Origin of the sequence: Niallia sp. FSL W8-0177 (genome assembly GCF_038006285.1) — a bacterium.
In the GTDB taxonomy this organism is placed as follows: Bacteria; Bacillota; Bacilli; order Bacillales; family Cytobacillaceae; genus Niallia; species Niallia circulans_A.
Genome location: NZ_JBBOUX010000001.1, coordinates 2,306,857 through 2,364,527 on the forward strand (window position 1 = coordinate 2,306,857; position 57,671 = coordinate 2,364,527).

General features: G+C 35.5%; 55 protein-coding genes and 1 other RNA gene (1 of these 56 running past the window's edge). 7 read left to right on the forward strand and 49 right to left on the reverse strand.

Going from position 1 to position 57,671, the window contains the following annotated elements; genetic code table 11:
- The 7 genes from NST77_RS11445 to NST77_RS11475 all read right to left on the reverse strand — a co-directional run.
- Positions 1–790: the 5' portion of an alpha-ketoacid dehydrogenase subunit beta gene (locus NST77_RS11445; protein WP_047941108.1), read on the reverse strand. It extends 194 nt beyond the left edge of the window; only the first 790 of its 984 coding nucleotides appear in the window; it begins with the start codon at positions 788–790; the stop codon falls past the left edge of the window.
- Positions 791–805: 15 nt separating this feature from the next.
- Positions 806–1,798, reverse strand: a complete 993-nt coding sequence (locus tag NST77_RS11450) for a thiamine pyrophosphate-dependent dehydrogenase E1 component subunit alpha (protein WP_163186097.1) — start codon at positions 1,796–1,798, stop codon at positions 806–808.
- A 75-nt stretch (positions 1,799–1,873) separates the two neighbouring features.
- Entirely contained in the window at positions 1,874–3,298 is a 1,425-nt protein-coding gene (gene lpdA / locus NST77_RS11455; protein WP_163186064.1) for a dihydrolipoyl dehydrogenase, read from the reverse strand.
- 6 nt (positions 3,299–3,304) lie between these two features.
- Entirely contained in the window at positions 3,305–4,396 is a 1,092-nt protein-coding gene (gene buk, locus NST77_RS11460; RefSeq protein ID WP_341122982.1) for a butyrate kinase, read from the reverse strand.
- 21 nt (positions 4,397–4,417) lie between these two features.
- Positions 4,418–6,031, reverse strand: coding sequence for a sigma 54-interacting transcriptional regulator (locus NST77_RS11465; RefSeq protein ID WP_163186058.1), 1,614 nt, complete (start codon positions 6,029–6,031; stop codon positions 4,418–4,420).
- Between the two features lie 253 nt (positions 6,032–6,284).
- On the reverse strand, positions 6,285–7,007 hold the full coding sequence (locus tag NST77_RS11470; RefSeq protein ID WP_163186055.1) for a glycerophosphodiester phosphodiesterase: 723 nt from the start codon (positions 7,005–7,007) through the stop codon (positions 6,285–6,287).
- Positions 7,008–7,123: 116 nt separating this feature from the next.
- The gene (locus NST77_RS11475; RefSeq protein ID WP_047941113.1) at positions 7,124–7,324 is read right to left on the reverse strand and encodes a cold-shock protein; all 201 of its coding nucleotides are present in this window, start codon (positions 7,322–7,324) and stop codon (positions 7,124–7,126) included.
- A gap of 465 nt (positions 7,325–7,789) precedes the next feature.
- Between NST77_RS11475 and NST77_RS11480 the strand changes: the two genes are divergently transcribed.
- On the forward strand, positions 7,790–8,263 hold the full coding sequence (locus NST77_RS11480; RefSeq protein ID WP_341122983.1) for a hypothetical protein: 474 nt from the start codon (positions 7,790–7,792) through the stop codon (positions 8,261–8,263).
- Between the two features lie 247 nt (positions 8,264–8,510).
- Here the strand turns inward: NST77_RS11480 and spo0A are convergent, their stop codons facing one another.
- Positions 8,511–9,293, reverse strand: a complete 783-nt coding sequence (gene spo0A / locus NST77_RS11485) for a sporulation transcription factor Spo0A (protein WP_047941117.1) — start codon at positions 9,291–9,293, stop codon at positions 8,511–8,513.
- 473 nt (positions 9,294–9,766) lie between these two features.
- On the opposite strand from spo0A, the gene NST77_RS11490 reads away from it, so the two are divergent.
- Entirely contained in the window at positions 9,767–10,681 is a 915-nt protein-coding gene (locus NST77_RS11490) for a 1,4-dihydroxy-2-naphthoate polyprenyltransferase (RefSeq protein WP_095332869.1), read from the forward strand.
- A gap of 63 nt (positions 10,682–10,744) precedes the next feature.
- Here the strand turns inward: NST77_RS11490 and spoIVB are convergent, their stop codons facing one another.
- The 21 genes from spoIVB to NST77_RS11595 all read right to left on the reverse strand — a co-directional run bounded on the left by spoIVB (position 10,745) and on the right by NST77_RS11595 (position 30,369).
- Positions 10,745–12,037: a SpoIVB peptidase gene (gene spoIVB, locus NST77_RS11495; RefSeq protein ID WP_341122984.1), complete on the reverse strand. Its 1,293-nt coding sequence runs from the start codon at positions 12,035–12,037 to the stop codon at positions 10,745–10,747.
- 210 nt (positions 12,038–12,247) lie between these two features.
- Entirely contained in the window at positions 12,248–13,936 is a 1,689-nt protein-coding gene (recN, locus tag NST77_RS11500; protein ID WP_123257905.1) for a DNA repair protein RecN, read from the reverse strand.
- Positions 13,937–13,952: 16 nt separating this feature from the next.
- Positions 13,953–14,402, reverse strand: a complete 450-nt coding sequence (gene ahrC / locus NST77_RS11505) for a transcriptional regulator AhrC/ArgR (RefSeq protein ID WP_047941121.1) — start codon at positions 14,400–14,402, stop codon at positions 13,953–13,955.
- A 293-nt stretch (positions 14,403–14,695) separates the two neighbouring features.
- Positions 14,696–15,526, reverse strand: coding sequence for a TlyA family RNA methyltransferase (locus NST77_RS11510; protein WP_341122985.1), 831 nt, complete (start codon positions 15,524–15,526; stop codon positions 14,696–14,698).
- 7 nt (positions 15,527–15,533) lie between these two features.
- Positions 15,534–17,426, reverse strand: a complete 1,893-nt coding sequence (gene dxs, locus NST77_RS11515) for a 1-deoxy-D-xylulose-5-phosphate synthase (protein ID WP_341123747.1) — start codon at positions 17,424–17,426, stop codon at positions 15,534–15,536.
- A gap of 437 nt (positions 17,427–17,863) precedes the next feature.
- The gene (locus tag NST77_RS11520; protein ID WP_341122986.1) at positions 17,864–18,757 is read right to left on the reverse strand and encodes a polyprenyl synthetase family protein; all 894 of its coding nucleotides are present in this window, start codon (positions 18,755–18,757) and stop codon (positions 17,864–17,866) included.
- 3 nt (positions 18,758–18,760) lie between these two features.
- Positions 18,761–19,000 (reverse strand): exodeoxyribonuclease VII small subunit, encoded by a 240-nt coding sequence (gene xseB / locus NST77_RS11525; protein WP_047941124.1) that lies wholly within the window; start codon positions 18,998–19,000, stop codon positions 18,761–18,763.
- 2 nt (positions 19,001–19,002) lie between these two features.
- Complete coding sequence (xseA, locus tag NST77_RS11530) at positions 19,003–20,349, reverse strand: exodeoxyribonuclease VII large subunit (protein WP_095332857.1); 1,347 nt, start codon at positions 20,347–20,349, stop codon at positions 19,003–19,005.
- A gap of 192 nt (positions 20,350–20,541) precedes the next feature.
- Positions 20,542–20,934: a transcription antitermination factor NusB gene (gene nusB / locus NST77_RS11535; RefSeq protein ID WP_047941126.1), complete on the reverse strand. Its 393-nt coding sequence runs from the start codon at positions 20,932–20,934 to the stop codon at positions 20,542–20,544.
- Positions 20,935–21,208: 274 nt separating this feature from the next.
- Positions 21,209–21,616, reverse strand: coding sequence for an Asp23/Gls24 family envelope stress response protein (locus tag NST77_RS11540; RefSeq protein ID WP_095332855.1), 408 nt, complete (start codon positions 21,614–21,616; stop codon positions 21,209–21,211).
- Between the two features lie 15 nt (positions 21,617–21,631).
- Complete coding sequence (accC, locus tag NST77_RS11545) at positions 21,632–22,990, reverse strand: acetyl-CoA carboxylase biotin carboxylase subunit (protein ID WP_047941128.1); 1,359 nt, start codon at positions 22,988–22,990, stop codon at positions 21,632–21,634.
- Between the two features lie 17 nt (positions 22,991–23,007).
- Complete coding sequence (gene accB / locus NST77_RS11550) at positions 23,008–23,481, reverse strand: acetyl-CoA carboxylase biotin carboxyl carrier protein (RefSeq protein WP_095332853.1); 474 nt, start codon at positions 23,479–23,481, stop codon at positions 23,008–23,010.
- A gap of 577 nt (positions 23,482–24,058) precedes the next feature.
- A complete protein-coding gene (locus NST77_RS11555) occupies positions 24,059–24,625 on the reverse strand; it encodes a SpoIIIAH-like family protein (protein WP_341122987.1) in 567 nt (188 codons plus the stop codon).
- Between the two features lie 13 nt (positions 24,626–24,638).
- Complete coding sequence (spoIIIAG, locus tag NST77_RS11560; protein WP_123257908.1) at positions 24,639–25,292, reverse strand: stage III sporulation protein AG; 654 nt, start codon at positions 25,290–25,292, stop codon at positions 24,639–24,641.
- Positions 25,285–25,917 (reverse strand): stage III sporulation protein AF, encoded by a 633-nt coding sequence (gene spoIIIAF, locus NST77_RS11565; RefSeq protein WP_123257909.1) that lies wholly within the window; start codon positions 25,915–25,917, stop codon positions 25,285–25,287. The genes spoIIIAG and spoIIIAF overlap by 8 nt, the downstream gene beginning before the upstream one ends.
- 15 nt (positions 25,918–25,932) lie before the next feature.
- The gene (spoIIIAE, locus tag NST77_RS11570) at positions 25,933–27,165 is read right to left on the reverse strand and encodes a stage III sporulation protein AE (RefSeq protein ID WP_095332845.1); all 1,233 of its coding nucleotides are present in this window, start codon (positions 27,163–27,165) and stop codon (positions 25,933–25,935) included.
- A 32-nt stretch (positions 27,166–27,197) separates the two neighbouring features.
- On the reverse strand, positions 27,198–27,593 hold the full coding sequence (gene spoIIIAD, locus NST77_RS11575; RefSeq protein ID WP_047941134.1) for a stage III sporulation protein AD: 396 nt from the start codon (positions 27,591–27,593) through the stop codon (positions 27,198–27,200).
- A gap of 8 nt (positions 27,594–27,601) precedes the next feature.
- Positions 27,602–27,808, reverse strand: coding sequence for a stage III sporulation protein AC (gene spoIIIAC / locus NST77_RS11580; RefSeq protein WP_016204918.1), 207 nt, complete (start codon positions 27,806–27,808; stop codon positions 27,602–27,604).
- A gap of 17 nt (positions 27,809–27,825) precedes the next feature.
- On the reverse strand, positions 27,826–28,341 hold the full coding sequence (gene spoIIIAB / locus NST77_RS11585) for a stage III sporulation protein SpoIIIAB (protein WP_163186043.1): 516 nt from the start codon (positions 28,339–28,341) through the stop codon (positions 27,826–27,828).
- Positions 28,342–29,268, reverse strand: coding sequence for a stage III sporulation protein AA (gene spoIIIAA, locus NST77_RS11590; protein ID WP_095332841.1), 927 nt, complete (start codon positions 29,266–29,268; stop codon positions 28,342–28,344).
- Positions 29,269–29,997: 729 nt separating this feature from the next.
- The gene (locus NST77_RS11595) at positions 29,998–30,369 is read right to left on the reverse strand and encodes a VOC family protein (RefSeq protein ID WP_123257911.1); all 372 of its coding nucleotides are present in this window, start codon (positions 30,367–30,369) and stop codon (positions 29,998–30,000) included.
- 303 nt (positions 30,370–30,672) lie between these two features.
- Here NST77_RS11595 and NST77_RS11600 point away from each other — a divergent pair, with 303 nt between their 5' ends.
- Positions 30,673–32,064 (forward strand): alkaline phosphatase, encoded by a 1,392-nt coding sequence (locus NST77_RS11600; protein ID WP_341122988.1) that lies wholly within the window; start codon positions 30,673–30,675, stop codon positions 32,062–32,064.
- A gap of 67 nt (positions 32,065–32,131) precedes the next feature.
- Positions 32,132–32,848, forward strand: a complete 717-nt coding sequence (locus tag NST77_RS11605; protein WP_341122989.1) for a LysM peptidoglycan-binding domain-containing protein — start codon at positions 32,132–32,134, stop codon at positions 32,846–32,848.
- A 108-nt stretch (positions 32,849–32,956) separates the two neighbouring features.
- On the opposite strand, the gene NST77_RS11610 is transcribed toward NST77_RS11605, so the two are convergent.
- The 16 genes from NST77_RS11610 to NST77_RS11685 all read right to left on the reverse strand — a co-directional run bounded on the left by NST77_RS11610 (position 32,957) and on the right by NST77_RS11685 (position 52,210).
- Complete coding sequence (locus tag NST77_RS11610; RefSeq protein WP_341122990.1) at positions 32,957–34,420, reverse strand: glycoside hydrolase family 1 protein; 1,464 nt, start codon at positions 34,418–34,420, stop codon at positions 32,957–32,959.
- A gap of 39 nt (positions 34,421–34,459) precedes the next feature.
- Positions 34,460–36,766, reverse strand: coding sequence for an alpha-xylosidase (yicI, locus tag NST77_RS11615; protein ID WP_123259228.1), 2,307 nt, complete (start codon positions 36,764–36,766; stop codon positions 34,460–34,462).
- A complete protein-coding gene (locus NST77_RS11620; protein ID WP_163186035.1) occupies positions 36,753–37,667 on the reverse strand; it encodes an ROK family protein in 915 nt (304 codons plus the stop codon). Before NST77_RS11620 ends, yicI begins: the two co-directional genes overlap by 14 nt.
- A gap of 130 nt (positions 37,668–37,797) precedes the next feature.
- On the reverse strand, positions 37,798–39,447 hold the full coding sequence (locus NST77_RS11625) for an ABC transporter substrate-binding protein (protein WP_341122991.1): 1,650 nt from the start codon (positions 39,445–39,447) through the stop codon (positions 37,798–37,800).
- A 46-nt stretch (positions 39,448–39,493) separates the two neighbouring features.
- Positions 39,494–40,408: a carbohydrate ABC transporter permease gene (locus NST77_RS11630; RefSeq protein ID WP_095332820.1), complete on the reverse strand. Its 915-nt coding sequence runs from the start codon at positions 40,406–40,408 to the stop codon at positions 39,494–39,496.
- A 10-nt stretch (positions 40,409–40,418) separates the two neighbouring features.
- Positions 40,419–41,375 (reverse strand): ABC transporter permease, encoded by a 957-nt coding sequence (locus tag NST77_RS11635; protein WP_095332819.1) that lies wholly within the window; start codon positions 41,373–41,375, stop codon positions 40,419–40,421.
- A gap of 285 nt (positions 41,376–41,660) precedes the next feature.
- On the reverse strand, positions 41,661–42,944 hold the full coding sequence (locus tag NST77_RS11640) for a hypothetical protein (protein WP_341122992.1): 1,284 nt from the start codon (positions 42,942–42,944) through the stop codon (positions 41,661–41,663).
- Complete coding sequence (locus NST77_RS11645) at positions 42,941–43,711, reverse strand: YesL family protein (RefSeq protein ID WP_341122993.1); 771 nt, start codon at positions 43,709–43,711, stop codon at positions 42,941–42,943. The genes NST77_RS11640 and NST77_RS11645 overlap by 4 nt, the downstream gene beginning before the upstream one ends.
- Positions 43,599–45,053 (reverse strand): response regulator transcription factor, encoded by a 1,455-nt coding sequence (locus NST77_RS11650; RefSeq protein WP_095332815.1) that lies wholly within the window; start codon positions 45,051–45,053, stop codon positions 43,599–43,601. Before NST77_RS11650 ends, NST77_RS11645 begins: the two co-directional genes overlap by 113 nt.
- 12 nt (positions 45,054–45,065) lie before the next feature.
- Positions 45,066–46,832, reverse strand: a complete 1,767-nt coding sequence (locus NST77_RS11655) for a cache domain-containing sensor histidine kinase (RefSeq protein ID WP_163186018.1) — start codon at positions 46,830–46,832, stop codon at positions 45,066–45,068.
- A gap of 112 nt (positions 46,833–46,944) precedes the next feature.
- Positions 46,945–49,176 (reverse strand): glycosyl hydrolase family 95 catalytic domain-containing protein, encoded by a 2,232-nt coding sequence (locus tag NST77_RS11660; RefSeq protein WP_341122994.1) that lies wholly within the window; start codon positions 49,174–49,176, stop codon positions 46,945–46,947.
- A 42-nt stretch (positions 49,177–49,218) separates the two neighbouring features.
- Positions 49,219–49,380 carry a hypothetical protein gene (locus tag NST77_RS11665; protein ID WP_163186012.1) on the reverse strand — a complete coding sequence of 54 codons (162 nt, stop codon included), beginning with the start codon at positions 49,378–49,380 and terminating at the stop codon, positions 49,219–49,221.
- Between the two features lie 149 nt (positions 49,381–49,529).
- Positions 49,530–49,721, reverse strand: a non-coding RNA gene (gene ssrS, locus NST77_RS11670) — 6S RNA.
- Between the two features lie 74 nt (positions 49,722–49,795).
- Positions 49,796–50,353 carry an elongation factor P gene (efp, locus tag NST77_RS11675; RefSeq protein WP_047941155.1) on the reverse strand — a complete coding sequence of 186 codons (558 nt, stop codon included), beginning with the start codon at positions 50,351–50,353 and terminating at the stop codon, positions 49,796–49,798.
- A 12-nt stretch (positions 50,354–50,365) separates the two neighbouring features.
- Positions 50,366–51,427, reverse strand: coding sequence for a M24 family metallopeptidase (locus NST77_RS11680; protein WP_095332811.1), 1,062 nt, complete (start codon positions 51,425–51,427; stop codon positions 50,366–50,368).
- Between the two features lie 252 nt (positions 51,428–51,679).
- Entirely contained in the window at positions 51,680–52,210 is a 531-nt protein-coding gene (locus NST77_RS11685) for a YqhR family membrane protein (RefSeq protein ID WP_123257923.1), read from the reverse strand.
- A 229-nt stretch (positions 52,211–52,439) separates the two neighbouring features.
- Here NST77_RS11685 and NST77_RS11690 point away from each other — a divergent pair, with 229 nt between their 5' ends.
- A complete protein-coding gene (locus NST77_RS11690) occupies positions 52,440–53,381 on the forward strand; it encodes a DUF1385 domain-containing protein (protein ID WP_095332808.1) in 942 nt (313 codons plus the stop codon).
- A gap of 188 nt (positions 53,382–53,569) precedes the next feature.
- Positions 53,570–53,959 (forward strand): SA1362 family protein, encoded by a 390-nt coding sequence (locus tag NST77_RS11695; RefSeq protein WP_235850335.1) that lies wholly within the window; start codon positions 53,570–53,572, stop codon positions 53,957–53,959.
- Between the two features lie 60 nt (positions 53,960–54,019).
- On the opposite strand, the gene NST77_RS11700 is transcribed toward NST77_RS11695, so the two are convergent.
- On the reverse strand, positions 54,020–54,904 hold the full coding sequence (locus tag NST77_RS11700; RefSeq protein WP_095332804.1) for a patatin-like phospholipase family protein: 885 nt from the start codon (positions 54,902–54,904) through the stop codon (positions 54,020–54,022).
- A 325-nt stretch (positions 54,905–55,229) separates the two neighbouring features.
- Here NST77_RS11700 and NST77_RS11705 point away from each other — a divergent pair, with 325 nt between their 5' ends.
- Positions 55,230–55,460 (forward strand): spore coat protein, encoded by a 231-nt coding sequence (locus NST77_RS11705; protein ID WP_095332803.1) that lies wholly within the window; start codon positions 55,230–55,232, stop codon positions 55,458–55,460.
- Positions 55,461–55,671: 211 nt separating this feature from the next.
- On the opposite strand, the gene NST77_RS11710 is transcribed toward NST77_RS11705, so the two are convergent.
- The 3 genes from NST77_RS11710 to vanY all read right to left on the reverse strand — a co-directional run bounded on the left by NST77_RS11710 (position 55,672) and on the right by vanY (position 57,618).
- Positions 55,672–55,959: a hypothetical protein gene (locus NST77_RS11710; protein WP_047941163.1), complete on the reverse strand. Its 288-nt coding sequence runs from the start codon at positions 55,957–55,959 to the stop codon at positions 55,672–55,674.
- On the reverse strand, positions 55,959–56,258 hold the full coding sequence (locus NST77_RS11715; RefSeq protein ID WP_095332801.1) for a DUF2089 family protein: 300 nt from the start codon (positions 56,256–56,258) through the stop codon (positions 55,959–55,961). The genes NST77_RS11710 and NST77_RS11715 overlap by 1 nt, the downstream gene beginning before the upstream one ends.
- 463 nt (positions 56,259–56,721) lie before the next feature.
- Positions 56,722–57,618, reverse strand: coding sequence for a VanY-A/VanY-F/VanY-M family D-Ala-D-Ala carboxypeptidase (gene vanY, locus NST77_RS11720; RefSeq protein WP_095332799.1), 897 nt, complete (start codon positions 57,616–57,618; stop codon positions 56,722–56,724).
- Between the last annotated feature and the right edge of the window lie 53 nt (positions 57,619–57,671).

Genomic DNA, 57,671 nt, shown 5'->3' on the forward strand with positions numbered 1-57,671 from the left:
TATCCTCTGTTACTAGCAGAACCTTTCCTGTCTTAGAAGCGGCTTCAATAATAGCCTCTTTATCAAGTGGATAAACTGTTCGCAAATCTAAAATATGTGCAGAAATGCCATCCTCTGCTAACTTTTCAGCAGCCTGCAAGGCAAAATGGACACATAAACCATATGTGATGACTGTTATATCTTCGCCCTCACGCTTTACATCTGCTTTACCAATTGGTAACACATAATCTTCTTCTGGAACAAAACCTTTAATTAATCGATAAGCACGCTTATGTTCAAAGAATAATACCGGATCAGGGTCTTGAATTGCCGCTTTTAACAAGCCTTTGACATCATATGGTGTAGAAGGCATAACAATTTTTAGTCCTGGTGTATTAGCAAACATAGCTTCTACAGATTGAGAATGATAAAGCGCACCATGAATACCTCCGCCATATGGAGCACGAATAACAATTGGACAAGTCCAGTCATTGTTAGATCGATATCTTATTTTTGCTGCTTCTGAAACAATTTGATTGACAGCAGGCATTATAAAATCAGCAAATTGCATTTCGGCAATTGGTTTTAAGCCATACATTGCAGCTCCTATTCCTACCCCAGCTATTGCCGACTCCGCTAAAGGTGCATCTATTACTCGCTCTGCTCCAAATTGATCATACAGACCTGTTGTCGCTTTAAAAACTCCACCTTTTACTCCTACATCTTCTCCAAGAATAAATACTTTGTCATCCTTCTCCATTTCTTCCCGAATGGCTTGAGTTACTGCATCTATATAGGATATTACTGGCATCTTTCTGTTTCCCCCTTAATTCCCGTATACATATTTCAATGTATCTTCTGGTTGTGCATATGGTGCTTTTTCTGCATAATCCGTTGCTTCATTGATCACATCTGCCAATTTCTTATTTAACTCTTGATCCATTTCTTCAGTTAGTATTCCTGTAGAAAGCAAATACGCTTTAAAAGTGAATAATGGATCTTTTGCTTTAGCTTCTGTGATTTCTTCGCGCGCACGATAGCTGCTGTCGTCATCGTCAGAAGAATGAGGTGTTAAACGATAAGAAATCGTTTCAATTAAAGTCGGCCCTTCGCCTCTTCTTGCTCTATCAACCGCCTCTTTCGTCACTCGATACACTTCAATTGGATCATTTCCATCTACAGTGTATCCCGGCATGCCATAACCAATTGCACGGTCAGAAACATTTGCACATCCTAATTGCTTTTCAATTGGAACGGAAATCGCATATTTATTATTTTCACAAAGAAAAATAACAGGCAGCTTATGCACACCGGCGAAGTTGGCCCCTTCATGGAAGTCTCCCTGATTAGAAGAACCCTCTCCAAAGCTGACAAAGGTTACGAAATCCTTCTTTTCTATCTTCCCAGCTAAAGCAACTCCCACTGCATGAGGTACTTGAGTCGTTACTGGTGATGAACCTGTAACAATTCTATTTTTCTTCTGCCCAAAATGTCCTGGCATTTGTCTTCCGCCTGAGTTTGGGTCTTCTGCTTTCGCAAAGCCCGATAACATTATTTCCTTCGGTGTCATGCCAAAGGTTAATACAACACCCAGATCACGATAATATGGAAGCATGTAATCCTTTTCCCGATCGAAGGCAAATGCTGCTCCTACCTGGGCTGCTTCTTGCCCTTGACAAGAGATAACAAAAGGAATTTTTCCTGCTCTATTTAGTAACCACATTCTTTCATCAATTCTTCTGGCGAGGAGCATCTGCTCATACATTTCTAATACTTGATCATCCGTTAATCCCGCCTCTAAATGGCGATTATGAACCATTGTCATACTATTACCTCCTAATTGATTCATGTTTGTTCCCCCTATTTAGCTAGACATTATTTTTTGATTTCTTTATTAACCATGAATGGCTTTTCCTTCAACAGCAAGGGCTGCTTCTCCAATTGCCTCTGTCAGTGTTGGATGGGGATGAATTGTATTCCCAATTTCCCAAGCTGTTGCGTCTAGCACTTTGGCAAGAGCAGCTTCTCCAATAAGATCTGTTGCATGGGCCCCTATAATATGCACACCTAATAAATCATCGGTTTCTTGATCTGTAATTATTTTGACAAATCCATCTTGTTCTCCAAAAATAAGCGCTTTTCCAATCGCTTTAAAGGAAAATTTGCCTTTTTTAATCGTAAATCCAAGCTCAATTGCTTCTTCTTCTGTATATCCTACACTGGAAATCTCAGGACTTGTATAAATGCATTTGGAAACTGTTTTATAATCCAGTGGATGTGGTTTTTCACCGGCTATATGCTCCACAGCGATTATCCCTTCATGGGAGGCAACATGCGCAAGCTGTAATCCTCCTATACAATCACCAATTGCGTAAATATGTGATTCTTTCGTTTGATAGTATTCATTTGTTTGAATTTGATTTTGAACAACCGCAATGTCGGTATTTTCAAGACCAATTCCTTCTACATTTCCTATGCGGCCTACAGATACTAGCAGCTTTTCCCCTTCAAAGGACTTGGTCTCACCATTTTTTTCTGCTTGAATGATTACTTTATCCACATTCTTCTGTAAGGTTTCGGGAAGTACTTTAGCACCCGTTACGATCTGAATTCCTTTTTTCTTGAGAATTCTTTGTAATTCTTTACTGATTTCCTTATCCTCTGTTGGCACCAATCGGTCACTATATTCTAAAATAGTTACTTTCACATCAAAATCAGCAAGCATGGAGGCCCATTCAGCCCCTATTACTCCCCCGCCAACGATTATAATGGACGAAGGAAGTTTTTCCATTTGCAGCGCTTCTTCTGAACTAATGACAGTCGAACCATCAATCTCTAGGCCAGGTAAGCTTTTTGGCCGGGACCCTGTTGCAATGATTACATGTTTCGGAATCAGCATTTCGTTTTCTTCTCCATTATTCATTTCAACCGAAATAGTGCCTGGCATCGGGGAAAAAATGGATGGTCCCATTATTCTTCCATTTCCTTCATAAACATCAATTTTTCCTTTTTTCATTAAATACTGAACACCGCTGTGAAGCTGGCTTATAATGGTGGATTTTCTTTCTTGCACCCGATTGAAATCTAATCTTATATCTGAGGAAATAATTCCAAACTCCTCGCTTTTTTTCGCTGTTGCATAAACCTCAGCACTTCTTAATAACGCTTTACTTGGAATACAGCCATTATGTAAACACGTTCCACCTAATTTTCCTTTTTCAACCACTGCTGTCTTTAAACCTAATTGAGAAGCACGGATCGCTGCAACATAACCACCCGTTCCTCCTCCTAGAATGACAAGATCATATTCTTTAGCCATCTATCTTCACTCCTCTCTTTCCCCATATTCTTTTGGTCTCTCTTCCTTACGTAATACTCTTAAAACACCTTCTGCTAAAGATTGACGTTCGTTTTCACCTGGATATACCATTATATCTGCAATCCAATTAACACGTTCCATAATTAATTTTACAAAACGGTTACTATAGGCCAGTTCACCTGTCAGGATAATGGCATCTACTTTGCCAAAAAGCACGGTGCTCGCACTGCCAATTTCTTTAGCAATTTGATAAGCTAACGCCTCGTAAATAAGAATATTGGGATTATCTCGTTTACCAAGCTCTTCCTCTATGTCAAAAGAACCTTCAGGCACTTTATTAAGATAGGATTTCACTCCAGAATGATACAATAATTGATGCTTCATTTCTTCATATGTAAATTTACCTGAATAGCATAAATCAACTAAATCACCATGAGGCAAAGTACCAGACCGTTCCAAACTAAATGGCCCTTCCCCATTTAAACCATTATTGACGTCTATTACTTTTCCTTTTGCATGTGCACCAATTGTAATTCCATCCCCAAGATGGGCAATAATCAAATGTGCTTCTTCATATTTTTTGCCTAACTCCATCGCTGCTCGTCTTCCCGTTGATTTATGATTAAGTGCATGAAAAACACTTTTTCTTGTAATGCTCGGATATCCAGAAACCTTCGCAATATCGTCCATTTCATCGACAACAACTGGATCAACTATATAGGAAGGAATCTCTAAATGTTCAGCAATGTCATAAGCGATGAGGGCTCCTAAATTGGAAGGATGCTCTCCTCTTGTTTGAGCGAACAGCTCCTCCCGCATAGCAGCATTTATCGAATAAGTTCCACCATCGATCGGTTTAAGCAGCCCGCCTCTTCCACAGACAGCTGCCAATTTGGAAAGGTTGATTCCTTTATTTACTAAATAAGATAAAACCTCATCTGATCGATATTTATATTGAGCAACAATCGAAGGGAATTCTAGCAATTTATTGGAATCATGGTGTAAATCATCTACAATAATCGGAACTTCATTTTCATATAAGGCGATTTCGGTTTCTGCTGCCCGTGGGTTTATGACCAATATGCGATATTTCCTCATTTTTATAAGCCCCTAAAAAATTTAATTTAAATGATACTTATCCAATTTATAGTATAAATTACGGACTGACAGACCCAATGTTTTAGCAGTTAATGTTTTATTTCCATCTAGCTTTCTCAATGTCTGTTCGATAATAACTTTCTCGTATTTCTCTACCAGGTCAGATAATGTTTGATTGTCAGCATTGGCTTCCTCTTGAAATTCCGCTTGTTGCTTTTTTATTACCTGCGGTGGCGCGAGATGCTCTAATTTGAGCACGGTATCTTCTTCCTTAGCTTGTATCATCGAAAGCTGGAGGATTGCCTTTAATTCAAGGATATTCCTTGTATAACCATAATTTTTTAATGCCGTCTGTGCTTCTGGGTCAATATCAGTTATCCATCTTCCACTGTCTTCGTTCAACTCGATAAGAAAATGTTTTGCTAGCAGATAAATATCCTCTTTACGTTCCCTTAAAGGTGGTAAGTATATATTTGATTTCATTAATTCATCATAAAGCTCCTCTAAAAAATCCCCTGCCATTAGTGCTTTTTCTAGCTTAATAGGGGAGGAAACAATGAGGCGAAAAGATGATAGCTGCTTCTCTTCCAGTTCTAATTCCTTCAATCTTTTTAAAAGCAAGGTTTGTTCAGCCATCGATAAACAGGTAATATTTTCAAGATATACAGTTCCTTTTGATAAAGGGTTCTTTTTATTTAAAAATGCTCGTAACTGTTCTCGATGCTTCTGTGGACGAATCCGTCTAAATAGATGAAACTTATTTCCACCCCAATTATGAATGGCATTTGCAAGCATAAACTTACCAGTTCCCTCTTCTCCGCGGATAAATATAACCTGTTTACTCCCTGCTGCTAACTTTGCCTGTTCAATAGCAAAGTTCATGGATGGAGACTGATATATAAAATCATCAAACTGAAAGCTTTGTTCTAATCCTCGGATAATGGCTTTTGTCTGTTGAAGTTCCTTTTTTAACTGAGCCGTTTCTGTTTCATTATGAAGAATTTGCAAACAGCCCTTTAATTTTCCATCCACTATAATAGGTGTACTTTTTACCGTTAAACATAAGGTGCCTGTCTGAATGATTATTTCTGCATCTCTTCTTGTTTGAATAACTTCTTCTCTATTTTTTTTCATTAATTGATGATTATTTTGCTGATCAAGAAGCACAGCCAATTCTTTATATGACGAATTTTGCATAACAATATGACCAAATTCATCTACTACAACATAGGCTTCTGCACTTTTTTGCAAAAGCAATGTTAGCAGCATTTGAAGGTTATCTTTATCTATCCAATGTCTTTTTTGAGTCTCTTCTTGTAATACCGCTACAGCACCGATTATACTATTATCTTTTCCTATCAATGGATAACGGGAAATAAGAAGATAATCCGTTTCAGAAACAGCAAACTTTTTCTGCTCCTCTATTCTTTTCGTATGTAATACTCTCATCATCCCACTGTTAGGGATAACGGATAAAATATGCTGGTCTTTTTGAAGTGAATATTGGTTCTGCATCAAACTTTGCGCACTTTTATTGAAATAAGAGATAAGTCCGCAATTATCTACTATAATTACGCCTTCCTTTATTTCATCAAAAAGCGTATAAGAGGTTGACTGTATCATTCGATCAATCATTCGCACACTTCCCATCTGTCTATCCGTGCAATTTATTTCATATCTATACTATACCTACTCCCTAAAAATTATGCAATTTTTTTCCCGTTTTCTTTTATTTCTGAAAAGTAGAAAGGTTATGTCTGTTTAAATATTTTGAGACGCTGACTCATTGAGGGGGAATATTCAAATAGTTGTTTAAGAATTCTTTTCTTGCAAAAAAAGGTTTTCCGCCTCTTCTCTATATTAGAGATTACAGCAGAAAACCCATTTTTTATGATTGTGTCAGGACAGTTCGTGCAATAATTGGCTCATCTGTAATAATGGCAGATATTCCAGCATCCATTAATGCTTGCATCGTTTTCGGATTATTTACCGTATATGCCCTAACTTTAATATTATTTTTTTCTGAGGTTTTTATTATCTCTGGATTTATCCGTTTATAATTAGGGTGAAATCCTTTAGCATTTATAGCATTGGCATAAATCCAAGGCTGATAAATTCCATCAGACAACAAAGGAGCTGTTTCAATTTCTGGGGCGATGCGATAAGTATGTACAAGACTATAATGATTAAAGGAGGAGAAAATAATTCTTTTTTCAAAACCATATTTGCGGATGAGCGCAATCGTTTTCTCTTCCATTCCTTCATATGCAACCTTGTTATTCTTCATTTCAATATTGCAGATTATGTCATTATCTTGCATCCAATCAAATAACTCGATTAATGTGGGAATAGGCTCATTTTCGGCCTGCTTAAATCGATGTCCTGCATTAAATGATCTTAAATCCTTATAACTGAATGCTTGCACATAGCCTGAAGCATCCGTTGTTCGATCAACCTTTTCATCATGGATGATGACTATTTCTCCATCCTTAGACATTTGAATATCAATTTCAATCCCATCAGCCTCTGCCTTTTCTGCCTCGATAAAAGCCTTCATTGTATTCTCCGGATAATGTGCCGAAAAACCTCTGTGTGCAAATATTTTCGTCATAACAAAATCACTTCCTTATGTAGAACTTCATTATATAAAGCCATTTACATAATGTTTTGGTTAGATGAAAAAAACAGGCCCTAACCTAAGTCAGAGCCTGTATTACTTTTGTTAAATTAGTTTTTTACTACGTTAGCAGCTTGAGGTCCGCGTTGACCTTCTTCTATGTCAAAACTTACTTCTTGACCTTCGTCTAAAGTTTTGAAACCTTCAGTTTGAATAGCGCTGAAATGTACGAATACATCTTGTCCTTCTTCTGTTTCGATGAATCCAAAACCTTTTTCTGCGTTAAACCATTTTACTTTACCTGTAGCCATTTCTTGTTTCCTCCTATGTGCTTTATGCACAAATGTATTACTATCCTTGCTCGTAGTAAAAAATAAAGAAATATGTATTTCTCAACTATTTTCTAAAGAACAAAAATAAGTCTCCTTAATAGTAACAGGTTAATCTGCAGAAAGCAAATCTTTGAACGATTATTTTTCAATTTTTTAAAATAAATTCCTTATTTTGGATTAATCAGTTAAATAATCGCGGGAATATAACTATATGGGCGTGTTTTTTATTCTAGCTATTTAAAGCGCTTCATTTTCTTGCTTTTTAGTATTTTGTTGTCCCCATTGCTTTTTGTTCCTATTTGCTTCCCTTCTTGAAAAAATTTTATAGGAAATCCCTAATCCCTCTCGAATACATGGTAACATTAATCTAAAGCAAGAATGGCTAAAATAGACTAGGCTGTTATATTAAAACATAATCCAATTAAGTAACAGAGAGGTACCATTATGTCTAGGATTGACGAAATAGAGGATGCTGAAATTTTATATTATGTATATAATTTAAACTGGCTATTACCTAAAGAAAATCAAGAGATAGCAATTGACTTTCTAATTAATTTGCCTCCAGATAAAGCCGATATGATTATCCCTAAATACGGGAAAGAGTGCTGGGAAAATAGTGTTAGGGTTATTAAAAAAATAGGATATCCAAACAATAAAAAAGCTTTACCTAAATTAGCAAGATTATTACAAGATAGAAATTGGCCAGGTTCTCTTGAAGCAATTGAGCTTTTTCGTGAACTCGGAAAAGCAATAGCTACCCCTTATATAGAACAAGAGTGTATTTCAGCATGCAAACAAAAGGATTTAGACTTGCTAGAGAATTTATTTTTTGCTTGTAATAGCTTAAATTATAGCGAGAATGATTTCAAACATAAAGATAGTTATAGATCCATGAAAAAAAGTGCTGAATCACTTTAATAGAGTAATAAATCTGTTTAAAGAGCCACTCCCCCCTAGGACACAAAAAGGTTGTTTTTCAACTTTTTAGGTCCTTTTATTTTCTTACTTATACTCAACAAAAACAAACCCAATAAATCGTTTGATTTATTGGGTTTGTTGGTAAAAATTTATTGGTTTAAATCCAAAGAGAAAGTTTATTTTTTACATATTGGTGGGTTTTACCGTTTCTCTAAAACCCACTCATAACCAGCAGCCCCTAACCCTCTCAAGAAGCCTTATGCTCCAGCCTTAATTTATCTGCCACAATCGCAATAAATTCTGAGTTAGTTGGTTTTGCTTTGGACATGCTGACAGTGTAGCCGAACAAGGATGAGATGGAGTCGATGTTGCCTCTGCTCCACGCCACTTCAATAGCATGACGGATTGCCCGCTCGACACGGCTTGCTGTTGTATTAAATTTCTTCGCGATATCTGGATACAATACTTTTGTAATGGATCCTAATAATTCGATATCATTATAAACCATGGAAATGGCTTCGCGTAAATAGAGGTATCCTTTAATATGGGCAGGAACACCAATCTCGTGAATAATACTTGTAATGCTTGCGTCCAAATTCTTCGTTTTTGGTTCTTGTGTTTTGAAAGAAGAAGAAGATTTTCTGACAAATCCGGTTGTTTTGCCACTTACTTGACGAATATGGCTTGCTAAATACTCCATATCAAACGGTTTTAAAATAAAATAAGAGGCACCTAATTCAACCGCTTTTTTTGTAACATCTTCTTGACCAAAGGCAGTTAACATAATCACGTTAGGCATAGGTTTATTCATTTGGCGCATTCTTTCTAATACGGCTAAACCATCTAAATGAGGCATGATAATGTCTAGCACCATCACGTCTGGTTCTAGCTGCTCTACTAGCTCTAGACACTCCTGGCCGTTATGGGCAACACCAATTACTTCCATGTCGTCCTGAGCATCTATATACTCTTCCAATAATCCTACCAGTTCACGATTGTCATCCACAATGCATACTTTTATTTTCTTCAACGATTGTTTCCTCCCTCAATCCAAATGTCTCTAATTTTATCTATATTTTTATTCTAAATGACATTTTCGACAAAGCAACCAAAAATCCTTTGATTTTATAAAAAAAACTTAAAAAATAGGAAAAACCCCATTATTTCTCTCATTTTCTCACGTTTTCGACTGATTTCGATATCCTTCATATTTTTGTCGAAAAATCTTTACGACTTTATTATACACAACACATGGCTATAGAAAAAGCAATCAAGTGACTTATCTTCCATATACCCAAACAATTTTATTTGGAAGAAAAAATTATGGCTTTTTTATGAATATTTTCTTGTTGGGATACAACTTTATGCGGTATTATTAAAGTTGGACACAAAAACGTCTAGTTTTTTTGTTTTTACATTTATCTGCATAAAACAGATAAAGCTTGCACAAATTTATTAAGTATTTGTGTTTTCATTTTCCCAAAGTATAGAAAGGATTTTTTTATGGAGAACGTCACTAAGGAAAACAACACTTATAAAATACTATGGAAGCTAACGAGACCGCATACGTTAACAGCTTCTTTTGTACCAGTTTCCATTGGTACGGTATTATCTTTCCCTCATGCCTCAACAAAATGGGGTTTATTTTTTGCCATGATGTTTGCTTGTTTGATTATTCAAATCGCAACCAACTTATTTAATGAGTACTATGATTATGTAAGAGGAATTGATACTGCAGATTCAGTAGGAATAGGCGGAGCAATTGTTCATCATGGGATGAAGCCAAAATTAGTTTTAAATATGGCAATCAGCCTATATATAATTGCACTACTTTTAGGTATTTATATTTGTTCTAATACTTCTTGGTGGATTGCATTAGTCGGCATTCTCGGCATGGCGATTGGCTATTTATATACAGGAGGTCCGCTTCCAATAGCTTATACACCTTTTGGAGAAGTTTTTTCTGGCATATGTATGGGATGTATCTTCATCCTTATCTCTTTCTTTATCCAAGCAGGTCACATTAGCGAGGAGAGCATCCTTATTTCTGTTCCAATCGCTATTCTAATTGGTGCGATTAATTTATCGAATAATATTAGGGATATTGAAGAGGATACATTAGGTGGCAGAAAGACGATTGCTATTCTTATCGGCTTTAACAAAGCGGTTAATCTACTTGCGGCATTATTTATCTTATCATACCTCTGGATTATTATTTTCGTTGCTCTCGGCTTCTTTAGTCCTTGGCTATTAATCGTACTGCTTAGTTTCAAAAAGCCATTAGATGCCATTAGGGGTTTTAAAGGAGATCGAAGCCAAACACCGATTGCCATGAAAAACACTGGTTTAACAAACACCATGTTTGGATTATTTATCACGGTTGGTTATTTGTTAGATTTCATTATGCAAAATGCGTAGTAGTAGTAATGTCTCATGTAAAAGGATTGTCGATTCATCCTTTTACATGAGACATTTTATTTTTTATGATGCTTTTTGCTCTTTTTCATAAATATCGATTCCTGCCTCATTTAACATCCATTCAATGTGAACCCCATATCCGCTTGTCGGATCATTTACAAATACATGGGTTACAGCTCCGATGACCTTGCCATCTTGAATAATTGGACTTCCGCTCATTCCTTGTACAATACCGCCTGTTTTGCTTAATAATTCTTTATCTGTCACTTTGATGACTAATCCTTTTGTCGCAGGATACTTTTGAGGGACAGAGCTTACTACTTCTATATCAAATAGCTTCACCTGATCATTATCTACAACCGTTAAGATTTGCGCTGGCCCTTCTTTTACTTGGTCTGATAACGTTATGGGCATTGGCTTATCCATTATGCCATTTTTAATTTGTTTATTTAATACACCAAATATTCCAAAAGGACTATTTGTTTTAATATCCCCGATTATTTCTTTATCTTCTGAAAATCTTGCTAATTTTTCACCAGGATTTCCATTACTTCCTTTTTCAATACTTGTTACAGTTGATCTTAGTACTTCTCCATCATCCACAACGATTGGTTTTTTTGTATCCATATCTGAGATTACATGTCCTAACGCTCCATATTTCATGGAGTCTGGGTGATAGAAAGTCATTGTTCCAATCCCAGCTGCTGAATCCCTTATATAAAGCCCTAATTTATATGTGTTATCCCCTTTTTCTTTTAGGGGCATCAACTTGGTTTTAAACTCCTCTTTCTCTCTTTTTACAACTAAATCTAAAGGTTTGTTTCCTTCGCCTGCTTCTTGAACAAAAGGTGCTACATCTGCCATTTTTTCTATTTTCATGCCATTTATTTCGACTATCATATCGCCAACTTTTATCCCAGCCTTTTCACCAGGTGATTGCTTTCCTTCTTCTGTATTAACCTGATGGTGCCCTACCACCAGTACGCCAACAGTATTTAGTTTCACCCCAATGGACTGACCACCGGGAATTACTTTAAAGTCTTTAAGAACATTCACATCCACTTTTTTTATTGGAATACCTGCAAGTTCAAGCATCATCTCATCTTTCCCACTAACTTTTCCTTGCAAAGAAAATTTCCCTTTTTCTTGACTTAATGCAACAACCGAATCTTCGTCTGCTACATTTGCTGTCACAGAAATCGCCTCACTATTGTTGATCTCCATTGATTGTCCTTCAAACAATGTAATGCTTTTTGGGATATGAAGATATTCTTGAAATGATTGATTACATACTAAAGATATTAATGAAACAAGGAGAATCCCACCAATTATTTTTCTAAGGATATCACTTTTCAATTCACTTCACTCTCCTCGCTTCTTTTCACCACTACTTCTCCGGCTACATTTATAAGTTTGCCTGTAACAGCATCATTTATAACTGTTAAAAATTTTAAATACCTACCCATAATGGATAATCTTTGCAATTAGTTTCCCATGCACCATTAAATAGACAACTCTTCATAAGAATAAAATAAACCTCTGCACATATACAGAGGTTTTACGTGTCTATATTTTATTCTTAGCTTTTTGCGCTAATTTTAACAGTTCTTTTGCATGTTTTTTTGTTAATTCCGTAATTTCCGCTCCTGAAATCATTCGTCCTATCTCTTTTACCTTATCTTGCTGCACTAATGGTGTTACAGACGTAGATGTGCGGCCATCTTCAATTTTTTTAGCGATAAATAGATGGGTATCTGCCATTGCTGCCACCTGCGGCAGATGGGAAATACAGAGCACTTGAGAATCAACCGACACATGGTGGATTTTCTCAGCGATTGCTTGTGCTACTCTTCCACTCACACCGGTATCAACCTCATCAAATATGATGGATGTCACTCCTTGATGCTTAGAGAAAATGCTTTTTAAAGCTAGCATCATTCTGGAAAGCTCTCCACCGGAAACAATTTTGGATAGTGGTTTTAATGGTTCTCCAGGATTTGTAGAAATGTAAAATTCCACTTCGTCTATCCCTTTTTTCGTAACATTATTCTCATCTGCATGAATTCTTACTTCAAAAACAGTCTTTTCCATGTAGAGTTCTTTTAATTCTTGATGAATACTATCTGTGAGACGAAGAGCCGCTCTCTTTCTTAAGGCAGTCAATTCCTTTGCTTCCACTAAAAGATCTTTCTTAAGAGAGGCTAACTCCCTTTCCAACAAATCGATATGCGTTTCTTTGTTTTGTAATGTTTCTAATTCTTCCTCGATTTTCGCAGCATACTCTAAAATCTCTGCTACTGTTTTTCCATATTTACGTTTTAAGGTATTGATTTCATTCAGTCTTGTTTCAATCTCATTAAGCCTTTCGGGATCATATTCCAGGTAATCTAAAGCGCTTCTCATCTGTCTTGCAATATCCTCTAAAATATAATAGCTATTGGAGACAGATTCAGCCATTTCCTTATATTCGGTGTCTAAGCTTGCAGCTTCCTCCATATTTCCCATAACCTCGCCAAGCCAGTCCAGCCCCTTTTGTTCTCCTCTTAGGGCAGTATAACCTGTTTGTATGCTATCATAAATTTTCTCGAAATTGCTTAATTTCTTTCTTTCTTCTAACAGTTCATCATCTTCGTTGATTTTCAAATGAGCACCTTCAATTTCATTGAACTGAAACTGTAGTAAATCAAGTCGTTGGGCCATTTGCTGTTCATTTTCTGTTAAATTCATAAGTTTCTTTTGAGTTTGTGTATAAGATCGATAAATTTCTTCATATTCTTCTAAAACAGGAGCTAATTCTCCCATTGCAAAAGTATCCAGCAACTGTAAATGCTTTGTTTCATCCATTAATTCTTGATGTTCATGCTGACCGTGAATATCAATTAAAGTGGAACCTATTTCTCTTAATACGGCGATTGTGATAAGCTTGCCATTTATCCGGCAGACACTCTTACCAGATAAAGCAATATCTCTTCTTAATACAATAGCACCCTCATCTATATCGATACCAAACTCATTCATTTTTTGAAAACAGGGATGACCGTCTTCTATATAAAATAGCCCTTCTATTTCTGCTTTTTCTTCTCCATGCCGAACAAATTCCGCCGAACCGCGGCCGCCAACTAATAAATTGATTGCATCAATAATGATAGACTTTCCTGCGCCCGTTTCACCAGTTAATACAGTCAGCCCCTTTTTAAAGGATATGGATAGACTTTCAATGATTGCAAAATTTTTAATCGATAATTCACTTAGCAATTAATGTCCCCCCAAATTAAAGCATATCAAGAAAACGATCACTAATTTTCTTGCCATCATCTGCAGTGCGACAAATAATTAGACAGGTATCATCTCCACAAATCGTCCCCAATATTTCATCCCAATCAAGATTATCAATTAATGCTCCAATCGCTTGTGCATTACCTGGCAACGATTTTAGAACAAGCAAATTTTCAGCTGAATCGATTTTCACAAAGGAATCCATTAACATTCTTTTTAATTTTTGTAATGGATTAAAGCGCTGATCAGCTGGTAAGCTATATTTATATCTGCCATCCTGAAGTGGCACTTTCACTAAATGCAGCTCTTTAATATCTCTTGATACAGTAGCTTGTGTTACATTATATCCAGCACTTTTCAGTTCATCTACTAATTCATCTTGTGTTTCAATATCATTATTTGTAATGATTTCTCTTATTTTTATATGCCTCTGGCCCTTATTCATATATTCCATCCTTTATCATTGGTTATCATTTTTATTTCCTTATGTATCACTTTTTATTAAAAGTATTTGTTCCTTATCATACGTTCATTCGATTTTTTTAGACAAGCTTCCTTTTATCTATTTTACCGTGTTTGTTCGTCTTTTTACAAGAACAAAGAAAACAAAATACATTTCCGCTCTATCTTTATTCATGCTAGACAAGCCAAAAAAGGGTCAGCCTGCATGGAGAACCTTTCTATTAGCATCCCACGCACTAATAGTTCTCTTGCTGCAGTCAAACCCTTTTACATAGCTTATTCTTCCGTTTCTTTTTTTGCTTTCAATTCGGAATGTGCCGCTTCTACCGTCTCTTTTATTTGATAATAATGCGTTTTTTCCTCTGCACATTCATCCCAATAGAGGTGAAGTAAAAATTCAATATTACCATCTCCGCCGGTAATTGGTGAAAATGAGAGGTTTTTAACGATATATCCTTCTTTTATAGAGAAATCAATAATTTTTTCTAAAACAGATTCATGAACTTTACGGTCTCTGACAATTCCTTTTTTCCCAACTTGTTCTCTTCCAGCTTCAAATTGTGGCTTCACTAAAGCAATAACATCACTGCCGGAAACTAATAATGTCTTTAGGACTGGTAAAATTAGCTTCAGAGAAATAAAAGAAACATCAATCGAAGCAATATTCGGCATCTCGCCTTTTAAATCGACAGGAGTTACATAACGAAAGTTGGTTCTTTCCATGACAATCACACGTTCATCTTGTCTAAGCTTCCATGCTAATTGATTATAGCCTACATCCAATGCATAAGATTGTTTCGCACCATTTTGCAGGGCACAATCCGTAAATCCTCCAGTCGAGGAGCCAATATCAAGTAAGACTTTATCTTTCATATCAACATCAAATATTTTAAGTGCCTTTTCAAGCTTTAAGCCACCTCTTGACACATATTGAAGCGTCTTTCCTTTAACAGATAACTTAGAATCTGCATTTATTTTTTCACCGGGTTTATGTAGTCTATTCTCTTCACAGTAGACTATTCCAGCCATTACAGCTCTTTTTGCCTTTTCCCTTGTTTCGAATAAACCTTGCTCAACTAATAATACATCAATTCTTTCTTTCTTCATGAATGCTCTAAGCCCTCTTTTGTTTTTTTCTAGCAATGGCTGAAATTCTTTTTACAACTTCCTCTTTTGTTAAATTTATTTCTTCTAATAATGAATTTACGTCTCCATGCTCAATAAATTCATCTGGAATTCCCATGCGATCTATTACATTTGCTCCAAAACCATGGTCATGGGCATATTCGATACAATAACTTCCAAATCCGCCTTGCAGTATAGCTTCTTCAATCGTTAAAATTGGTATTTGCTTTTTCAATAAGTCAGAAAGCAATTTTTCGTCTAAAGGCTTAATGAATCTCGCATTTACCACTTTAACATGAATCCCTTGTAATTCAAGCTGGTTGGCTGCTTCCATTGCCATTTCAATCGTTGTGCCAAATGTAAGAATTGCTGCATCAGATCCTTCTCTTAATACTTCCCATGTACCAATTGGAATCGTCTTTAATGTAGAATCGAGCTCCACACCTATGCCATTTCCCCTTGGAAATCTCATTGCAATTGGGCCATCATTGTACTGTATTGCCGTATTTACCATGTGCTGCCCTTCATTTTCATCTTTAGGCATCATTAAAACTAAGTTTGGCATATGACGTAAAAACGCAATATCATAAATACCTTGATGGGTTTCCCCATCTGCTCCTACTAAGCCAGCACGATCGATGCCAATAAAGACATTTAATTTCTGACGGCAAACATCATGAAGCATCTGATCATAAGCTCTTTGTAAAAACGTCGAATAAATAGCTAAAAACGGCTTCATTTTTTGTGTGGCAAGTCCAGCTGCTAATGTTACAGCATGCTGTTCCGCTATCCCAACATCAAGCATTCGACTAGGAAATTCTTTTGCAAATGATTCCAATTTTGAGCCAACGGGCATGGCAGGAGTAACAGCAACGATTCGATCGTCTTGTCTTGCCAATTTTAACACCGTATCACTCACTAGTTTACTCCATGCCGGTGCAGTGATAGCAGGTTTTACAAAATCTCCTGTTTCTATCTTATAAGGACCTGTTCCATGCCATGTACCGATTTTATCTTTTTCGGCCGGAGAAAACCCTTTACCTTTTTTCGTAATGACATGCAGTAAAACAGGACCAGATGTTTTCTTTGCATAGTTTAGCTGTTCAAATAAGTCGTCATAATCATGACCATCAACTGGGCCTAAATACGTAAAACCTAACTCTTCAAAAAACACACCAGAAACTAACAAATATTTAAGACTATCTTTAATTCTTTCAGCAGTTGCGGCCATCTTGCCACCTACGGCAGGAATTTTCTTTAAGAGCATTTCTAGTTCATCTTTTACCCATTGATACTTCCCAGCAGTTCTTAATCTTCCTAATACTTGGTGAAGAGCGCCAACATTTGGAGCAATCGACATTTCATTATCATTTAAGATAACAATAATGTTTTTCTTTTCGTCGCCAATATGATTTAGTGCTTCAAGAGCCATCCCGCCTGTTAAAGCTCCATCCCCAATAATAGGAATGATATAGGAATCTTCCTTTTTTAAATCTCTTGCAACAGCCATTCCCATTGCAGCAGATAAGGAAGTAGAGCTATGACCTGTTTCCCATACGTCATGCTCACTTTCATTCATTTTTGGAAAACCACTTAAGCCTTTATATTGTCTAAGCGTATCAAAATCCTTTGCGCGGCCAGTTAATATTTTGTGAACATAAGATTGATGACCTACATCCCAAAGAAATTTATCTTTTGGACTATCAAAACATTTATGAAGAGCAATGGTTAATTCCACCACTCCTAAGTTCGGACCAATATGGCCGCCAGTTTGAGAAAGTCTATTAATTAAAAAGTGACGGATATCTTCACTAAGGCTATTCAGTTCCTCGTTCGATAATCCTTTTAAAAAAGCTGGATTTTCTATAGACATTAAATCCATTTGTAACAACTCACTTTCATTCAGTATATAACCAATAAAGCGATGAAAAATACTGACTAATTGGTATATCTTCCTTCCGTTTAACCATTTCATTTATCAAGATCGTATTATATATTAGAATACCTTATTTTTATCAAAAAACCTAATTTATTCGTATTATTAAATATGTATTATACCATTTCTTCACTGATAATAGTAGTAATTCTACATAGTTAGCAAACAGAGTACTTTCGCGCTTAAAAGAAGGATGCCTCAAAGCGGAACATCACTAGTGCTTTTTACAAATTATCTTTTGAAAAAGCATTAGCAATGTCAAATATTGAGACACCCTAATATGTGTTATTCGTTATTCTAAATAATATTTCCTAATATATATTTCGCTTAGTTTTATTATATACCATCTATAAAAAGCTTTTAAACCGTTTAGTAAAGATATTTTAATTATTTCTATAGCCAATTAAATCTGTAATTTCTTCTAATAGGAAACGATCAAAATTTAAACCGGAAAGAAGGTCTTTAGCCTGTTTAATATGCAGCTCTAATTCTTTTTTTGCTCCATCCATTGTTAATATTTTCGGATAGGTGCTTTTATGGTTATCCGTATCGCTGCCAATTGGCTTTCCAATCACTTCTTCATCCCCTTCTAAATCGAGAATATCGTCTCTAATTTGGAAGGCTAAGCCTAGATGATAAGCAAAACGTTTTAATGTTTCCAATTCCGTGCTAGTAGCATCTGCTAATAACGCGCCAATTATGATACTTACTTCTAACATCTTTCCTGTTTTATGTAGATGTATATGTTCAAGATCACTTTGATTTAACGTCTTGCTTTCCCCTTCAATATCAGCAACTTGTCCACCTACCATCCCTTCTGCTCCAGCTGCTTTTGCTAAAAAGCCAATACTAGCAAGAATCTTATCGGATGGGATATTCTGGTTTGTCATATATGTCATGATTTGAAAACTATATGTAAGAAGTGCATCACCTGCTAAAATAGCAGTCGCTTCTCCGTAAACTTTATGATTCGTCGGTAAGCCTCTCCGCAAGTCATCATCATCCATACTTGGTAAATCATCATGAATCAAAGAATAAGTATGAATCATTTCAATGGCAGTCGCTGGCAGCAAACCTTCAAGTGGATCTCTTCCAAATGCTTTGAGGGTAGCAAATAAAAGCAGTGGTCGGATTCTCTTCCCCCCTGCATTTAAGGAATAGAGCATGGAATCTTTTAAACTGGAAGGAGCATTAAGCTTCTCGACATTTTTCTTTAATTCTTTTTCTAGTACTTCTTTATAGTCTTTTGTAAATGCTGACAAAGAAATTTTATTCAAGTGTTATTCCTCCTCAGCGATAGAAAAAGGTTGTTTTTTGCCGTTTTCTAGCACTACTTCCGCTAATTGTTCTTCGACATTTTTTAATTTTTCATGACAGTATTTAGAAAGCTCCATTCCTTTTTTATACGTGTTGATAGCCTCTTCTAAAGGAACGTCTCCTTCTTCTAGTTTTTCAACGATTCGTTCTAATTCTTCCATCGCTTCTTCAAAGGTTGGCTTATTTTCTCGATTAGTTGCCATGTTTATCTCTCCTTTATCTCCATAATTTCTGCCTGTACCGTACCATCGGCCAAGTTTAATTCAATATGCTCCTTAGGCTTAACTTGCTTTATACTGGCTATTAATTTCCCATTTTGATCATATGCTACATTGTAGCCTCTTTCCATTATCTTCAACGGACTTAATGCATCCATCTTTCCTATTGTCGAAAGAAAAGACTGCTTTTTAGTTTGAAGAATTAGCTCCGTATTACGAATCATATTTTTTTGTAAATTAGCCAAATCTTGTTGTGCCTTCATCACATATTGATGTGGGTGATTTCTTACTAGCTGCTTTTGTATTAATTGATGCTGATTATTCTTTTGCTCAAAAACTCTTTGTACATTTCGTATTAATAATTCTGTCTGTTTGTCTAATTGCTCCATTTTTTGATCGTATAAAACCTTAGGATAACGAAAAGCATAGGAACGTTGAATTCTATTTAAACGTAACTTTTGCAATTCTACTTTTTCTTTTATCCCTCTTATTAAACGGCTTTGTCTAGAATAAATTCGTTCAACTAGCTCATCGATATGAGGAACAGCAAGCTCTGCTGCACCAGTTGGTGTCGGTGCACGCATATCTGCAACGAAATCTGCAATGGTAAAGTCTGTTTCGTGACCGACAGCAGAAATAATGGGAATTCTGGAAGTAAAAATGGCTCTGGCAACGATTTCTTCATTAAAAGCCCATAATTCTTCAATGGAACCGCCGCCCCTGCCTACTATGAGGACATCAATTGCAGGAGACTCCTGTTCATTCGCCCGTTGAATTGCCTTTACAATAGAAGGAGCCGCTGCTTCACCTTGTACTAACGCAGGATAGATTTGGATGTTTGCAATAGGGTAGCGTCTTTTAATGGTTGTAATAATGTCTCTAATCGCAGCTCCGGTCGGTGAGGTAATAACACCAATGGTTTTCGGATATTTAGGGATTGCCTGTTTATGGTCTGCAAGAAACAATCCTTCTTGTTCCAATTTAGCTTTCAACTGTTCATAAGCAAGATAGAGCTGACCAATGCCATCTGGCTGCATATCCACCACATACATTTGATATTGCCCGCTTGATTCATAAACGGTAACACTTGCTTTAATCAGCACTTTCATCCCATTTTCAGGCGTAAACTTCATTTGCTGATTATTCCGGGCAAACATAACTGCTAAAATTCTGGCTTTCTCGTCTTTTAAGGTGAAATACATATGCCCACTTGAATGTTGCTTAAAATTGGATATTTCGCCTTTTACCATGACTTGCTGTAAATGAGGATCTGCATCAAATTTTCTTTTTATGTATTTCGTCAAAGCATGTACCGTTAAATACCGTGATTCCATTTATAAAAACTCCTTATACAGGATGGAAAAAGGGGTGTAGTATCGTACACCACATCCCTTAATCATTCATGTTTATAGGTTATAGAAGGAAACAATTTAGGATGATAACAAATCATATTTGCTGATATTCCAAAATAGATTTACATTGTCCACTAATCAGTCTTTTTCATCAAACCAACGTTTCTCTTAATATTACTGATTTTCTTTTATCTTTGATAATAATCCATTAACAAATCTACCAGATTGATCATCACCATAAAGTTTGGCAATCTCAACAGCTTCATCAATCGCAACATTTACAGGTACATCATCTGCTTGTCCATAAATCATTTCATATGTGGCAAGACGTAGAATGTTTCGGTCTACATTTGCAATTCTTTCTAACGTCCAATTTTCTAAATATTGCTTTATGGTTTCATCAATAGAAACTTGATTATTTAATACCCCATCCACTAATTTTGTAAGGTAGGGATCAGATTTTTCTCCTTCTAATACATGCTCTATTGCTGTTTCTTTGTCTATATCACTAATATCAATTTGAAATAGTGCCTGTAAGGCCTTTTCTCTGGCAGTTCTTCTCTTCATTATTTAAGCTCCTTTAAAATCCTTCCATAGGTTTAAGACAACCTATTTATCTATGCTACATGAATAATAGCATAAATAAAAACAAAACTCTATCTTACAAGAAAAAAACCTATAATTAGTTTACTATTCTGGTCATTCTCACAAAAACAAAGACTGTCCATAGAAAAAACTTATAGCAACTAAGAGGAATACCTATTAGTTGCTATTTTGTTCTTTCCAGTTCAGCCTTTGTTATTTAAAGTCACTCTATGCTAATTTTAGGGCGTATTATTCCTTACATTTCTTGCTGTAATTCAGGTTCTTGTTTTGCTGTTTCGAACTGAACACCAACAATATGAATATTTACTTCCTCTGTTTCCAAGCCAGTCATATTGATTAACGTTTGACGAATGTTATCTTGAATTTGCTGAGCAACATGCGGAATAGATACACCAAAATTCATTACACAAAATACTTCCACTTTTATTCCTTCTTCACTGAGGTCGACTTTTATACCTTTGTTATGGAGCTTTTTCCCGAACTTTTCCACAACACCAGATGCAAAATTGCTTCTCATTTGTGCAACACCTTCTACTTCAGAAGCAGCAATACTTGCGATAACCTCAATTACTTCAGGAGCAATTTCTACTTTTCCTAGACCAGTATACTCTTGGTTCATTTCTAAACTTGTTGTTTCGCTCATTACCTATTCCTCCTTTTAATCTTCTGATTTCATTAAATCATACATTTCTAAAAACTTTGTGTTGAAGTTGCCTGCCACAAACTTTTCATGATTAAGGAGATTTAAGTGAAACGGAATCGTCGTATCGACACCTTCGATTACAAATTCACTCAGTGCTCGTTTCATGCGGGAAATAGCTTCTTGTCTAGTAGATCCATAGGCAATCACTTTCGCAATCATACTATCATAGTACGGAGGGATCGTGTAACCAGGATAAGCAGCTGAATCAATACGTACTCCTAAACCACCTGGCGGTAAATACATCTTAATTTTCCCTGGTGAAGGCATGAAATTTTTCGCAGGATTTTCTGCATTGATACGGCATTCAATTGCCCAGCCAGTAAATGTAACATCCTTTTGATTATGTTCAAGAGGTTTACCTGATGCAACTAGTATTTGTTCTTTAATTAAATCAATACCTGTTACCATTTCTGTTACTGGGTGTTCTACTTGAATACGAGTATTCATTTCCATGAAGTAAAATGCTTGATTCTGATAATCAAAGATAAATTCAACAGTTCCTGCACCTGTATAATTTACTGCAGCTGCAGCTTTTACAGCAGCATCTCCCATTTTCGCCCGCATTTCTTCAGTTAATACTGGAGATGGTGTTTCTTCCAACAGCTTCTGTAATCTTCGCTGAATCGAGCAATCTCTTTCGCCCAAGTGAATGACATTCCCATAATTATCAGCAAGCACTTGTACCTCAACATGGCGGAAGTCCTCGATATATTTTTCTAAATATACACCTGCATTTCCAAACGCCGTTAATGCTTCTTGCTGGGTAATGTTAATCCCCTTAATCAACTCTTCTTCTGTTTTGGCTACACGGATACCTTTACCACCGCCACCTGCTGTAGCTTTAATAATTACTGGATATCCTATTTCTTTTGCTAATTCCATTCCCTCTTCTACATCTTTAATAATGCCTTGGGAACCAGGTACAATTGGCACACCTGCCTGACGCATTGTTTCTCTTGCAACATCTTTTGTCCCCATTTTATTAATAGCCTCTGGACTAGGTCCTACAAACGTGATTTTGCAATCTCTGCAAAGTTCTGCAAAGTCAGCGTTCTCTGCTAAAAAACCATATCCAGGATGGATAGCATCACATCCTGTTAAAGTTGCTACACTAATTATGTTTGTAAAGTTTAAATAACTGTCTTTTGAAGCTTTTGGTCCAACACAATATGCTTCATCTGCGATTTGGACATGTAAAGCCTCACGATCTGCTTCTGAGTATATAGCTACCGTTTGAATATCCAGCTCCCGACAAGCTCTGATAATACGAACAGCTATTTCTCCTCTATTTGCGATTAATAGTTTTTTTATCATGGATTAACCCCTCTTTGTTACGCCTTTACTAGGAATAATGGTTCCCCGTACTCAACAAGTTCTCCATCTTTTACAAGGATTTCTACAATTTCGCCATCTACTTCTGCTGTAATTTCGTTAAATAGCTTCATCGCTTCTACGATACAAACAACAGAATCCTTTGTAACCTTATCCCCCACTTTTACAAATGAAGGAGAGTCTGGAGAGGCTGATTGATAAAAAGTTCCTACCATTGGAGAAGTAATTTTATGTAAGTTATCATCACTTGATTTAACAGGTGTGTCTGCAACTACACTTTCTACTGCTACCTCTTTTGTTGCTTTGGCTTCTTGTTGTTGAATGGTTTTTGTCACAACTGGAGCTTGTGCTACTATTTCCCCAACGTTCTTTTGAATTTCAACTTTCACACCATCTTGTTCATATAAAAAATTGCTAATAGTCGATTCATCTATTAATTTTATTAGTTCTTTTATTTCTGAAATCTTTAACATATAATTGCACCCCTTAAATCATTCTATTAGGACTAGATACTAATATCATACGATAAGACCTTATGATAATTCAATATGCATCTTTAAAACATGACTTTTTTGCTACTAAATCTTTTTTCAAATTTTTCTCAGAAAGCTAAATCTGTAGGAAATCATCTCTCTTTCTACCTACTTATCATACCACTATCTTTTTAAAATAACTAATTAAAGCTGACCAATTATCCGAAATCGCTTACTATTATATTTACTTTAAAAAAAGAGCAAAAATTAATTATCGTGAGGAGGAAAGCTTCTGAAAGAATATCGGAAGTTTTCCCCTCATAACCGTCGTTTTAAAATTCCATGCTATTTTCTTAAATGAGACTGCTGCTCTTCGAATTATCTAATTTCACTTTCAAATACGCTTAACTGAACTTCTCCAAAGAGATAAGATATGTTGAGGAGAAAGCTTCATTATCTTCCTGCTACTCGTGCTGATCTATTTAAAAAACTGTAGTCACTTACTAGCAGTGATCTACAGTTTTAAACGTACTATTCGCTTTTCCCCTCTTCTTGTCCTTGCTGCTTCAATCTCTATTTATTTCGGATCAATTTTTACCGCAACATTTGCATTTGGTGCATCCATATTTTTGCGGACAAGCTGAACGATTTCATTGGCAGCATCTGCGGAAAGTTCTTCTGCTTTCACTGTTACTTTTACTGTGCCATCATCAGCAGTCTGAACAAGTACATCATCATAGTTTTCTGCTTTAATAAGGCTTTCCATTATCTTTTCATTATCTGTCATTTCTTGAAGTTCATTGATTTTTTCAGTAGCTTCATTTTTTTCTTCTGCTGTTTTATCTTTAGATCCTTGAATGCTTACTAACTCTTCTTTCATTTTGTCACGTTGTTCCATTAAATCTAGGCGCATTTGTTCAAATACTGCTTCAGAATCTGTAGTAGTAACTGTGCTTTCTCCTTTGCTATCTTTGGCTGCTTCTTTTGCTTCTTCTGCATCATTGCCCTTTGCTTTATTATTATCTTCCTCTGTTGCTGCAAATTCATTTAATCGGGATTCCGGTGAAGTAATATAGTATACCGACAACACAACTACCAAGCTTAACATTGTTAACAACCATACCGTTTGCTTTTTTAATAACATCTATTCTTCCCCCTTAGTTTTGTTTAGGTTGTACAGAAACTCTATGACTAGGAACATCCAGCGCCCGAGTAACTGCTTCAACAATCATTGTTTTTACTTTTATATCTCCAGCTCCTTTTGCAACAACGAGAACTCCGGCTATTTTAGGTTTCATCGTCTCCACTACAATCGGAACTTGTTTATCTCCATTTGGTACTAATACAACTGTTTCTTCATTCGATGTTTCTTCCACATTTCGATTACCTCCCTGTGTATCCTTTTCTTCTGTTTTCTGGATCGTTTGGGATTGGTTTTTTTCATATACTTTCTTTTCTGATCCCTCTATATTTACATAGACAATTGCATCCTTAACCCCTGCTATCGCTGATATTGCTTCTTTAATTTCTTTTTTATATTGTTCTTCATAATCAGCAATAGTTAAATTACTACTATTGGCTTTTTGCCCAAATGTCTCCTCCGCCTCTTCAGAAGAAGCTTCATTATTATAAGCAGCGACTTCTTGAGCTTTATTATTGTCTTTAAAGAACATATTGCTTAACAGCATAATGGCGACTCCAAATAATACAACGATGACAATATAAGTGGTTTTCCCCTGTTTTTTTTCGTTTCCGTCATTTGACAGAATATTTTTCAACCAGCTTAATGGCCCTTTGTCCTTTTTATCCATTTTTCCCCTCCTCCCCTCCTTCGTACATAATTACAATTGCATCATTTCGCACTTCCCACTTTTCAGAAAGAAAGGAAATAATACTTTCTGTGTCCATTTGTTTTGTTTCCTTTTTATCAAGAAGAGGTTGCTGTGTATCAATTCGAACAGGGCTTACAGCTTCCACAACATTATTGGGATCCTGGCTTTCCTTCATATGAATAACCATTTCAGTTAGATTTGCAGGAAAGCCACCCTCCTTTTCTTTGTCAATTGATAATTGAATTGAATTAATCTCCATTCCGTAATTTGCTATCAACTCCTCATTTGCATCCTCTTTTAATTGGACAGCCATTTTATTTAATGTATATTCATCAAGTGAGGCTTGTATTTCTCTTTTTTTTAATTCAATGGAATTATTCATATTTTTTTGTTCAGGTTCACCCATTGCACTAGCTGAAAACACGGCTTCAAAGTCACTGGATATCAGCTTAAATACAGGTGTTAAAATGACGGTTATTAGGAGCAGGCCTGCGACCATCTTTGCATATTTCTGAAAAGTAGAGTTAGGCAATAGCATATCCACAACCGTTGCTAACAGTATAAAGAGAATAATATTTGTTACCCATTCTGTAATAAAATTCATTCTTTCGCCCCCTTTTTACCTAACCATCATCGTCAGATTACTGGCAACAATGATCACTGTAATGCTTAGAAAAAACATTAGGGATACAATTGCAAGTGCCGCAAAGACATAAATGACACTTTTACTAATAACATCTAAACATTTAATAACTGGCCCGCCGCCAATTGGCTGGAGAATGGCTGCTGCAAATTTATAGATAAAGGAAATCATTAAAATTTTTATGGCAGGAAATGCTACGAGAAGAAGGAGAATAACAACTCCTGCGATTCCAACCGTGTTTTTTAATAATAATGAAGCATTAATGACCGTATCTGTTGCATCGGTAAACATCCGTCCAATCACCGGGATGAAATTACCAGTTACAAACTTAGCTGTTTTAATTGTAATTCCATCTGTGATTGCAGATGATGCTCCTTGCACAGAAATTACTCCTAAGAAGATTGTTAAGAAAATACCCAAAATCCCAATGCTAATATTACGCAGCAAATTGGCGAGCTGAGTAACTTTATATTGCTCGGACAAACTGCTGACAACATGAAGCAGGGTTGATAAGAATAATAGGGGCAGCACAATATATTCAATTAACATACCGCTTGTATTCATCAAAAATAAGATAACCGGATGAAAGAAGGCAGCAGATATGGCGCCGCCAGAGGCTGCCATAAGGGCAAGCAATAACGGGACAAAGGCTAATATAAAATGGGTCATTTTCGAAATAGCATCACTTGCATAAGTGATAGCAACATGGAAGCTATTTAATGCAAGAATTATTAAAACCATAAAGACAATCGCGTATGCTACCTTACTGATGGAGCTTTTCTCAAATGAATTCTGAAGCATTTGAAGCATGACACTAAAAATAGTCAGTAGAATTAACGAACCTAATAATTTGCCATTTACAATAATCTCGTGGAAAGCAAATTGAAGTATCCCATGGAAGAAGCCTTGTAAATCAAAGCTTTTATCCCCTGTCATAAAATCATAGAGACTGCCTTTTTGACTTTCTGGCAAAAATCCACCATACTCTGTTTTGATGGAATCCCAAAAAGTTGTTAATTCATTAAGATCCAGAGATTCTAGTTGAGATTCAACTATTTTTGTGGGGTCCATTCCTTCTTCCTTTATTTCTTCTGCTGCTTCTGCTTCTTGTGAGTCTTGTGATTCATGAGGTGAGGCTTGTACAATCGGTTGATATAGAAAAAAGAGAGCTGCCATAACGAGTAGGACGACTTTCAACTTTGTTTTCAATTTTTTCACCTCGAAATAAGCGGTTTCCTAAGTTAATTGGGAATCATATTTAAAATAGTTTCTACTAAGACGGTTAAAATCGGAACAGCCATTGCCAATATCAATATCTTCCCTGCTAGTTCAATCTTAGATGCTATCGATCCTTGTCCAGCATCTTTTGTAATTTGCACAGCAAATTCTGCAATATAGGCAATACCAATTATTTTTAGAATCGTTTCGACATAAACGGTATTTACTTTTGCATTCAATGCTATCCTTTCCACCATTTGAATGATTGCAGCTATTTGGTCTACAAGAAAAAGAAAGATGGCACACCCGACAAAAACAACTAATAAAAAGGCGATATTTGGCTTTTGTTCTTTTACAACAAGTGCTAAAAATGTGGAAACAAGTGCAATTCCAACTATTTGAAGAATTTCAATGATGATATCCTCCCTTACCCTTGGAATAAAAATACTGCTTTGATTTTCTGGAATAAGTCATTTACAATATTCGCTACCATAAATAGAATGTAAATAAATCCAAATAATGTGACCCACTGTGCATATTCTTTTTTGCCGACTTGGTCGAGGATTGTGTGTAAAAAAGCAACAACGATTCCAACACCAGCGATTTTGAATATAATATCGACCTCTAAACCCATAAAAGTCTCCTCCTAAACTACATCAATAAAATGACAATCAGCAGACCCGAAAGAAATCCTAAGCTCCTTATCATTTTTTCATATTTCCCTTGTATTTCCCTTGCTTCCTCTTCTTCTCTTTCCAGATGGGTAAGTGTTAACATGATCTGCTTCTGCTGAGAAAAACGATCATGCCTTCCTAATGTTTCTCCAAATTGTTTCATAATTTCTAATTCTGAATCCTTCATCGCTGTTTTTTTCCAAATCTCATGCAAAGAGGCTGTCCATGCCTCTTTCACCGTTGTATCCTCTTTAAGCAAGCGTTCTGCAAAACCGGCAAAAAAGGAACGTAATGGTTCATTTAATTGTTCAGCTAAGCGTCTGCTTGCTTCATGCAAGGGGGTATGTCCATACATAATCTCCGCTTCCAAAGATTGCAGGGCAGATTTTAATGCGCGTATTTGCTTCGGTCTTTGACTTAATAGCTTGGAAAATTCCATTCCACCCCAGCTTGTAGAAGCAAGGATCAAGATTGCCCCAATTATTTTAATCATTTATTTCACCTTCATTTCATCCATCAATAACTGGCCTTGTCCATTTTTTATCGCTGTTACAGTCCCAGGACCTTTCCTTCTATTTAATTCAATATATCGTTCGAATATGCCCATTTTTATCATGCTAGAAAGCATTGGTCGTTTTTTTACTTCTTCCAAGCTTGAACCATGTGTAGTCATTATTAATTGAATACCTGCATTGACTGCTTCTAGTATTGCTTCTTCATCCTCTTTCCGACCAACCTCATCCACTATGAGGACGTCTGGACTCATGGAGCGAATCATCATCATCATTCCTTCTGCTTTTGGACAAGCATCCAGTACATCTACACGAGGACCAAATGTCATTTGTGGAATACCATCCAAGCATCCGGCAATTTCAGACCGCTCATCCACAATTCCTACTTTTGCTGGTTTTATTAAAGAATTATCCGCATCCGAAGAAATCAATCTAGCAATATCTCTCAATAAAGTCGTTTTCCCGGTCTGTGGAGGACCAATAATCATCGTATGACGCCATTTCCCTTTATCATATAAATAAGGAATAAATGGATTTGCTATGCCAATTTGCTCCTTTGCAATTCGAATATTAAAAGATGCTACGTCCCTTATTGCCTTAACTTTGCTATCTTGTAAAATGACCTTGCCTGCTAGGCCAATCCGATGTCCACCTTGAACCGTGATATATCCTCTTTTCAATTCTTCTTCCATTGTATAAACGGAATACTGACTGATTTTATTCAATAATTGGTTTCCATCCTCTTTCGAAACAATAAACGGAAAAAAGATAGACCGTCCATTTATAAATACTTCTAAAGGTCTACCTATGCGTACTCGAATCTCTTCCATCCCTAATCTTTCTGATGGAGGGATTGTGAGGATAAGATTTTCGATTGCTTTAGGCAAAAAAGAATAGATAGTATTCACAATAGTTCCTCCTTAATGAAATTTCCTAGTTTAGATTGGCTGCTTTGTAATGACATATATAGGATGACTTATTAAAATGTATGCTTGTCTTCATTTTTTATGCCATCTCCCCATTAATTCAGCTATTTTTTCTGATTGTTTTTAGGAGAATGGTTGAGGTACAAGTATTCGAAGGTTGTTTTTTCAGGCAAAAAAATATGGGAGTGGGACATAAGTATTTCAACCAAATCTAACCCCGAACAATTATACGTACACACTAAAAAAAATTCGTATAATTGTTTGTGTTTTTTTATTATTTTAAGAAAGAAGGTATGTGGTAATCACCCGCAGCCTGAATACACTTCGCTTTCCATGGGGCGAGCGCCAAGCCTCCTCATTCCTGCGGGGTCTTGGACTTTCTCGCAGCTCCCATAGGAGTCTCCGTGTATTCAGGCTGCTCCATTTATTTTCTTTTGAAAAAAATGTTGGAACGAAAATACTCTTTAAAAACGGAGTGAAATGGAGTGGAAGACACTCAACTCCTGCGGGAAATAGAGCAAAGCCTAAGACCCCACAGGCTTGCCGAGGAGGCTTAGGTTGCTCCCCGCGGAAAGGGAGTGTCTGTAACGCAATGGAACGAATTGGATTCACCACTAAATTAGATTGTTCGTCTTTATCCATTATTTATTTTGTTTTGTCCCACCCTCATCTTATTTCATTAAGGAAAAGATAATTTAATTTATGTTCATCTTACCAGTGGACTTGAAGCTTATTACCATTTGGGTCATAAAAATGGAAAAAGAAGTGACCATTGTCTTCCTTTATATCCTCTACCTTAACTTGATTGTCCATTAAGTGTTGATGAAACTCAGATAACTGTGGACTTGTAAAGCCAATGCTAAATTCTTCTTCATTATCAATTGTAAAATGTGCAAATGTTTCATCGTTGGTAGGAACTAAGATAAGTAAGAAAGGTCCTTCATTTACTTTTAAAATAGCAAGTTCCCCCGTATTGTTTAGTAACTGGAGCCCTAATACATCTCTATACCATCTTGCAGACAGTTCTAAATCTTTTACAGGAATTCTAATATAATGTACTTGTTCAATAAATGATTTACTCATAATCTTCTCTCCCTTTTTTTACTCCGATAAACTAAATAATTCCCTTTCTACCTACGTTTCTCCTTCTGATTATTGCAGTTTATCCCTACCTTGCAAGGAATTTCAGCTGATTTCCCAAGAGTAGACTCTCTTTATCATACATTCTGCCATTTATGCATTCTTTGGGAAAGAACGTCTATCCTAACCTCCACTACATACAAAAATCTGCTGACTTCAAACAATTGAGTTATACATGGTTAAAAAACCACTTTTTTTCAAAAGCTATACCTAATAAAAAAACCAAAAGTAGGGAGGGAAAAAGACATGAAAAAACTGCTTCTCGTCTTTATTTCCATCAGTCTAAGTTTTGTTCTTGTTCTTTCCATGCAACCAAGAACAGAAAAGCCTGCTTTCAGTAAGGAACAAAAGAGGAAACCAAAGAATGTTATCTTGCTCATCGGCGATGGTATGGGAGTTGGACAAATGGAGATTGCTCGATTATTTGAACATGGAGCAAATGGGAGACTTTTTATAGAAACGCTTCCCCATACCGCCATTGTTCATACTTCATCTAGCAATAATCGGGTAACAGACTCTGCTGCCGGAGGGACAGCTCTTGCCATTGGAAGGAAAACAAATAATGGAATGATTGGTATTACAGCAGAAGGAAAAAATGTAGATAGTATTTTAGACAAATTTAAAAGAGATGGAAAAAAAACGGCCATCATCACAACAAATTCTGTTACAGATGCCACACCTGCCAGCTTTACCGCAAGCGTCAATAATAGATGGGCTGATCAGGAGGAAATTGCTAAACAACAATTGAGTAATAAGGTGGATATTATCATGGGAGGAGGCAAAAAATATTTTACTCATAAGGATAAACGGGGAACAGATCTTATAGATGCTTATAAAAAAGCTGGATATGATTTTCTAACAACTGCTGAGGAATTAGAAAAAACGAAGTCCCAAAAATGGCTTGGATTATTCGGTGATGCTCATTTGAATTTTCAACTTGATAGAAGTCATATCAAAACAACCGAACCAACATTGGAGGAAATGACGAAAAAGGCATTAGACGTGCTATCAAGTGAACAAAAAGGATTTTTTGCAATGATTGAAGGAGGTCGAATAGATCACGCCTCACATGCTTCTGATATAACTGGTATATGGAAAGAAACAGTTGCATTTGATGAAGTGGTTAAGTACTGTGTGGAATGGGCGAAGAAAAGAAACGATACATTGGTTGTTGTTGCAGCAGATCACGAAACAATGGGCATATCTGCTACAGAAGCGTTAGATATTAGTGGTTTAAAAAAGGTTTCAGCGTCCCCTCATTATATGGCTCAGCAATTAATAAAGAAAAAAACAAATAATGGCTATACGGCAAAAAGCATAAAGAAAGTTTTTAAAGACTATGCTGGAATAGACCTCAGGAAAGATGAGCTGCTTCAGCTGCAAATAAATCCGAAAGTAAATAACGGACAAGTATATCGAGAACAACAAATGGACTGGAAAATTGGCACTATTATCGCGAACCATTATCATGCAGGAATTGTAGATCCACTCACCCAGCAGCTTAGTTCAACAGGCGGCCATACAAGCAATATGATTGTTGTATTTGCAGTTGGGACAGGAGCAGAAGAATTTCATGGTGTTTTAGATAACACCGATATCCCTAGAAAAATTGCTGCGATTATGGGATATGCCTTCTAAGAAATAAAAAGGGAAAGTCCAACCAATTATAAGCACTTCATCATATGCTATCATGAGGTGATATGATATGTTTTCTAAACCAACTTCCGTGACATATATATCAAACGAATTTCGTGCAACTGGTAAAAACATGCACTTTGGGATAGATTTTGCCCACAATGGCGTCAATGCAATTAAAGCTTGTGCTGACGGGATTGTCAGCAGATCCTATTACTCGGCGAGTTACGGAGAATGCATTATGATTCTTCATAAAATATCTGGACAAGAATATGAAACAGTGTATGCGCATTTGAAAAGAGGATCTCGAAAAGTGAAGGTTGGCGATTATGTAAAAAAAGGACAAGTTATTGGCATTATGGGGAGTACAGGAGAATCAACAGGTCAGCATTTGCACTTTGAATTACACATTGGTCGTTGGAATATCAATAAATCTAACGCAGTCAATCCATTACCATATTTCGAATCAGATTCTAATACAACCCCCTCACGTAATACAGAATATATTGTAAAAAAAGGAGATACCCTGTATCAAATTAGCAGAAAGTATGAGACAACAATTAAAGTTCTACGTGCTTTTAACCAGATAGAAAACCAAGATATCATCAATGTCGGACAAAAAATTAAAATACCATCCCAAAAGGCTGTCTATTATGTGGTGAAAAAAGGAGATACAGTCAGCCGAATAGCAAAAAATTTTCATACAAGTGCGGGAAAAATAAAGGAATGGAATCAATTGAAAAATGTAGACAAAATTTACCCTGGCCAAAAACTAAGAGTAGGATAATTTATATTTATCCTACTCTTAGACTGTAGACAAACTCTTATTTTTTGGAAATAGAAGTTTGAGTTAAGTATATTTATTAATTTCTTTAAAACAGGGGGTTGTTTTCCGCTATTTAATCGACACACCATTTTCTAAAATAAGCTGCTTATACCAATAATAGCTTTCTTTCGGTATCCTTCTTAAATCCTTTTCTTCATGCTCCGTTCTATTTACAAAAACAAAACCGTAACGTTTTTTATATCCATTCAACCAACTTAATAAATCAGTAAAGGACCATGCGCAATACCCGATAATGTCCACTCCATCTGTTATTGCTTTTTTCATTTCTATTATATGCTTTTTTAAATAATCAATACGGTAATGATCCTTTATGCGGCCATCCTCAGCGATTGTGTCAATAGCACCTAAGCCATTTTCAGTAATAAAAATTGGTAAATCATATCTTGCCTGTACTCTTCTTAATGCGATTCGAAAACCAATTGGATCTATTTCCCATCCCCAATCTGTCTTTTGCAAATATGGATTGTCGACTGCATTAAACATCGGAATCTCTGGAGATACTGCTTGGCCGCTTTTAGGCTGCATTAAATATGGATCAGTTCCTGAAAATTCTTTTTCGCCATTCTTGTCAGCAAGCTCCAGTCGATTTTGCTGTGCTGTACCACCATGGTAATAATTAATACCTAAAAAGTCTGGTTTAGCGGATTTTAATAAAATTTCATCTTCTTTCAAAACGGTGGGAGCAATTCCAAGTCTCTCTAGTTGTTTCTTGACAAACTTTGGATAAGTTCCTTTACAATATACATCTAGCCACCAATCATTGTTAAATGCCTCGCCATTTTCTGCAGCTAATACATTAGCTGGATCTGCATTTAAAGGGTACATCGGTCCATACCCAAAACTTGGTCCGATCTTTCCATTCGGTACTATTTCATGAAATAACTTAATTGCTTCCGCATTTGCAAGATTAATAATATGATTGGCTTCATACATTCTTTTTAAATCGGTAACCGCAGGTGGATGTATGGCCCATCGGTAACCAAGTGTGGTGAAAACATTTTGTTCATTCATGGATACCCAGTAAGTAACCTTTTTTCCCAATCTACGATATAACACTTCACAATATTTTTTAAAGGCTTTAATTGTTTCTCGAGACTCCCAGCCATTAAAGCGCTCCTGTAATGATAGTGGTAAATCCCAGTGATAAAGAGTGATAACCGGTTCAATCTTATTAACCAATAACTCATCTACTAATCTTTCATAAAATAATAAACCTGCTTCATTCACCTGACCGTCTCCATCTGGGATTACTCTGCTCCAAGAAATGCTAAAGCGATATGCCTTTAAACCCATTTCTACCATCAATCTCACATCATCCTTGTATAGATGATAATGATCGACGGCTACATCTCCAGTTGTTCCTTCATATGTTTTTCCTTTTATTTTAGAGAAAGTATCCCAAATAGACGGTCCTTTTCCATCAACATTCCAAGCTCCTTCAATTTGGTACGCAGCAGATGCAGCTCCCCATAGAAAATCGGCTGGAAAGTCATCCAATTGTTTATGGTACATAACTTCTGTCCCTTCCTTTTCCTTAACCCTTCTACTCGTTTAGCCAAGTGTCCATTTTTGTTTTGATGAAATAATCCGGGTGGAATTATTTTCTACCTTCACTTCTGGGGCTGGAGGAATATCCGTTACTCCATGTAAAATAATTTCATATTTATTTATGCCAGTAACCTCTATTTCATACCGCCCGTGCTTTTTCGATACCATGACATTCGCTTGTTTTTCCCCATCTTTGCTATATATTGCAGCTGAAAGGAGTTGGTTTTCATGTAAATCAAATACGTGAATCTTCGGCTTTTCCGTATAATCATATACTGCTTGTTCCTTGCAGCTTCCTTCGATAATAATGCTATTTGGGCGGACCAATAACGGCAGTGTAAAATAATCATACGATTGCTCATACCAATGACCACCTTCATATAATTCTCCTGTTAAATAATTGGTCCAAACACCTTTTATCTCTGGGACATAAAAATTAACTTTGCCGTCTTCTCTAAAAATTGGTGCTACTAATAGATTATCTCCGAGCATGTATTGACGATCTAAAGTATGAGTGGATATATCATCTGGGAACTCTAAAACCATTGGTCTCATCATAGGTATCCCTTTTTCTGCAGTATATACAGATTGAGCAATTAAATATGGCATTAAACTCAGTTTCAATTTTGTAAAGGTGCGTGTAACCTCCACTGCCTCTTCTCCATACATCCAAGGCACTTTATACTCCCAGCTTCCGTGATAGCGGCTGTGGGAAGATAATAAACCAAACTGCGTCCATCTTTTATAAATATCTGGCGTTGCTCCTGCCTCAAATCCTGAGATATCATGACTCCAATAACCAAAACCGCCAAGACCAAAAGATAACCCTGCCCGAAGCGTCTCAGCCATTGATGGATAATCAGAAGTATTATCCCCACCCCAATGTACCGGAAACTTTTGCGAACCAACGGATGCAGACCTGGCAAATACTACTGCTTCTTCTTTTCCGCGCACCTCTACTAAAAGGTTATAAACTACTTCGTTATACAAATAGGCATAGTAATTATGCATTCTTTCCGGATCAGACCCGTCATAATAAACGCAATCTATTGGTATTCGTTCGCCAAAGTCTGTCTTAAAAGAGTCGACTCCCATATCAAGCAAAGAGGTTAACTGGGACTGATACCACTTCACAGCCGCAGGATTGGTAAAATCCACAATTGCCATTCCTGCTTGCCACTTATCCCATTGCCAAATATCACCATTAGCTTTTGTTAAGAAGTAGCCTTTTGCCATCCCTTCATCAAATAAAGGTGACTTTTGGCCAATATACGGATTAATCCACACACAGATTTTTAATCCTTTCGCTTTTAACCTCGCTAACATCTTTTCAGGTTCTGGAAAGATATCTTGATCCCAAGTAAAATTACACCATTCATATTCTTTCATCCATAAACAATCAAAATGAAAAACTTCTAAAGGAATATCATGCTCTGCCATTCCATCAACAAAAGAAGTAACTGTTTTCTCATCATAATCAGTTAAAAAGGAAGTGCTTAACCAAAGACCAAAGGACCATGCGGGTGGCATTGATGGTTTCCCTGTCAAGTCAGTATAATTTTCTAACACTTGCTTTAGATCTCCGCCACCAATAACATAATATTCCATCATTTCACCAGGTACGCTAAATTGCACCTTCGAAACCTTTTCACTTCCAATTTCAAAACTAGCTTTGCCTGGAGTATTCACAAATACACCATACCCATTGTTGCTTACGTAGAATGGAATATTTTTATATGCCTGTTCCGTACCAGTCCCACCATCCGCATTCCAAATTTCGACTGTTTGCCCGTTTTTCACAAAATGGGTAAACCGTTCCCCTAAACCATAAATGTTCTCTCCTACACCAATAGACAATTGTTCGCTGATATGGTAATCTCCCTGTGGATCTTTAATATATCCTTTACTTCTCGGATTGCTTTCTGTAAGAATTCGTCCCTTATATTTAAAAGTAATCGTAAAGGTTTCTCCCTTTGTCACAATGGCACTTAAATCCCCGGCAACAAAAGAATAGGTAGATTCCGATTCTGAAATATCTGGAACAATTTCTTTTTTATTGATAACAAAATGCGGCTCAAGCTTTTTTGTTCCTTTATAATGGTACATTCTGACACCAATTATATCTGGATGTGGAGTGAATAGTTCAACAGTCATCATCCCTCCATCTAATGTTGCCCCTTTATGATTTATATAGGAAAAAGGAGCATATAAAGTTAAGATATTTTTTGATTGTCTTGTCGAATACACATGTGTAGCATAGTTCACTTCAAAACCGTCTTTAACTAACCATCCGCCATTAAGAAATTTCATTCCTTTCACACTCCCCTTGCTTTAAATGGTTTTCAACTAAAATATATGCCCCCCATAAGCCCGAATCATTATAATGCTTACATATTTGTACAGGTACCATGAAATCTTGCCAGTATGGTATTGTGTTTAATGCCTCCTTTATATAAGAATATAGTGCAGGATTTTGACTTATGCCGCCACCAATTAGGACCTTTTCGGGATTGAAAATAACGACAGAATTAAATATCGCTACTGCAACGTACTTGCACCACTCTCTAATTATCTCTTTTACTTTATGATCTGTTGCTAAAGAAAATATTTCTTCGCCAGCTATTTCCGCTTCAGGTGGGAGTCCATATTTTCCCTTATAAAGGCTAATAAGTGCGCTTGTGGATGCTAACTCATGAAGTGTTTTATTTGGGAATCTCCCATAATCTGTAAGCATCATGCCTAATTCACCAGCTCGATAAGAGTGGCCCTTTATTGTTTGGTTCTGATAGTAAATCGCGCCGCCAACTCCAGTCCCCAGTGTTAAGAGAATAAAGTCATTAATATCGATTGCTGCACCGTTATACTTTTCTGCTAGCGCGGCGCAATTCGCATCATTTTCTATATAGATTGGACAATCTATTGTTAATCTTTTCTTTAATTCGTTTACTATATCTACTCCATTAATAGAAGTAATTGCACCTGCTAGAATAGGAACTCCATTTACTGAATCTATAAATCCAGGAAAGCTTATACCTATCCCTTTAATAGATGCTAATAGGCTCAAATCTACTATTTTTGCAGTCAAACTAGATAGAAAACTTTCTTTGTCATGTCTATCTGTTTTGAATTTGCCCTTTTGGACAATGTTAGAGCGTTCAATTAGTCCATATTTCACAAATGTTCCACCTACATCAAAACTTATCACAGCCATAACCAATCTCCCCTTAAAGGGATGAAACATTAGAAAGATAGGAAAAACTATTCTGCTTTGTTCCAACAGAGTCGTTTTAAGAAGAAATAGTTTTTATTTCCTCAGATGTTTCACCCAAAAAAGTAAATCTTTAATTCGCCCATAACTTCATTCGATCTTTTACTAATCCAGTCATATCCGAACTAGCTTTGTCAATCCCCATCTCCTTTAATTTTGTTTGCATTTCTGACCATTTCTGTTCAAACTCACTTGGAGGGGAAATGATAATATCAGTAATTGCTTGTGTTGTGTAGTCGTCTGCCTTTTGTTGAATCACTGTCAAATCACTGCTTGCTGGAATAGCTATTTCATAAGCACGACCATGCTTTGTCTGACCTAGTTCAACTGGAGATGGGAAGAAATCTGCCCACACTTCATGACCATAACTACTTATAACCTCTTTTTCTTCCTCCGTATAATTCGACATGGCTAATTCTTTCGTATCAGACCTTGATATTGGTTGCCCAGTGGAGTCAACTGCTCCTGTTCCCCATTGTGGAAACGGGTAAATATAGTTCCCGACTCCGGTTTTAAGGGAATAATTAGGATCGGTTTGCGATTCTTTAATATCGGTCGCAACACGTTTTCCATCCTTGATTTCATAGTTTTCTCCTTCTATCCCCCAGTTAACTAAGATTTGTGCTTCTTCTGACGCCATCCAGTCTAAAAATCCAAAAGCCTTTTCTTGTTGTTTACTTGTAGAGGAAATGGAAACACCAACCGTGCCTGTATATCCATAGTCTTTTGTATCTGGCTGTAAAATACCTTCTTCTAATGTCACAGGAAGTGGTGCATAAGTTCTCCACGACTGTCCATCTGCTTTAAGAGCCGCAATTCCATCATTTATATCCCAATTTTGATCCGCTAAACCTATGACACGGCCCGAAGATATTTTTGCAATGTATGTGTCATATTTTTGAGTAAAACTCTCTGGATCTACTAATCCTTCATCATACATATGGTTGAGCCATTTAAAGTACTCTTTTACTTTCTCATCTTGGAATTTATATCTTGTCTCGCCTGTACTTTCATCCACCAGCCATTGCCCATCATCCTGATATCCAGATGCATATCCTGCTGGGTTTCCTACTGTAATGAGCCATCTCCAGTCACTACCTAATAAAGATAAGCCAATCGTATCTTGTCCATTGATTTGCGGATACTTTTCTTTATAAGCTTTTAAAGCATTCTCGTAATCTTCTAAAGTTTTAATCTCTGGATAGCCTAATTCTTTTAATACTTCTAATTGTATTTTAAATGTTCCGCTAGGATTTAATACTGTATTCGTCATGCCGCCTGTACCCACATGGTAAATCTGCGGATCTTCTGTATTGTTCTTTAGGCGGACTAGTTGATCACCATACAGAGCTTTCAAATTATCCCCTTTGTCTTCAATCAGTTCATCTAATGGGATAACAGCTCCAGCATCAATTAATTTATTAAGATCGCCTTTGCCAAAAATTAAGTCAGGATAATCGCCGCTAGCAATCATTAAAGGAACTGCTTGTGTATCGCCACCAACCGGATGAGAAATTTCTAACTTTACCCCTGTTTTTTTGGTAATTTCTTTAGCAACCGGATTATCAAATTTGTCATCCTTCGTTAAATCCGCACTAAAAAACGTTAAGGTTGTTATGTCTCCATCTTTCTCTTTTTCTGAATCAACAGCTTTATTACAAGCTGCAAGTAACAGACTTGCCGATAACACCGAACCTGCCATTATCATTTTCTTCCATTTCATAAAAAAATCCCTCCTAATAATAAGCAAAATAGGCTAACCTAGCTGATTAATTTTTCACTGCTCCTAATGTTAATCCTGAAACAAAATATTTTTGCAGAAATGGATATACTAGCAATATTGGTACAGTAGCAATAATAGTGATTGCCATCTTAATAGATTCTGGAGTAGTTTTTCCTGCATTTAATTGCTCCATAGCTGAATTACTGACATTTCCCGTTGATTGTGCACTAGCATTGTCTAAAATCTTCATTAATTCATATTGTAGTGTTGTTAGATTAACATTCCCCCTCGCATATAAATAGGTATCGAACCAGCTATTCCATTGACCAACAGCGATAAAAAGAGCTATTGTGGCAATCGCTGGAATGCATAACGGCATAATAATCTTGTAAAATATAACAAAGTCATTTGCTCCGTCTATTTTTGCTGATTCTTCCAGTGCATCTGGTAAACTATCAATAAAGGATCTTATAACGATTACATTAAAAGCACTTAGTAATGCTGGAATAATATAGACAGCAAAACTGTTAATCAATCCTAAATTGCGAATTAAAATATATCCAGGGATTAGTCCGCCGCTGACATACATCGTAACGATCAATAATGTTGTAAGATGTTTTCGAAAGATGAAGTCTTTTCGGCTAATGACATAAGCCATCACACATGTACATAAAACTCCTGCTATAGTACCAATGACTGTTCTTAAAACAGAATTGGTAAAGGCTAACAGCAGTTGATCATTATTGCTGAAGATTTCTATATAGTTTGCAAAAGTAAATTCCCTTGGCAAAATGCGCAATCCACCTTTAGCTGTATCCACTGAATCATTTAATGAAATAGCTAGAACATTTAAAAATGGATAGAGTGTGGCGATAATGATGATAATCATTATTGCTCCAATGACTAAATCAAAGCCAGTAGGTCGATTTATGCTCTTTTTCTTCCTGAATAAATTTGTCATTTTAGCCTCCTTACATAAGTCCGCCATTTCCTGATTTTTTGGCAATATTATTAAATATAAAGATAAGAATAATACTAACGACTGATTTAAAAATTCCTATTGCTGTACCATAGGAATATCTAAACATACCAATACCGTAATCAAGAGCATACTTGTCCAGTACAAGCGCTTTATCTGCTACGATATTATTTCCAAGCAGCATTTGTTTTTCAAATCCAATATTAATAAGATTGCCAATACTCAAAATTAGTAATATAAGGATAATAGGTTTGATAGATGGAAGTGTAATGTGGATCATTTGTTTAAAGCGACTTGCTCCATCTACCCAAGCTGCTTCATACATTTCTTTATCGATACTCACCATTGCGGCGAGATAAATAATGGCATTCCACCCCATCTCTTTCCAAACATCAGAGAATGTGACAATATACCAAAACTTATTGGGATCACTCATAAATTGTATTGGGGTATCAATGATATGGAGGGACAATAATAATTCATTCAATGCTCCATTTGTTGAAAGCATGGTAGTTACAATGTTTGCTACAATTACCCACGATACAAAATGCGGAAGATATGATACGGTCTGTGTAAATTTCTTAAATCTTGTGAATCGCAGCTCATTTAATAAGAGAGCCAAAGCAATTGAGCTTGCGGTTCCAAAAACAATTCCTAATCCACCCATACCCAATGTATTAATTAATGCCCGATAAAATAATTCATCCTCAAACAGCGCTTTAAAATGCTTGAGACCAACCCATGGAGATTCTAGTACTCCTAATGCTGGCTTATAATCTTGAAAAGCCATAATCCATCCAAAAAGAGGTAGATAACAAAAAATGATAAGCCAAATTACCAAGGGTAGTGCCATGATGATAAGTACTTTTTGATCTTTCAGCTTTTTCCAGGTTATTTTTTTCTCCTTTTGGGGCTTTTTTTCTTGCTTAACAAGAGGTGCTATCTCCATCTCTCCCCACTCCCTATCTAAAGTAACTTCTTTATAAATAAAGTATAATTGGATACGCTTTCATTTTTAATAGTAATTCTTAGTGTAGTAAGTAGTAAAAAATAGTGTTTTGAAAGCGTTTAATTTATTGATATATTCTTTAAAATAAACCAAAAGTGCTCATGGCTGAATGAGCACTTTGATAAGATGCAAATTTATCTTCTAGAAGTACTGCTACCAATTTGTCTATTGGATATATTTCTAAACTACCTTATATGAAAGAATTTCAGCCATCTAATTGCTCGATTAATCAAATTCATTAACTTGCTTAAGCATCGTTACTAATTGGTCTTTTTTGATAACAAAATCAATATTGCCATTCTCTTTAATAGCAAACATGTTATTATTTGTTTTCAAAGGATAAAATTCTAGTTTTCGACTATGTTCTCTTCCGTCAGACGCAAACTCATACGCCATTTTCAAATAAGGTTTCTTTTCTAATGCTTCTCCTTTATATTCCTTATTTGCAGATAGTACAGCAATATATTGATATAAATTTCGAAAGTCTGCTTCATCTATATTGCTATTATTCAATTGAAAGGTAGAAATAATCTTATCTGATGTACTATTAAGTCGATGGATAGCAGTTATCTGCTCTGATTGTTTGCCTTCAATTGTCCACTTGTTCAAAGCATCTGCCATAATAAGGCACAGAAACTTATCGATAATAGAAAAAGGGCGATTTACTAAATTTTCGATTTGCCCTTTTGGAACGACAAACAAATTTCTTTCTTTATTAACGGTAGCATAGTATTGATTATTTTCATCCTTTAACAATTTTAAAGTATATTCCTTGCCCTCTTCTTGAATAATAATCTCCTTCCAATTGATCAGCTTACTTTGATCGATTTCATTTGATGGATCTGATACTTTTAAATGTGTAAGTGTAGATAAGATTTCATCCATTTTTTTGTATTCCACTGAATAGTCGTGTGAATAATAGTCATGAAGAAACCATCCACTTATAAAGGGGGCCTTTTCTACAGATGAATAATCAGTTTGTTTACTCAAGGAATAATGATCTCGCTCTCCCCGAAATTCAATTTTTTTTATCTGATCTGCTTCTAGCGGAAATGCCTTCTTTTCCGAAAAAATGACCGGCGAATAGTATTTCACAAGATTTGGAACATTATAAAGCTGATAGGTTTGGTTTTGTCTCACTAAATAATATTGATTTTTCTTTTTATATAACTTCATTTGTGATTGATCTGCTGCCACCTCGAATAATAAATCCATTTCATTCTGCTCTTTCACTTTATCTCCTCTCATATTTGAAAAAGCTAGCACAAATTGATTTGCCATATCATCTTGGAAAGTCTGTTCCTTTACAGTCCAATCACTTCCTTCTTTGCTGAGTTTTATCGAACTGTCCTGTTGTTTAATATGCAACTCACTTGCCTGCTCGATGTTTTTTAAGTTTATGCTGCTTTGTTTGGGAGAAGCATGTTCACTTTCCTGATTGCAACTTACCAACAGACACATTACGAAAGGGATAAAAATATATAGATAGTTTTTTGGACTGGTTTTCATTTTTTTAACTCCTTCTCTAGCTGATACAGCACCGGATTTGTATAATACATTAAAATAAAGCCGAACAGGCTAAAAGCAAATAAAAAGGATACAGCGGGGACATAGTAAAAAAAAACAATAAGAATAACAGAAGTGGACAAGTGTAAAAATGCTTTTCCTGGAAATCGCAACAATATAAATGGTCCTGTTTTTAATAGTGTTTTCATATTACTTTCAAATCGGCTTAATACACTAAGACCAATACTTGTGGTGATAAAGACGATTGCTAAAAGAATAGCAACTACACAAGCCAGTATTAAATTATTTTTTTGTAGCATATAAAAAAAATCAATAAATAAGATAAAAAGGATGGTTAACTGTATAAACCAATAAATAAAACTGAGTTTAAAATTTGTTTTATAATCCATGAAAAAATCTCTTACTGGAGTAATACCACCTTCTCTTAACAATCGTCCGTTAGTTGAGAAAAGGGCAGTGAGACTTGCTCCCATAGGGAGAAGTGATATATAAAACAGCATAATATTTTCTAGGGAAAATGGAAAAATTAGTAAAGCAGTAAAGAATAATATATTACTGAATACAAAACATAGATTCAAAAGAAAGAAAGTGGATATGTAATTTAGAATATGATAAAGCTGCCTACTGTTCATCGCTTCACCCATTGCCTTGTAATTTTCGGTATTCATTTGGTGACATGCCACAGTGTCGCTTAAACTTTTTATAAAAATAGTCCAAATTAGCATAACCTGTTCTTTCTGCAATCTCATAAATCATCAAATTAGAATCTTTTAGTAGTTGTTTTGCTTTGCCCATTCGTATTTCATCTAAATATTGAGAATAGCTTTTTCCTGTTTCTTTTTTGAATTTCTTGCCGATGTAAGCGTTGTTATAATTAAAGTGCTCTGATATAATTTTTAGATTTAAATCTTCCTTATAGTGTTTTTGTGTATATCTTTCTATTTCTTGGATCGTATTAATTCTATTAAAGCTTTCATTCACAATTTGCTGTAACACACGATAACTATTTTCCATTTCCTTCATTAACTGTTCCATCGTCCTACTTCTTGCAATACTCCTTTCAGCAGTATTCGCCACTTCCTGCAAGCGCTCTCTATCTGTTGGGTTAATAGTATCTATCACGTTATTTACAACACTTTGTAACTCCTTACTGACATTCCATTTGATTTCATTTTCATGGAGGGGATGATAACGGAAGTTTTCCTTATATTTAAATAAAGAATTTGCAAGATCTCCATCATACAAAATATCCTTTAACAGCTGCTCTGGTATATTTCCTGTAAAATGAGTTTTAGCTTGTAAACTTTTTATCCTTTCATTTGAAATAACCCCTAAGTTGGCATAAGAAAAGGTAATATCCTTTAACTTTCTTATCTCTTTATATAGCTGCTTCAAATGACTGCTTTTATTTTGCCATGAAGACTGAAGTATAACTTCACCTTCTTGACTGGCTATAGACAGTAGTTCCTTTTCCACGGTATCTAAATCAAAATCATCTAAAATTAGCGTCAAAGCATACGTATAATCATCGTGTGTGAATAAATAGCAAAGAACGTTTTTATTCTCCCTTATTCTTGTCTGAAATTCCCTTGCTATTGATTGGTTTGGAAAACGAATTAAACAAGCTAAACGATATTCAAGCGTACAGGGCTTAAAATCTCCTTCAAAAATATTTTTCCTTAGAAGATTGTAGATATCATTATTCGTCCCTTTCTGTTTATCTACTTCTTTGCGTATCCCTAACAATATATCTGTTAATTCATCTTCATCTATTGGTTTTAACAAATATGATACTGTTCCTAAGCGAATGGCTTTTTGAGCATAAGTAAATTCTGAATATCCTGATAGAATAATAGAATAAAAAGTTTCTCCTCTCTTTTGGGCAGTCTGTATCATTTCTAACCCGTCCATCTCAGGCATTCGTATATCTGTTATTACTAAATCAGGCTGGTATTCATTAATTAGTTTTATTCCTTCTTTCCCATTTTGAGCAGCACCAACAATTTCAAATCCATATTCCTGCCAATCAATAATATAAGGTAGTCCCTCTCTAATTACCGGCTCGTCATCAACAATTAGTACTTTTTTCATTTTATACGCCCCCTATGCTTTTATTGGGATGGTAACTTTAACAATCGTTCCCTTCCCTTCTGTACTAGTTATTGTTAGTCCGTATTTTTTTCCATACATTCTTTTTATTCTTTCGTTCACATTATTCAAGCCAATGCGGTTTCCTATTTTCTCTTTATGTAATATTTGTTGAATTTCGATTAATTTTTCTTTCGATATGCCTTTGCCATCATCTTGAATAAAAATATGAATAGCTTCTTCCATTTGCACAATATTTATTAGAATAAGCCCACTTTCTACTTTTTCTTCAATCCCATGCACAAATGCATTTTCAACAATAGGCTGTAAGATAAGGGGAAGAATATTATATTGTGCTGTATTTACATCTGATGTAATTTCATATCTAATTCTATTTCCAAAGCGAAGCTGCTGAATTCGCAGATAAAGCAGTAAAAAATCAATTTCCTCACTTAATTTCACATATTTCTGCTGATTATTTTCAAGGGATCTTCTTAATAGTTTGCTTAAAATTTTTACACTTTCCGATACTTCTTTATCCTTATTCTTTAATGCTCTCATCCGTATCATTTCTAATGTATTATAAAGAAAGTGTGGATTAATTTGACTCGCCAATAATTTAAATTCCGACTCCTTCTGCTGCAGCTGCCAGCTTTTTTCTTGTAATTGATGCTGATAATTTTTATGCAATAGATCTCTTAGGCTTTCCATTGTTGTATAAAGCTGAATATAGATATCTCTTATTTCATCATTGCCATCAATCGTTATCGGGATATCAAAATCACCGTTTGCCACTTTATGCATAGAATCTTTTAATTGTAATATCCTTCTATCCATAGAACTTGTATATCTTTTAATAACAAATAATACTAGTAACATAACAAGACCAATAATTGTATAGCTCTTTATCATTATTTTATTTACTTCGTTCAATATTTCTTGATTATTCATTACTGTCACTACTTGAAAATGATTCGTAATGGACTTGGGCAAATCTAACATTTGCCCATAAAATATAAATGGTTTTGTTTCTTTCATTTCAATGGAATATGTCTCCCCAACATTTATTGGGTGATTTTTCATTTTGTTTTGCAATTGTTTTGTTAAGTAGTTTTTCGGTGTATGGTTTGTATATTGAAAATTCGTTAGCTCTTTGTCTAATAGTAAAGCGTTATCAATTGTTGCCGAATTTAATATATCCATTAACGATAACTCATCTACATAAATGGCAAGAATACCTAGAAACTGATTTTCCAAGTTATACACACTTCTGACTAATGCCAAAAAAGGTTTCTCTGTTACTGGGTCTACTAGATTACACCAATAAATCTTTCCTTTTCCCTCTAGAGCCATTTCATACCAATTCATCTCTTTTATTTGTTCATCAGCAAAAACGAAGTTCGAATTGGTCATAAATGATTTATTATTTACAAAAAATCGAATATTAGCTAAATTACTATGATACCTAAGAAAATAATCAAATAAAGTGAATTCATTATACCCTTCAATCATTTCCTTTGGATTGGCATACCTTTTTGTTACAAGCTCTTCCAAGCCTTCATCCTGATATATCCAATCTGATATTTGGATAATGGAAGTGAAATTATCTTCTAACCCCTTCCTTACTCTTTCGGTTTCAACTAGTATATCTCTTTCTCGAGACTTAATCATATCCTGCCTTATATTTATTGTTAAATAAATCCCTACAATAAATATTGGGATAACTACACTTAAGAACATAAGCATCAATCTTCTTTTTATAGGTATAAATTTACTACGCATCTTTCATCGCCTCTTTACTTAGACAGCACTATTTTTTAGATGAAGACGATATCCGTGTCTAATTCGTTATTGCATTGTTAATAACATCTTCTAGCAAGTACTATTCAAAGACTTATCTTTTTTCCCATGTATCAAAAGTACAAGTCCAAGTATATTGCCACATATTTTTATTTAACTGTTTTAGATGCGTGGTCTCCTTTTTCACATGATATTGATTACCTAAATTCAGATTTGGAAAGCGATTTTCCTTTTGTTCTAAAGTGATAGAAACATCACCCTTTTCTATATCCCATTCTAAAGCTTGGACATAAAAATTATCGGGTAAACAAATACCAGTAGCCTTTCCTCTGCTTAAAAAGTAAGGGACCGTCTTTAAGATCGTGACACTACTATCCTCATGTTCCGAATAAATTAGGCAATCATGAATTACTTTCGGCAAAGAACCATTCGCATCTACATTAAATATATTTTTATCTCGATAATGGGCAGTTGCCAATGAATCCATAAATGCGTTTTCCAACACCAGTGCTTCTAAAGATTCTGTTACTTCTTTTGTTTGCTCTAAACTAATCGCACACATTGCTGCGTGCATTCTCCCATGGGAAGATGTTGTATCGCCTTCTATATTATTTAACCAAGAATCCATTCGTTTTCTAAAAGCTATTTTTGCAGATTCCCATAATTCCGGTGTATCTTGATTTATCTCTTTTGTTTGGAAAAGCGGATACAAATTGGAAAAATGACGATGATTATCATTTTCTACTGTTCTTGGATCTAGCCATTCCGCTATACCACCATCCTCTAACAAACGATAAGGTGGGATTTGTTTATAAAATTGCTTATAAATCTTTGCCACTTCTTCACCCAAGCAGGTTTTCGCCTCAATATAGTACTTTAACACACTCTTAACAATCGCAATATCCATTGTTGTATTGTCTCCCATTCCATTTTCAGCTGAATAGCTTGGGGACAAACGAAGTTTTCCTTCTTTACACTGTGCAAAGTCTAAATAAAATGCCAGCACTTCTTCATAAAAAGGGATGCATTCATGTTTCAAAAAAGCTGCATCTTTTGTATAATGCCAATATTCATGATAAAAATAAGCGAGCCAACCGGCTCCTGATATCCAAAAAATGAGCGGCCATTCTTCATTCCAATGTACATGTTTTGCTGTAGTACTGGCATGTGCAGGTACCAAAAATCCATGACATCCATAGTAGGATTGCGCATTTTCTCTAAAATCTGGATAATACTTTTTTAATCGTTCAAAAAAGCTGCGATATTCTGCAAAATAGCCACTGCTTGCTAATGATGAAATAGCCAGCTGGACATTTGTATCAAATGTATAATCACCACTCCAAGCAGGATGTAAGGTTCCCGACCAGATTCCCTGCAATGTCGGAATTCCATTTGCCATTGATTGAATGATATATCGTGATGCTTGATAAAAAAGCTGCATAAATACTGGTGTTATTTGTTTTCTAGTTCTCATTTCTGAAAGAACTTCTTCAAGATAAATAGTTCCTTGTTCATCCGTTAATAAAAGTTTGACAGCATTAAATTTTTTTGAAAAACTTTTTTTGTGTTCAATAACTGCCTTTTCATAACAACGGACTTGTCTTTCCTCTCTGTTTTTTTCAACGCATTGGATTGTAAAATAAATGGTGGTAGAATCATGAAACATCAGGCTATCTCTTTTAGAGATGATTCTCCCATCAGTGGAATCGATAGACCAGATTACATCATAGCCAGTTTGATCTTGATATCTATGTTCCCATTTTAACTTGCCATTCGCTGCGACAGTTATCTTCTCTTCCATTTTTATTTCTTTCCAATTAACCGGAATAATGCTTCCAGTTAACGGTTTTTCACTTTTAATTTTACCAAAAATACAATTTTCCTTTTTGGAGGCAAATAAGGTTTCTTCTACCTTGCCTCCTATTGAAGAATCATAAGTTACTTGAATCATTCCATTTTGAAAATCAGTGATCCTCTGATAATTTTCTATTGATGCTTGTTTTATCTCTATAAGGAACCTAGCAGCTGGTATAAAAGGATCACTCATCGTTAAACCCTTATAGCCTTGTTCTTGGGCTCTCTCATAAAAATATCTAATTCCTTCCCTATAGCCTTGCATATCTATAATGGAGCGAAGTTCTTCCAGATAGGGAGCTAAATATGGTAGCTTTTGCATTTGATTACCTTTTAGAAATAGGTCTTGAACTGTAAAATCCAAATAAGTTATATGTGGATTTCCATATAGTGCCAGCCCAATCTTTCCATTTCCAATTAATAGGCCATCTTCCCAACGATCAGCTATGGTACGATTAATTAATTTTGTCATCATTAACTATCCCCTATCTTTAAAGTAAGCTATTTCGATGATCTATAATGAACCAGATATTTTTTTACACAGCTTTGGTTCTGTCTCCCAGTAGGTCGCCAATACTTCTGCACCTACGGGATGAATAGTATCACTAAGCATTCTGCAGCCGCTTGATTGATCATTTGCAATATGCACCTTATAGTTTTTTTGATAAAGAATCAATCCTTTCACACTTATGATTGCGCTTACATATTTTAATAATAACAATTATGCTATTAAAAATAGCTGTAAATATTAGTTATAAAAATAGAAAAATTAGTGGTTTCTACGATCGATTAAAATAAAAAAAGAAGGAAACCAATGGTTTCCTTCTTTTTGCCGCATTTGCCGCTTTGATGTATGGAGTTTCAAAACCTGCTCCACCAGGTGGGTGTTCGCAAAAGCTCTCATCATATGTCCTAATGACAAATGGCATTAGGCCTGCTGATCCTGCTTTAATATAGAACTCCCTAATTATCGATAAAGGTTGAAACTTCATACGATAACGTACAACGCAGCTTCTATGTTTTTATCATACATGATTATGGAAAGAAAAGCAAATGGAAAATAAAGTATATCCTCTGATTTCCCTGCCTGTTTACGCGCGTGAAACGTAACTTGCTTCAGATGTATTAATGATTAAACGATCACCTTGGTTAACGAAGAAAGGAACTTGAACAGTTAGCCCTGTCTCCATTACAGCGGGTTTAGTACCCCCAGAAGCAGTATCCCCTTTAATACCTGGTTCTGTTTCGGTAACTTCTAATTCAACTGTATTTGGTAATTCTACCCCTAATGTTTCTGATTGGTACATCATAATATGGACTTCCATATTTTCTTTTAAGAATTTTAATTCATATTCAATAACAGCCTCAGGAAGTTCAATTTGGTCATAAGATTCAACATCCATGAATACATGCTGGTCACCATTTGCATATAAATATTGCATTTTACGGTTATCAATTTGTGCTTTCGCCACTTTTTCCCCAGCTCTAAAAGTTTTTTCTTGAACAGCACCTGTACGTAAATTCTTTAATTTGGAACGAACAAAAGCTGCACCCTTACCAGGTTTAACGTGTTGGAAATCCAGTACGCGCCAAATTCCTCCGTCTACCTCAATTGTTAAACCTGTTTTAAAATCGTTTACTGATATCATGCAGTAATCCTCCTATAAAATAATCAATTCTTTCGTTGAATGGGTTAAAGCTTCATTATGATCTTCGGTTATAATTGTATCATCTTCAATACGCACTCCACCTAGACCTGGAATATAAATTCCTGGTTCTACTGTTACTACCATACCTGGTTCTAATGGAGCACTATTTCGGAAGGACAGGTTCGGTCCTTCATGTACTTCTAACCCTATTCCATGTCCGGTTGTATGTCCAAAATACTCTCCATATCCTTTTTCAGTTATGTAATCACGCGTAAGTGCATCTGCTTCGACACCAGTCATACCTGGTTTAATGCCTTCCATACCCTTAAGTTGAGCTTTTAAAACAATATCATAGATTTCTTTTAATTTCTCATCTGGGTTACCGACAGCGATCGTTCTCGTAATATCAGATACATATCCATTATAATACGCACCATAATCTAATGTAATGAAATCACCAGCTTCAATCACTTTATCGGATGCTACACCATGCGGCAATGCAGATCTTTTTCCTGATGCAACAATAGTATCAAAGGAAGATGAAGTGGCGCCTAATTTTCTCATAAAAAACTCTAATTCATTCGAAACTTCCAATTCTGTTTTCCCGACCTTGATGAAATCAAGAATATGGGTGAAAGCAGCGTCAGCAATCTTAGCAGCTTCCTTTAATATCTTAATCTCTTCATTTGTCTTAATCAAGCGTAACTTTTCAATAATTCCTGAAACAGGCACTAATTCACCTTTTACTACTGTTTCTAACTCCTTATACTGAGTAAAAGTCGTATAATCTTGTTCGAATGCCAATTTCTTGATTCCTAATTTCTCTGCTTGAGTAGCAACCTCTTGCAAAATTGCTCCTTTATGCTGGACGATTTCAAAACCAATACATTGATTCCCAGCTTGCTCTACATAACGAAAATCTGTAATGAATAACGCTTTTTCGCCACTGATTAAGACTGCTCCAGCAGAACCTGTAAAATTGCTTACATAGCGTCTATTATAGGTACTTGTTATTAAAATACCTTCTGCCCCAACTTCTGTCAGCGCTTCTCTTATTCTTTTCAGTTTCTCCATTTATAATCCTCTCCCTTAGTTTATACACTTTCTAGAGGCTCACAGTTCAGCCTTCCCTATTCTAGACAAGGTAAAAATCTGAATGATGAAAAAAGTACACTCATGTTAATTAGTTTAACATAAATACAGGTAGAATACAGGCAAAATTGCATGTAAACAGAGATTTTAGTTACCCTAACTAGCTGATCCAAAAAACATCTTAAAAAACTGAAAAAATCAGAGTTCGTTTGCCCTTTTCAATATTCTATAGGTTTAATCCCCTTCGTTCCCTGTCATATTCGTAACTGCTTTTTTGTCTTTATATTTTTTCAACTGAATTTCACTTTCTTCATAAGAGATTGAAGTTCCCACAAATACCCCATATAAAACGTATAAACAAACTGACGAAATGATTGTATCTCTTTTTAATTCCAAAAAAGGTGCCATACTTGGAAAAAGGGGATTTAAAATAACAAAAACACAAACAAACAAAGCAATACCGTACCCCATGCCAATGTAAATGGTTTTAAATTTTCTTAATATTAAATAATAGGCAAAGGCTGCTCCAGTGGAGAAAAAACCTATGGCAATGAAGCTTATGATCGTTCCAAGCCATCCATATTTCCAGCTCCCAATCGCCCAAGGTTCTAAAATAAAATTAGGGCGTAATTCGGTAAAATTAAAAATATATCCTATGTAACCGATAAACGTCCAGAATATTCCGCCAAACATTCCTGTCCAAATTACTAATGAAATAAAAGACATTGGTCTTTCTTTTTCATGTGAATCTTGTTGATTACCCATCCTGTCCACCTCCGAATATTAGTATGTCCCATTCCTTTTCTTTCCTTGCAAAATATCTCTTTAACATCTTTTTGAACAAAGTAATATGAAAGAAAGGAATGTCCTGCTAGTGGTTTTTTGAATTTTTTAGTAATATAGTAATAGGGGAATTTACAACCTTCATATTCTTCCCTTTTATAGGAAGCTTGTTGTTTTCACCTAATTTATCCTGAGGTTGGTGTAATTATACATGTCAAGTGAACAAAAACCATTATACGGAGGCCAAGCTGTTGTAGAAGGTGTAATGTTTGGTGGTAAACATCATTATGTCACCGCGATTAGACGAAAAGATCAGTCTGTAGATTACTTTCATCTTCCAAGAACGTATAATGAAAAGCTTACAAGATTAAAAAAAATTCCATTTTTAAGAGGGCTTATTGCCATTATTGAATCGAGTGGAAATGGAACAAAACATTTAAATTTCTCAACAGACAGATTTGATTTAGATCCTTCTGAAGATTATAAATTAGAAGAACAAGAACCTTCTAAATTATCGATGATTTTAGGGGTAGCTGTTCTCGGAGTCCTATCCTTTCTATTCGGAAAATTCATTTTCACGCTTATTCCAACCTTTTTAGCAGCTTTATTTATGCCTATCATTTCTGGTCATGTTGCCCAAATATTGTTAGAAAGCTTGTTTAAACTAATTCTTTTACTTGGATATATTTACTTTGTTTCCCTCACTCCCATTATAAAAAGGGTATTTCAGTATCATGGAGCTGAACATAAAGTAATTAACGCATATGAAAATGGGAAAGACTTGACTGTGCAAAATGTGCAAGCAGCTTCTAGATTACATTATCGCTGTGGATCAAGCTTTATCCTTTTTACCGTAATAGTTGGTTTATTTCTTTATCTATTCTTCTATCCAGAAAATCTATTAGAAAGAGTATTAATCCGAATTGCTTTAATTCCAGTAGTTATCGGGATTTCATTTGAAGTACTTCAAATCACGAATAAATTAAGAGACGTTCCTGTGTTAAAATATCTTGGTTTACCTGGACTATGGCTGCAATTATTAACGACAAAAGAACCAAGTGATGATCAAGTAGAAGTAGCGATACTTTCCTTCAATGAATTAAAAAGACGCGAGGAAGAAACTGAAGCACAATTATCAACAACAAATGATTGAATAAATAGAAGTAATGGGTATTATCTTTAAAAAGGGATTATCCCTTTTTTAATGGGTATTATCCCTACCAATACGAAAAATCTTTTTTCTGAAAACTTTTTCAAGTGAACAATTTAACCTTTTTTGAATAAACTTTTCTTATTAATAGTTTAAAAGTTAGAAAAAATGCTCATCATGCTTTTAGGGAGGTGGCTTTTTTGAAGAACCGATTTTCACTTATTTTATTTGGAAGTATCATTTTCCTTGCTTTCATTGGTCTAACTGTAAATTTAATTAAGAATCCTAGTGGATTTTTTCTAAACATTGTTGTGATGGTTGCTGTCGGTGGCATTATATGGTTCATTTATCGCCATTTAAGTACATCTAGTCCCCAAAAAAGAGAGCAAAAAGCTTTTCTAAAAGCTGCAAAGCAATCAAAGAAAAGGCTACAGACAAAAGACAGATCATCTTCTGGACAACAACAATCAACAAAAACCTCTTCCATAAAAGCAAATAAGCATAAAAGAAGTAAAAGCACTGCTCATTTGACTGTTATTGAAGGCAAGAAGAGCAAAAAGAAGAATCGAGCTTCCTTATAAAGGCTCGATTCTTCTTTTTAACATTCTTATCAATAGCGATACACCTCTTTAAAGAACTATTTAATAAGCCCATGATTTAAAAAATTTCATGGCACAATCTCTCCCTAGTTGTATTAACTTCGCTTGATCCTCTTTCGTAAGCGCAAATTCTGTTGCTAAAACCCCTTCAGTTGGAACAAAGATGATATTTTTCTCATGTTTACGCGAAATATATCTCGAATCATGAGCGTCTTTCATTGTTTCAAACATTGCTGCAAATAAATCTATGGCATTTGTGATTTTATGCTTTGGATGCTCCGTGATATTATGACTTAACTTAATCCCTAATACCGGTCGTGTTTTCAATACATTTTCTTGATCAAATAACCACATTGGAAAATTACTTAATACACCGCCATCGACAACGACATTTTTATTTGCCTTATTGCCGATTATCACTGGTTCAAAAAAATAAGGAAGACTGCAACTCATTCGAATAGCCTTTGCAATGGAAAATGTCTGAGGATTGATACCATATTTCGGTAAATCATCTGGCAGGATCATTAATACGCCATTTGTAATATCTGAAGCGACAAAACGTAATGTTTGATGAGGAATATCCGCAAAAGTTCTTAATCCTTTTGCTGCTAATTTTTCTTCTATCCATTTTTCTAATTCCTCCCCTTTATATAGTCCTAATTTCCAATAGAGAAAGAACCATTTTGCAAGGGGAAAGGGTATGAATAACTTTCTTTCATCTAAAAACGAATTTAAATCCAATTCTTCAAGTAGCTTTGCTATCTCTCTGCTTGTATAGCCTGCAGCAATTAGGGCTGCAATAATGGAACCAGCACTTGTTCCTGCTAGTCTAGCAAACTGAAAGCCACGCTGTTCCACTACCTCATAGGCGCCTACTAATGCCAGCCCCTTAATTCCCCCGCCAGAAAATACCCCGTCTATATACATATAATCACTCCTTTTAAAAGCGGTTAAGACGAAAGATATAGATGGAATCCCTACACCTCCCTACCTCAAATTTAGTATTACAAAGTGAAAAATAGTACAGAAGACAAGTTAAAAGTTAGTGGTTTTATAAGCATCTTTTTAGCTAAATTATAAAATTGCCGTATGCTTGTTAGGCATTTGTATCAAGCAAAATAGCGCTGAGAAACATACACTATTTCGAAAGCAGAAAAATCTAGGCACTTTCCCTTGCAAAAAAGCTAATAAAAAGATGAAGTTTGTTTTAAGGATATGTGTTAAAACAAAAATACAAAGAGGAGGAAATGTTATGCAAAATCAATACATTTATACAAATGACCTACGAAGAATTCGACCTGGCTTTGGAAGACCAGGATTCGGAAGACCAGGGTTTGGTTTTGGAAGACCAGGATTTGGATTTGGACTAGGATTATTAGGCGGATTTGCAACTGGTGCATTGCTTAGTCCAGCATTTGTTGGAGGATGGGGTTATCCACCATTTGGTTTCGGCTTTGGCGTTCCGCCATTTGGTTTTTATTAAAAACCGGTTGTTCCCTATAGTGTATGTATGGTGAAAACAGTATAAATCATAACTTAATCTAGCAATCATTTGCGAATTTGTTAAAAAGAAGAATTCACTATCGCAATAGAAATAAACCTAAACAATAATATGTAAGTTCCATTACATTATTGTTTAGGTATTTATTCGTGACCAATATACATAGTTCAGAAGTACCTTTACTAAGCTTTCGCTATTTCATATCATGAGATTTCATTTTATCTAATTCTTTTCTTCTTTTTTCGTGAAGATATTTTCTTCCGCCACTCCATTCTGCAAGAAGAAATAAACTTCCTAATAACAGAATAAGGATGTATGCAATAAAACTTTCGATTCGATCTGTTGCCAGCATCCATGTAACAAATCCAATATAAAGTAAAGGTAAAACTGCTCCCCAGTAAATGCTGTTTCTAGTTGAAAAGAAGAACTGAACAGCTAAAATACCAGCAGTAATAAAAACACCATAAAAATCTATATCCATTATTTCTCATTCCTTTCTTTTTTATATTTTTCAATAATTAATTTTGCATCTTCCACACTTATACGATCATCAATTGAGAGGCCCTTGATAAATTTAATAAACTCTTCGTTTTCCAAGACATCATTCATTTTAATTTTATCTATTAAACGATCAAGTTTAAGTCTCACTGTTGGATAGGAAACCTCATAGATTTTGGCAATTTCTTTTAACGATCCTGAAGTTAGAATAAACTTCTTGATAAATTCAAGATCTTCAATTTCTAATGTTAAAATCCAGTTTGGCACATCTTTTATATCCACACAACCTCACTCCTTTCTATTTATCACAAAATTAGTTTAACATATTTTTTAATAAAATAAAACAAAATATTAATTTTATTAAAAACATTTTATATCTACACTTTAATTTTTATGATAATTTAGTTAAGTTTTTTAGAGTTTTATTTAAGAATGAAAGAAGTTATTACTTTAAATCATTACTTTCTCTACCAATAATTGGAGCGGAAGGGGTGAGACTCCTATGGGCTGATAGAAAGTCTGAGACCCTGCAGGAGCGTATGAGACGAAGCGGCTCGGCGCTCGACCCAAGGAAAGCGAACCCCTGTAGCGGAAATAAATACCTTATTAGAAGAGGTCATAAAAAAAGACCATAGGCAAAACCTCAAATTTCAAAGAGTTTGTCTATAATCTGAGAGACTGTGCATTTCACAGCCTTCTTTTACATGTAATTCAGTTTTGGGATTAATCACATTTTGCATCCCCCTCATCTATCCATCTGAGAAGGATTTGTTTCCCCATTAAATACTGTCACTATAACACCATCTATATTGTTGCCTGATAGCTCATAGTGAAGATTGTCTGGTACATGAATATCCGTAGTTTTTGCGAGTGGATAATAAGAGACATCATATTTTTTCTCATTTAGCGTAATAGAAATGTTTCTTTCTTCTTTTAAATAAGCTAAGTATTCTTCTAAAACTAAATCCTTTTCCGCCATAATTGCACTATGCGGCAATCCAACATAGCGAATGTGCCAAGGTTCATATTGAATTCCAGTAACTTCTGTTTTATCCTTGGGATAACGTAATATAAAGCCATATCTCCAAGCGTTATTCTCTAACCATTTACCTTCAGGTGCTGCCTCCATCTTCATTTGTGTAGATCCTACATCAAGTGATAAACCTAAATTATGTTCGCTATAGCCTGCCGGCAAAGCATAGTCTGCCCCCATATCATGATACAGAACATTTTGCTCCTCAAAGTCTCGAAAGCCACTACTGATTAGAAAATGATTAACCCCTTCCTTTTTAGCGGCAGCTATCATCTCTGAGAATTTATGGAGTACCTCCTTAGACAATTTAATTTTATTATCGAACAGCACAAATCCCTGTGTCCATTCTTTATGTCTGAATAACTCGACAACATCTGACTTTATACTCTCTTGATGAACCGGAAATTCTTTATTAATCAGAAGCAAATTTCCTTGAAAGACCATTTCTCTTGAAATCTTTATTTTTCGTAAACCCTCATCGTTAGCACGATTGTCTAAATATCCACTGTTTTTTTGAATCACTATTTTATCTGAAAGAGGAGATTCTTTATAGACAAAGAAAAAAAACACACCTATTAATAATAACAATAAACATCCCCACTTCTTCATTTTAAAATCCTCCTTATTCTTATAAATAATAGAATAGGGGCAACTTTTTAAAA

What these genes read in the sequence shown, in the direction of transcription:
- NST77_RS11450 (WP_163186097.1), bottom strand. Translation starts at nt 1,798, where the DNA reads ATGGTTCATAATCGCCATTTAGAGGCGGGATTAACGGATGATCAAGTA.
- lpdA (WP_163186064.1), bottom strand. Translation starts at nt 3,298, where the DNA reads ATGGCTAAAGAATATGATCTTGTCATTCTAGGAGGAGGAACGGGTGGT.
- buk (WP_341122982.1), bottom strand. Translation starts at nt 4,396, where the DNA reads ATGAGGAAATATCGCATATTGGTCATAAACCCACGGGCAGCAGAAACC.
- NST77_RS11465 (WP_163186058.1), bottom strand. Translation starts at nt 6,031, where the DNA reads ATGATTGATCGAATGATACAGTCAACCTCTTATACGCTTTTTGATGAA.
- NST77_RS11470 (WP_163186055.1), bottom strand. Translation starts at nt 7,007, where the DNA reads ATGACGAAAATATTTGCACACAGAGGTTTTTCGGCACATTATCCGGAG.
- NST77_RS11475 (WP_047941113.1), bottom strand. Translation starts at nt 7,324, where the DNA reads ATGGCTACAGGTAAAGTAAAATGGTTTAACGCAGAAAAAGGTTTTGGA.
- NST77_RS11480 (WP_341122983.1), top strand. Translation starts at nt 7,790, where the DNA reads ATGTCTAGGATTGACGAAATAGAGGATGCTGAAATTTTATATTATGTA.
- NST77_RS11490 (WP_095332869.1), top strand. Translation starts at nt 9,767, where the DNA reads ATGGAGAACGTCACTAAGGAAAACAACACTTATAAAATACTATGGAAG.
- ahrC (WP_047941121.1), bottom strand. Translation starts at nt 14,402, where the DNA reads ATGAATAAGGGCCAGAGGCATATAAAAATAAGAGAAATCATTACAAAT.
- NST77_RS11510 (WP_341122985.1), bottom strand. Translation starts at nt 15,526, where the DNA reads ATGAAGAAAGAAAGAATTGATGTATTATTAGTTGAGCAAGGTTTATTC.
- dxs (WP_341123747.1), bottom strand. Translation starts at nt 17,426, where the DNA reads ATGGATTTAATGTCTATAGAAAATCCAGCTTTTTTAAAAGGATTATCG.
- xseB (WP_047941124.1), bottom strand. Translation starts at nt 19,000, where the DNA reads ATGGCAACTAATCGAGAAAATAAGCCAACCTTTGAAGAAGCGATGGAA.
- xseA (WP_095332857.1), bottom strand. Translation starts at nt 20,349, where the DNA reads ATGGAATCACGGTATTTAACGGTACATGCTTTGACGAAATACATAAAA.
- nusB (WP_047941126.1), bottom strand. Translation starts at nt 20,934, where the DNA reads ATGAAGAGAAGAACTGCCAGAGAAAAGGCCTTACAGGCACTATTTCAA.
- NST77_RS11540 (WP_095332855.1), bottom strand. Translation starts at nt 21,616, where the DNA reads ATGAGCGAAACAACAAGTTTAGAAATGAACCAAGAGTATACTGGTCTA.
- accC (WP_047941128.1), bottom strand. Translation starts at nt 22,990, where the DNA reads ATGATAAAAAAACTATTAATCGCAAATAGAGGAGAAATAGCTGTTCGT.
- accB (WP_095332853.1), bottom strand. Translation starts at nt 23,481, where the DNA reads ATGTTAAAGATTTCAGAAATAAAAGAACTAATAAAATTAATAGATGAA.
- NST77_RS11555 (WP_341122987.1), bottom strand. Translation starts at nt 24,625, where the DNA reads ATGTTATTAAAAAAGCAAACGGTATGGTTGTTAACAATGTTAAGCTTG.
- spoIIIAG (WP_123257908.1), bottom strand. Translation starts at nt 25,292, where the DNA reads ATGGATAAAAAGGACAAAGGGCCATTAAGCTGGTTGAAAAATATTCTG.
- spoIIIAF (WP_123257909.1), bottom strand. Translation starts at nt 25,917, where the DNA reads ATGAATTTTATTACAGAATGGGTAACAAATATTATTCTCTTTATACTG.
- spoIIIAC (WP_016204918.1), bottom strand. Translation starts at nt 27,808, where the DNA reads ATGGGTTTAGAGGTCGATATTATATTCAAAATCGCTGGTGTTGGAATC.
- spoIIIAB (WP_163186043.1), bottom strand. Translation starts at nt 28,341, where the DNA reads ATGATTAAAATAATTGGGGCAATCTTGATCCTTGCTTCTACAAGCTGG.
- NST77_RS11595 (WP_123257911.1), bottom strand. Translation starts at nt 30,369, where the DNA reads ATGAGTAAATCATTTATTGAACAAGTACATTATATTAGAATTCCTGTA.
- NST77_RS11600 (WP_341122988.1), top strand. Translation starts at nt 30,673, where the DNA reads ATGAAAAAACTGCTTCTCGTCTTTATTTCCATCAGTCTAAGTTTTGTT.
- NST77_RS11605 (WP_341122989.1), top strand. Translation starts at nt 32,132, where the DNA reads ATGTTTTCTAAACCAACTTCCGTGACATATATATCAAACGAATTTCGT.
- NST77_RS11610 (WP_341122990.1), bottom strand. Translation starts at nt 34,420, where the DNA reads ATGTACCATAAACAATTGGATGACTTTCCAGCCGATTTTCTATGGGGA.
- yicI (WP_123259228.1), bottom strand. Translation starts at nt 36,766, where the DNA reads ATGAAATTTCTTAATGGCGGATGGTTAGTTAAAGACGGTTTTGAAGTG.
- NST77_RS11620 (WP_163186035.1), bottom strand. Translation starts at nt 37,667, where the DNA reads ATGGCTGTGATAAGTTTTGATGTAGGTGGAACATTTGTGAAATATGGA.
- NST77_RS11625 (WP_341122991.1), bottom strand. Translation starts at nt 39,447, where the DNA reads ATGAAATGGAAGAAAATGATAATGGCAGGTTCGGTGTTATCGGCAAGT.
- NST77_RS11630 (WP_095332820.1), bottom strand. Translation starts at nt 40,408, where the DNA reads ATGACAAATTTATTCAGGAAGAAAAAGAGCATAAATCGACCTACTGGC.
- NST77_RS11635 (WP_095332819.1), bottom strand. Translation starts at nt 41,375, where the DNA reads ATGGAGATAGCACCTCTTGTTAAGCAAGAAAAAAAGCCCCAAAAGGAG.
- NST77_RS11640 (WP_341122992.1), bottom strand. Translation starts at nt 42,944, where the DNA reads ATGAAAACCAGTCCAAAAAACTATCTATATATTTTTATCCCTTTCGTA.
- NST77_RS11645 (WP_341122993.1), bottom strand. Translation starts at nt 43,711, where the DNA reads ATGAGATTGCAGAAAGAACAGGTTATGCTAATTTGGACTATTTTTATA.
- NST77_RS11650 (WP_095332815.1), bottom strand. Translation starts at nt 45,053, where the DNA reads ATGAAAAAAGTACTAATTGTTGATGACGAGCCGGTAATTAGAGAGGGA.
- NST77_RS11655 (WP_163186018.1), bottom strand. Translation starts at nt 46,832, where the DNA reads ATGCGTAGTAAATTTATACCTATAAAAAGAAGATTGATGCTTATGTTC.
- NST77_RS11660 (WP_341122994.1), bottom strand. Translation starts at nt 49,176, where the DNA reads ATGACAAAATTAATTAATCGTACCATAGCTGATCGTTGGGAAGATGGC.
- efp (WP_047941155.1), bottom strand. Translation starts at nt 50,353, where the DNA reads ATGATATCAGTAAACGATTTTAAAACAGGTTTAACAATTGAGGTAGAC.
- NST77_RS11680 (WP_095332811.1), bottom strand. Translation starts at nt 51,427, where the DNA reads ATGGAGAAACTGAAAAGAATAAGAGAAGCGCTGACAGAAGTTGGGGCA.
- NST77_RS11685 (WP_123257923.1), bottom strand. Translation starts at nt 52,210, where the DNA reads ATGGGTAATCAACAAGATTCACATGAAAAAGAAAGACCAATGTCTTTT.
- NST77_RS11690 (WP_095332808.1), top strand. Translation starts at nt 52,440, where the DNA reads ATGTCAAGTGAACAAAAACCATTATACGGAGGCCAAGCTGTTGTAGAA.
- NST77_RS11700 (WP_095332804.1), bottom strand. Translation starts at nt 54,904, where the DNA reads ATGTATATAGACGGGGTATTTTCTGGCGGGGGAATTAAGGGGCTGGCA.
- NST77_RS11705 (WP_095332803.1), top strand. Translation starts at nt 55,230, where the DNA reads ATGCAAAATCAATACATTTATACAAATGACCTACGAAGAATTCGACCT.
- NST77_RS11710 (WP_047941163.1), bottom strand. Translation starts at nt 55,959, where the DNA reads ATGGATATAGATTTTTATGGTGTTTTTATTACTGCTGGTATTTTAGCT.
- vanY (WP_095332799.1), bottom strand. Translation starts at nt 57,618, where the DNA reads ATGAAGAAGTGGGGATGTTTATTGTTATTATTAATAGGTGTGTTTTTT.